The sequence below is a fragment of the Gracilinema caldarium genome (assembly GCF_029265695.1).
Lineage (GTDB): Bacteria > Spirochaetota > Spirochaetia > Treponematales > Breznakiellaceae > Gracilinema > Gracilinema caldarium_A.
In genome coordinates, this window is record NZ_JAJUHW010000011.1 from 1 (window position 1) to 57671 (window position 57671).

Below are 57671 nucleotides of genomic sequence, written 5' to 3' on the forward strand. Positions count from 1 at the left end.
ACTATACGCTATAGAAGTTTTTCTTGACAATCCGTCAAGACGGCCCCATCATGTAAAAATCGAAGGAGACGCCACCATGAGCTACACCACGGATCTTATCAAGAACCTATCGTTAGCCGGTCACGGCGGTACCGGCAAAACGACGTTATTCGAACGCCTGCTTTTTGCCGGCGGAGTAATAGCAAAACCTGAAACAGTCGAATCAGGGAAAACCGTCAGCGATTCGTCGCCAGAGGAAATCGAACGGAAAATTTCAATCTATGCGGCTTTGGCCCATGTGGATTGGAAGGGCAAGAAAATCAACCTGCTCGATACTCCCGGATCCTCGGACTTTATTGGGGATGTTATTCTGGCAATCAGGGCCTCGGAATTTACCCTGGTTACCGTGGATGCCCGCTCTGGGGTACAGATTGAAACCTTAAAAATTTGGCGGACCTTGAATGCCCGGGGCAAACCCCGTGGTATTTATATTACAAAACTTGATGATGAACGGTCAAATTTTGAGACCACCCTGAAGGATATTAAGGAGAAACTCAAGATTGATCCGGTCCCGTTCTTCCTTCCCATGGGAGCCAACGGCAATTACAAGGGCGTTATCGATGTGCTCAACGAAAAGGCTTATTTTGTTCAGAGCGAAGGCCTTGAAAAAGAAGGACCGATTCCGGAGGAATACAAAGATGCGGTAAACGATGCACGGCAGCGCCTTATCGAAGCCGCAGCAGAAGGTGATGATACCCTGATGGAACATTACATCAATAAGGGCTCCCTGGAAGCCGAAGAAATGCATACGGGTCTCATCGAAGCCCTGGCGGATCACAAATATGTGCCCGTCTTCTGCGGTGTGCCCCTTAAAAACTCAGGACTCATACCTTTCCTTGATTTTATTTCTGATATCGGACCCGATCCCCGAACCGCCAGCGATACAGTGGCCCTCCCCGACGGGACAGAAAAGGCGGTCGCCATCGATCCTGAAAAACCCTTTGCAGCCTTCGTGGTAAAAACTACGTTTGACCAATTCTCCGGTAAAATTTCCTGGATTAAGCTGTTCAAGGGAAAGCTTCATTCTGATTCGGAAATCTTTAATGTTACGGAAAATAAAAAAGAAAAGGTCGGCAAGCTCTACATTTGCCAGGGGAAAAAGCTGGAAGAAGTACAGGAATTGTATGCCGGTGACATCGGGGTGATCACCAAATCGGCAAGCCTCAGGACCAACGACACTATTACCGATCCTGCCACCCCCATGTCATTTGTACCGTTAAAGCTGCCAGAGCCGGTACATTCTGTGGCGGTAAACGCCGTTCAAAAGCGGGATGAGGATAAACTTGGCGAATATCTACTTCGGGCCACCGAAGAAGATAAAACGCTCCGATACGAATACAATACGGAGACAAAAGAAGCGGTCCTCTCTGGTATGGGCGAACTCCATGTCAATATAATTCTGGATAAAATAAAACAGAATCAAAAAATTGAAGTCCAGACCCATATTCCCCGGGTTGCTTACCGTGAGACTATTACTAAAAAAGCCGGTGCTGAATATACCCATAAAAAACAGACCGGCGGTCATGGCCAGTACGGTAAGGTAGTTCTGGAAATCGCACCCCTTCCGCGGGGTGAAAAATACCGGTTCATCAATGCCATATTTGGCGGTGCCATTTCCAAGGGCTATATCCCCGGTGTTGAAAAGGGAATACTGGAAGCGATGAATAACGGTGTCCTCGCAGGCTATCCGGTAGTTGATGTGGAAGTAAAGGTGGTGGATGGCAAGGAACATCCGGTTGACTCTTCCGAACTTGCCTTTAAATTGGCTGCACGAAACGCCTTTAAGGAAGCCATGAAACAGGCTAATCCTACGCTCCTTGAGCCTATCATGAATCTCACCGTATTTGTAGAAGACAAGTACATGGGGGATGTCATGTCCGATCTATCAGGGAAGCGGGGTAAAATTCTTGGCCAGCAGTCAATTGGTGGCGGTATCGAAGAAATCCGCGCCCAGGTTCCTCAGGCAGAATTGCTTCGCTATTCCATAGACCTTCGGTCTATGACAAGCGGTACCGGTTCTTTCAACGTAGAATTTGATCACTATGCGCCAATCAGCGGAAAGATAGCTGAAGAGGTGATTAAAGCCGCCCAGGCATTCCGTGTCCAGGAGGCAGAAGAATAATCCATTTGTTCAGAAAACAATAGTGCGGATTAGGGGCCGCAAAAAAAGGAGGCGGGAGCTGTTCCTTGTGAACAGCTCCTTTTTTTATTATGTTCTTTCAGCAAGCGGGATAAAGGGGAGCCTCGGCTGAACGCACTTGTATGCGGGTCGGATAATTCTTCCCCCTGAAATAATTTCTTCCATTCGGTGGGCACACCAGCCTGCAACGCGGCTTATTGCAAAAATCGGCGTATAAAGCTCTGACGGGATACCCAACATGTGGTATACAAAGCCAGAATAGAAATCCACGTTGGTACAAATAGACTTATCAGAACCTTTTACCTTCTTAAACACCGAGGGAACCAGGGATTCAATGGTTCTATAAAGGTTAAACTCTTCGTAGAACCCCTTTTCCTTGGCAAGTTCTTCCGCTTTGTTACGGAGCAATGTGGCCCGCGGGTCTGATACGGTATAGACAGCATGCCCCTGTCCATAAATAAGACCGGTTTTATCGAAGACTTCGCCTTTAAGGATTTTTATTAAATAGTCAGCAACCTCTCCTTCATTGTCCCAATGTTTCACACCCTTTTTAATATCATCCATCATGCCCATTACTTTTATATTTGCACCGCCATGCTTATAGCCTTTAAGAGAACCGATACCAGCGGCAATGGCAGAATAGGTATCTGTGTCGGCGGATGAAATAAGATGCACCGCAAAAGTTGAGTTGTTTCCTCCACCATGTTCAGCGTGTAAAACTAAAGCTAGATCCAAAATATCCGCTTCCAATTTGGTGAATTTCTGGTCTTGCCGGATAAGGGATAAGAGGGTTTCTGCCGTAGAATCGGTCTTTCCGGGAGAATGGATAAAAAGGCTTTCATGATCGTAATAGTGTTTTTTTGCCATATAAGCATAGGCAACCATGGTCGGGAACCGGGCAATCAGCTCTATACACTGACGCAGCACATTTTCTGGGGAAAGGTCTTCTGCACGGTCATCATAGGCGTAACAGGTAAGCACCGATCGGGCCAGCTTGTTCATGATATCCGGAGAGGGAACCTTCATAATAGTATCTTCTGCAAAGTTTTTTGGCAGAGCCCTTTTCTCTCCCAGGAGAGCTGAAAACTCTTCTAATTCAGATTTTGTGGGTAAATCACCAAAAAGCAGCAGGTATATAGTTTCTTCAAACCCATAGCGCTGTTCTTGGGCTGCATGAAATACCAGATCTTCCACATCATAACCGCGGTAATACAGTTTACCATCTACAGGAACCCGCTCTCCCTCATCCATGATGTAACCATGAACATCACCTACCCGGGTAAGTCCAACAAGAACACCGGTACCATCTGCATTTCGCAGTCCCCGTTTCACATTGAATTTTGTGTATAATTCAGGATCAATCTTGTTATTGTTCATGATCTTAGAAAGATAGGTATCCGTATTCATAGGCCCTCCATGTATAATTATTCACTTTATAGGACCATATTTTGCATACTTATGCAATAGGTTTGACGAAAATTGTAATTTCATTTATAGTAACTATCTATGAATACACCACTCATCAAAGAAATCATGACCCTTTCTCCGGAAGGGCAAACAGTCATTATACGCGGCTGGGTACGTACCAAACGGGATCTTAAAAATTTGGTATTTATTGAAGTTAACGATGGATCCTGTTTTAAAAACATCCAGTGTACCTTTGATCTTTCCCAACTATCCGAACAGGAGGTTATTAAAGGCCTTGGTGAAGTGTCTACCGGCGTTTCGGTAGAAATTACAGGGAAACTTATCCCCTCCCCCGCCTCGGGTCAGCCAGTAGAAGTTGCAGCGACTACCCTCCAGGTAGTCGGTAAAGCCCCCGCCGATACATACCCACTGCAAAAAAAACGACATTCTCTTGAATTCCTCCGTGAAATTGGACACTTACGGGCAAGAACAAATACCTTTGGAGCCGTAGCCCGGGTTCGAAGCCGTCTTGCCTTTGCTATTCACGAATTCTTCCAGCACCGTGGTTTTCAGTATGTGCATACGCCCATTATAACCGCCAGCGACTGTGAAGGAGCCGGTGCCATGTTCCAGGTAACTACACTGGATCTTGACAGCCTTGGCAAATCCGGAAAACCCGCAGATTACTCAAAGGATTTTTTTGGAAAACGGAGCTATCTTACCGTTTCTGGACAGCTTGAAGCTGAAACCTACGCAACAGCCCTTTCCCGTGTTTATACCTTTGGGCCCACATTCAGGGCCGAAAATTCAAACACAACCCGTCATTTGGCCGAATTCTGGATGGTTGAACCCGAAGTTGCATTTGCCCATCTGGAAGACAATATGGAACTGGCGGAAGCCTTTCTTAAACACCTCTTTACGGTTGCACTCACGGATTGCCGAGAAGATCTTGAATTCTTTAATGAACGAATTCAGCAGGGTATTATTGAAACCCTGGAGGGTGTGGTAAAATCTCAATTTACCCACATGACCTATACAGACGCGGTTAAAGAGCTCGAAAAGAATGCCGACGTCTTTGAATTTAAGCCCTATTGGGGATGTGACTTGCAAAGCGAACACGAGAAATATTTAACCGAAAAGGTAGCCGGCGGCCCCGTGATCGTCACCGATTATCCTAAAGAAATTAAAGCCTTTTATATGAAATTGAACCCCGATGGAAAGACAGTCCGTGCTATGGACGTTTTGGTACCCCGTTTGGGAGAAATTATTGGTGGCTCTGAACGGGAAGCGCGTCTTGAGGTCTTGGAAAATAGAATCAAAGATTTAGGGATGAATCCCGACGACTACTGGTGGTACTTGGATTTACGGCGTTTTGGTACCGTACCCCATTCTGGTTTTGGGCTCGGTTTTGAACGACTTATCCTTTATGTCACGGGGATGACAAATATAAGGGATGTTATTCCCTATCCCCGGGCAGTAGGACAGGCAGATTTCTAAGAGGTTGCTTGCAGAATTGAAAAGAACTATCACATTAACTTTTCTTTTACTATTTTTTCTAAGGCCTTCCTTATATTCGGAAGGCCTCGAGGTTCGTTCCCGCTCCGCAATTCTTTTAGACGCGACCACTGGTACGGTTCTGTATGAAAAAAATGCAGATGAACCGATACCCCCAGCATCATTAACTAAATTAATGACCATGCATCTTGCATTACAAGATGTTACCATGGGAAAGGTCGCACTTAATGCAGAAGTACCTATTCCTCGTGCAGCCTGGGCCATTAACCAGAGCTGGGGATCGAGCCTCATGTTTCTTGGGCCTGGGCAGCGGGTAACCTTAAAAGAATTACTCTTAGGACTTGCAGTATGTTCCGGTAATGATGCAGCAGTGGCTGTAGCCCTCTATTTATCCCCCTCTATTCAAGATTTTGCAAACCGAATGAATGAGGAAGTTCGCCGGCTCGGTCTTATACATACTCATTTTATAGAACCCTCTGGCATTTCTGAACATAACAGTACTACAGCCCGAGAATTTGCCCAATTTTGCCAGTATTATATCAATCAGCATCCAGAAGCCCTGCAAGATTATCATTCGGTTCGTGAGTTTGCCTATCCAAAGGCAGAAAATGTGGCAGAAGCATATCGTGACAATCCGCGGACTATTGTGCAGACAAACCGGAACCTGCTTCTTGATACGCTTCCCGGTGTAGATGGGCTTAAAACCGGATATATTATTGAATCGGGTTATAATATTGCTCTGACTGCTCAACGGGACGGAACCCGTTTCCTTGCTGTCTTATTAGGTGGACCAGGAAGATCTTCCCTTCATGGCGGACAAATCAGGGCAGAAGACGGAGCTAAGTTGATTGAATGGGGATTTGAAAACTACAAAACCTTGAAAGTTTCGCTTCCTCAGCTTCCTGAACCCAGAATATGGAAGGGCAAAGAAAACAAGGCTCATCTTGTTTTATCTAATCAGCCACTTGCAACGCAAACAGGCATAGTTATTGATTCTTTGAACCTATCCTTTACTGTTGAAAAACAGCGGGGACTTGATGTTCAGCAACGTATAGAATTGTTTGAGCCCCTCATTGCGCCATTGGACGCAGGCACCGTGGTTGGTCAACTTGTTCTAAGCGACACAGCGGGAATATTAAAACAAATCCCTATACGGCTTGAGCGGCCTGTTCCACAGGGAAACATTTTTAAACGTATTTGGGATTCCATTCTTTTAACTCTTGCTACTCTGTTTAAATAAAGTAACTAAAAGCCAATTTCAAAAGTCGGTCACTATTCTTCGAGTTTTGAAATTGGCTTTGCGATTGCTTACGCTTGCATTGCAACCACTGCGCTAAATCTCGTATTTTTAAGATTAAAACAAAAAGGGCTGTGCTGGAATGTTCCAGCACAGCCCTTTGTTTTACCTCTGCAAGGCACTGAAATACTATTGGATGTATTTCAGTGCATTTGTATTAAGGCCTTACTTCGTTGTAGTAGTGGGAGTAAAGCCCGATTCGGTAGCTTTCTTCTGGGATTCCAGATACCTCAGCACCTGCTGCTGGCCAAAACGGGACATTTCTGCATTTTTACGGGCAGTCTCACGATCCTGGATAATGTTCCAGAGACCTTCATCGTCAATATCCCGATCGGTCTCGATAACAGCCTTATCGTAGATGACCTTAACATCCTTAAAGTAGGCAATAAAATCGCCGCCTTCAGTGGAAGCATCCCGCTGGATAAGGAATCCACCAAACTTAACGAAGGGAGTTGATTTAGGATATAGAGGATAGAGCCGAATTTCACGATTGCGTACGTTTTCGACATACTGAGGATTGTCCCAGCGGAGCTCTCCCCAACCATCAAATTTCAGGTAACCCATGAATACGATATTTTCGTTTCCGTCTGCATCAATCAGGATTGCAGAAAGACCATGGGGGAAATTCAATCCATATACATTTACGGCGACAGATTTAATAACTCCAACATTCTTTACCACACCGTAGCCGTTTTCAAAGCGGGTGAATTTGTTTGCTTTGTCCTCTGCAGTGGGGGCCTGAATGGTTCCGTCATCCGCAACCTGAGTCATGGATTCGAAGGCGGGGATTTCAAAGGGAGGCTGAATCCGGGCCCATGAATTGAAGGGTTCTACGGGGAAGTGAACCCGCACACCAAGGACCTTGCCGAACTGCTTGGAAGGTGCTTCCTGGGTGTAACTCTTGGCTTGATTGGTAACAGTCCGGGAAGAAGATGCCAGGACCACATCCCAGTTTGCCAAGGCGAGGGAGGTCTTCATCACCTTTTTCTGTTCGGTGGTAAAGCTGCCGCCGGCCACGTTGGAGAAATCCATCATGGTCGCACGGTTCTGAGTGGGGACGTTGTCCTGGTTGGGAATTATGTCGGCCGCAAGTTTGGTGAAGTCGATTAATACGGCTTCTTCTGCAAACAACGATCCCGCCGCGAACAACGCGATGGCGACAAGAATGAACATCCGTTTCATTCAAAGCTCCTTTGTATAACGCTATTTAGCATAGGACAAATAAAAGTATACGAGATGAGTTTTATTTGTCAACGCTTTTTATTATTTTTTGATATGTATTTGTACTATAAAGCTCATTTCCTGCTATAAAGAGGGTCACTTCTTTAATTGAGACAAAGTTCTTTTTAATCATCTCTGCTAATACCCTGGCCCGCTCTTGAAATGAAGCAGAGCCTCCGACAGGGAGGGCTGCAGTGTCCGATAAGTTTATATAAGCCCGGTCTTTCCTAATCATGATCGTTTCGAGACGGGAATCCTGGGGAAATAATGGCAGTTTATCAACCAACATAGGACCAAGGAGGTATTCTTCTACATAGTGTTGTAACTGTTCCTCTTTTGTCTTGCCGGAGGGGAAAAACCTGGTTTCTACCCGTAAACTTCCGCTTTTTTGTTCGTAGAAACTAAAAACAAAGCGTTTTTGAGGGGTGACCAATATATCCACAAAGGCGATTACAATCAGTACAATTAAAACGGCAAGCCGACGGTTTGCTGATGTACGAAAAAATGCCCTATTCCACTGCACTATGGATGAAAAAAGGTTTGATTTCATCGTGAAGTTGTAAAGCCTCCGGTTTTTTCGAAATTGGTAACAAATTCTGCAATACCCTTATATAACGCTTCGGAAAACTTCTGCAAGTAGGTCCCATCGCTCATCAATAGGGCATCCTGGAGATTGGTGATAAAGCCTAGTTCCACTAACACAGAGGGCATTTTTGCATTGCGCACCACAAACCATTCTTCGGCCTTTATTCCCCGGGAAGGAATTCGGTCTCCCAGAGAGGTATCGAGCTGACCCAGGATGTGCTTTGCTAACAGGATGCTTTCAGTGGTGAATTCTTCTTCGAGCATGGCATTTAAGATAGGCAGGACCTCGGTTGATTCCTGGTATTTTTTAGGATCCACCACGGTCCGACGGTATTCAGGGCTGAGATACCAGACCTCATAGCCTCGGGCATTTTTGTTAAATGAAGCATTAGCATGGATAGAAATATACAAAATAGCTTCGTGTTCGCCGAGCTGTATAGAATTTGCGATAGAAACCCGGTCATCCAGCGTAGGATAGGTATCGCTCGATCGGGTCATGAGGATGCGTTTTTCGGGGTATTGCGCCACAAGCGCATCATACACCTGTTTTCCCACCGTAAGGGTTATGTTTTTTTCCTGGAGGGTCACCTTTTTTTTATGTATCGTATGTTCCGCAATGGCTCCGCTGTCCCTTCCTCCATGACCGGGATCTATCACGATGGCCGCAATGCGGTACAGGCTTTGATTCGTCGTCTTTATAGAAGCAAGAGCCTTTTCAAGGCCCTGCAGGGTCTCTGAAGGAAAGAAAAGTGTTCCGCCTGAGTAACGGGGCGGAGGAAGATGAACCACATAGCGGCCGTCGATGATAAAAGGTAAGGCGTTTTCACCCGACTCGGCGCTAAAACTGATCCGGTGTTCCGGTGTAAGAAGCAGTCCCGCTTGCAGAAGCGGATCCCACTGAAGCTTTGCAGACAAACCGGTGAGCACCTTGGATAGCTCCACATCCTCTGCAAAGCCTGGCATGAGGGCAACAAAAAAGAGTACGAATAAAAGATGCCGCCGACCTTGCGTTCCGCCCTTTTTCATCACCTATTCCGCTCTGCCGCCTGAGATATAAGCTCATCAATATAGTAAAGGGCACCCTGATAGGAACCACGAACAAAGGCCTGCCAAAAACGACGGCCTAAAATGGTCATGCCGGTCTGAGGCTGTGTTACTACAGGTAATTCAAGTCCGGTAATAGTTCTCAGCACCTGGAGACTTTCTTCGGGGCTCCGACCATGGTAATCTTTTAAAGAAGCCTGGAAAAGCTCCGGAAAAGCAAAGATGGAGATGGCCCCCTTCGCTACAGCATCTAGATCCGCATTGTTTGCGGGCATAGCAAAAAGTCTTTGGGCCAGGTCCGGGGAGAGCGGGTAAGCCGGAGGTGGAAATGACAGGACCGATGCTGGGCTTTCGGTAAATAAAAAGGCTTCGGTTTCCGCATGGGGACTTGCGAGGCGTATCCAGATCCGGCGGGCCGCATCTTCTGCGGCTTGTATGGCCGCATCACGGTCAGGCAGGGCGCTGATGACGTTGCCGCATTTAGTAACGTTATTTTCCGGGAACTGCACCCGGGACCCTTTGGAGATCCTCGAAAAGACATCTTTAATGCCCGGAATAGTTTTCGCTTCATCAATTCCATACAGTTCAGCCACCTGGCCGGGGATAGAAATAAATGCTCGTTCAGCGCTGGTCCAGGTGCGAATTGGTTCGAGGGGTCCCGGCGCTTCGCCGATGGCAACAGCGATAGCTGCTTTTGTGGGTTCCACCCCGGAAGCGTAAGGATAGGTCCAGCCTGACATATAGCCCCCGGAAAGGCGGGCCGCAATTTCGCCGATCATAGGACCCTGGGGAGTAAGCTTGACATCCCCCTTGGCAGCCCCGTTGGTAATGCCGAGGGCCCGGACTCCCGCCTTAAAGGTCTCAACCAGCACTGCGGCCTCTTGCTCCGGAAGCGCAGTCGGCATGGTGTGACCCATTTCTATAAAATAGGGTGGAAAGAAAATATGCCGGTCAGCCAGGCCGCAGATGCTTATATTCCCTTGATACACAATCGCATCGACAGAAAATTCCGGGCCCTCCATGTATTCTTCCACAATTGCCCGGCCGGACCGGGAAAAGTTAAGCGCGTCCTGCAGGGCTGCCCGCAGGTCTTCTGCCGAATCGGCCCGCCTGCAGCCCCGGGCGCCCATGTTGTCTACCGGTTTTACGACCACGGGAAAAGAAAAGGGCAGCGCCGGAAGGCTCCCTGCGGTAAATTGGGATTGATGAACGATAACAAATTCGGGGGATGGAACCCCCGCTTCTTTGAAGCGCCGCCGCATCCGTTCTTTATCTGAGGCGTCTAAAGCAGCTTCGTAGGGAATGCCCGGAAGCCCGAGCCGTTCTGCAACCCAGGCGACGGAGGCAGAAAAATCGGTTCCAGCCGTTATAATCCCTGAGAGACCGCCATCCATTTTAAGGGACCGGGCAAAGGTTTCCAGTGCTTCCTTGTCTTTGAGGTCGATTTTTTCGAACCGGTCCGCCAAACCGACACAAGCAGCATTGGGATCCGCATCGACCACTATGGCCTCAAGGCCTCGTTCTTTTGCAAAGTTAATGGCCGGTTTCTGCATGATACCGGCGCCTAAGATCAATATCCTTTGTTTCATTATCTTATTCCCTATTCTTTTATGGCGTAGGCTTCAAAGGTATCACCCAAAGAAAATATTTGACTGATCCTATACAGCATCCTATATATGACTGTTTTTTTCGACTTTGCAAAGGGTCCTAAAAGGGGAAACCGTTCCGGATGGTGCCCCGTATTGACCGTTTTTACCAGTCGAAAGCCAAAACGCTTCAAGATCGGGCCGCTTTTCGCGGGGCTCCAGATGGTCCAATGATCAGGAGGACTGTGTTCCAAAAAGGAGTGGGGTCGGGCCCGACCCGAAATGCCAGAACCAGAAGGGGTAGAAAAGGCAAGGATTCCCCCTTTTTTAAGGAGGGCGGCGGCCCCTTTCAGGGCGGTACCTAGGTCCTGAAAGTGTTCAATCACATACCAAAGCGTAACCACATCCATAGCTTGGCCGCCGGTCAGGGGGCTCAGGTCCGTTTCGGGGAAAAGGCCCTGGAGTACCGGTACTCCCACATGGTCCTGAACATAGCGAACCGCATCGGATGAGGGGTCGAGGCCCCGGACAGACCACCCCAGGTCGCGGCCGGCGGCCAGAAAGGGGCCATAGGCACAGCCGATATCAAGGAGTCTGACCGGATCCTCTAGGGTCTTGGTATGAGGCAAGAGGCTTTGAATCCTTTCGAGCCGGGCCTGGGCCATACGAACCAGGTTGGGAAAGTCTTCGATATAAGTTTTGCCATACTGTTTCTTGTAGTCTTCCAGAAAATAGGCTCCGTCATAGGTAATGGGAGGTTCGTTGGGGCGGCTCATATAGGTGATGCCGCAGGTCCTGCAGCGGAAATAGGTTCGTTCAGGTAAGCGGGCAAGGACTTTTCTGTGCCGGGGCTGCCTGTCGTAGCAGAGGGGACAACGGCTGTGGCCGGGAAAGGTCCAGCGGCTCAAGGTGGCAGCCAGGGCCATGGGTTCCTTCTGGGGAGGAATATGGCGCTGGGCTGCTTTGCAGCTCATTTCTAGGATGCTTTGATATTGAGATTTTTTGACCAGGAGCCGCCCTGCCCTTGCGGCGGCCCGGCGGCCATACCCAAAGGAATAAAGCCCTGCCGAAAGACTTAATACTTCGTGGTACCCCGTCGGAGAAACTAGGGCGACCGGGAGCCGGGCCGCCAGGGCTTCGAAGGCGGTAAGGCCGAAATGGGTAATAAGAAGGTCATAGCGGCAGAGGGTTTCGGCAAGCCCTGAGGGGCTCTCCAGGATCTGTACACCCTGACGAGCTAGGGCGGTTCGCTCTTCCTGGGAAATAAGGCGGTTTTTTGGGCCAATCACTAGGGTAATCCAGTTTGCAGGGACAAAGTCCATTAGCCCCTGAACTACAGGGATGCTTAAGCATCGTTCGTCTTCAGCACCGAAACTGACCAAAATGCGAATTGTCCTGGGGGCCCCTGGGCCTTCGCCCTTTCTGTTTTGGCACCATAAGAAGGCTTTCTGAAAGTCTGCTTCTGCGGGGAAATCCTCCCGCAGCTTTTCTGGAAGGGTAAGAAACGCTGTCTGAGCAAGATTAGCCCTGTCCTGTGAACCCGCGGCGCGGCAGAGGCTCCGAAAGGGGAACAGGCGGGAACACAGGGGGGCGCAAAGACTTAAAAGCCGCACCACAAGAGAAAATCGCTTTGGCCCCGGCAGTATGTCAATGAGGTAGTCAAAGCGGTTGCGGCAGGAACCGCCTTCATCGATACCGACTAAGGGGGCCCGGCTCGCCCATTGGCGAAAAAGCTTGCCATCGGTTCTGAATCCGTCTATGACAATAAAGCGCCAGGAGGGTACTGCAAGGGCTTCCGTGTCGTTCATATGCGGAATGGTCTCATCCACAGATTCCGGCTTGTGGTTGTAAAGGTAGACTTCTACCCCGCGGGCTGCAAAATCCTGAACGAGTCTGCGGCACCGAGCTATATGGCCGCCGCCAGATCCAGGGCGGCTGTTTGGAATAACGAGTATCGGTGCGGGTTTTTCGCTTCCGTTCATCAACCCACCTCTTTATTATGATAGGCTTTTAAAATGGTCTCCCCTCGGTACCGCAGCGGAATATCATTTTTATTTTCTGCTGCAAGAGCGGTGATTGCGGGGTACAGCCTTTGTGCTCGCTCATAATCCTCATAGGTATCCACGGTGAGACGCACCTGGGGCTCCCGCCACTTGAGAGGACAGAGGGGGCGGTGCAAATAAAAAATGTTCGGATTATTATACAAGTAGGGACAGACATGTTCCCGGTCATAGGAGGAAGAGCTTTCCCGGTCCGCACGAAACAGAGCTTCGGCTTTGATGATTTCCACGCCGCTTCCATAGGGCATGCTGGTCAGGGTGCCGTAATCGGCTTCCAAGGCTATGCTTTCCTGGGCGCTCATCCAGGCAGCGTCGGTAAATACAAAGGGGTTGTCCGCGGTGGCCCGTATACAGTAGTCGAGTGCAAAGGCTTTGCATGCCAGCACAAAACGGCGAAGCACATCATCTTTAGGACCTGCTATGATATCAAAGCCTGCGACTTCTGCGATGGGCTTAAAAGCCTCATATGAATCCTCCGGGCAGGCGAGTATATGATGCTGTACCGGGATGAATGACAGGGCTTCCAAAACCCGAAACAACAGGGGCTCCCCATGCAGAGGCAGGAGCGCCTTGCGGGGAAGCCTGCTTGAATCAAGCCGGGCCTGAACGATGACGCCGAAGTTCATTCAGCATCCTCCCATAGTTCGGTAAGCTGCCGGGCATCCAGGCGGAACCGATATTTGTAAAGCGCTACCCATGCGCGGACATCGCGGAAGTTTTTCCAGGCCGTTTTCCAGCCCTCGCCTGATTTTAAAAAATAATGGAAAAAGCGCCGCCAGGGCAAATGAGCCGTATCGCCCCGGAATACGGGGGCAATGTTTTTAAGGTAAAAACGGCGGTAATCGGGATGTATGGAGGTATCTTGAGGAGCCAGATTGCCATCGTAGAGCACCTTGACAAGCTGGGAAGATGCAATTTTTTCCCCCCACAGGTGGGCCCGGAATCCAAAATCCATAAGCTGCCAGTAGGGGCTTTTAAGGGTAGCATCATAACCGGTGAGCTTGATGAATTTTTCTGTGCGGTAAATACCCACTCCATCAAAGGGATATAACGAAAGGGAACCTTCTTTAACGGGTACGAAGGGGATTGTTTTTATGCTGCCCCGATACAGGGCGGGGACTATGAGGGTCGGCAGGGCCTCAAAATGGCTGTTCTGCACTACCGGCACGGTGCACAAAATATCGTTTTGCAGAAGCCGGTCCGCAATCCTCCCTGCCCCGCCGCTTTGAACAAAACGGACATCGTTCCAAAGCACAAAAAAAAGGGGAGTTCTTACCTCCATGGCGGCAATGTTGATCTGTTCTCCCGGCGAAGAACTTTCCCGGAGCAGCAAAAACTGCGCAAAGGGATAACGCTGGGAAAGTTCCTCCATATCGTATGATTCTTTTCCTGTTTCTACGGAGATGACAAAATCAAAACCTGCCTTCTCCAGGTCCTGAAACAGGCTCCTGCGCAGATAACGGCCGCCGCGGCTCAGGAGCACCGCCGTAATACCCGTAGTTCCTGCCCGTTCCCCTCTGCCGATAACCGTATAAGAAGGCACGTCCTGGTTAAAAGTTGAAGGTATAGTACTCATCACAGTCCTTGCAAATACCAGTGTAATTTTTTTGAGCATGTTCCATATAGCTTATATGGGCTTTTTGCCACAGAGCATCCATTGTTTCGGTAAATATGTTCCCCAGCACATCAGTCCGGTGGATATCTTCCTTGCAGCGTGTTACCGTCCCGTCAAGGAGTATGACCATGTCCCGCAAAAGGTGCCAGCAGGGATGCCGTATGAGGGGTGAAATGTCGCCCGCCCGCTTCTGGGGGAGAAAACCAGAAAAATAATCATATTTCTGGATAATGACCTCCGCACCCCGGGCCTTCCAGTGGTGGTAAAACTGCTCTATATCATCCTCCGCACCTTTTACACGGATAGCCTGGACATAGGTCGCCCACGGGAAATGCTGGAGCAGCAGATCGGCAAAACGGTTTGCCTCATCATATCCGGTGCCGCGGATTTCCCGGTACCGCTCAGGGCTTTTAGCGTCCAAGGACACTATCCAGCTTAAGGGTGGCAGGTTATTAGTCCCCCGCCGAAGAGGAGCCGAATTTCTTGCCGCCGCTGCAAAGCGCTCAATCTGGGATGCGGTCCAACCTATACCACTTGTTTCAACAATGAGTGCCAGTTCGGGCCTTTCCAGCACCGCCACGATTAGCTCGACAGCCTGGGGATGCAGGGAGATTTCACCCCAAAGACTGAGATCGATGACCCCTTCGCCGGAAAATGCCACAATTTTGTCCAGTATGGATTTAAAGGCATCGAGGGACATGAAAGCATTAAGCGAAGGATCGCCGAACTGGGGATAGGGACAAAGGGTGCAGCGCTGAGGACAGGGCTGGGATACTTGAATTTGGAAAAAAGCAGGGAGGGTTCTTAAAAGTTCTGGATGGGCCTTAAGGAGCTCCGGCGCTTTATCTGCCCGATCAAGGCCTGCATCGATAAGCCGCTTAAGGAGAATGTGGTTACGTTTTGAATCTGCGGCTAAAGTAAGACGGTAGGACCTGAGGTCCACAGGGGAAATTTCCGTTTCAATATCAAAGGAATTGATATCCTTTTGGAGAACCTGGAACAGGGCATCCCGGCTCACCAGCCCAGTTTGAACGGGTTCACCCCTTTGAGATGTCTCCGTTGAGGCTTGAGCACCTATACTATTTTTATATATTGATAAAAGGATGGCTGCTGTGGAGGGGGCTAAAAGTTCCGGTGCAAAACCATAGGGCCAGCCGTCTGCAAAGGTATATTCGGAAGCCCAGCGCAGATGCCGTTCCGCCATGGCTTGGGTCAAATCCGGATCCAGCAAGGGACAGTCCGCCCAGGCATAGTACAGGAGGTCCTGCCCCTGGGAAAGCTCTGCCAGGCTCTCTAAAAGGTTCAGCACCGTCCATTGCGGCTTTTTAATTATAATACAGCCACCGGGCAAGAGAGATTCATCAATTGTATCCAGAAGAAAGAGATAAACATCCGAAACATGGGGGAATGAGCGGGCCCGTTCCACCGCCAGTGCGAGGGCTGATTTACCTTGAGTGAGGTTTTCGAGTGCGTAGGGGGACAAAGATTGTCCGCCGAATAAAACAACTGGGGCTTTCATATCCCTTACTGTATCGGCATTCCGCCGATTGTCCAATAGGCTTCCCTCGCGTATACTGAAAAACATGCAGCAAGAAGGCTCCTTGAGCGTTTCACAAATCACGGAATTGATAAAAACCTGCCTGGAGACTAGCTTTTCAGAGGTCACGGTGGAAGGAGAAATTTCCAATTACCGGCCCTCCAGCACGGGGCACCTGTATTTTACCCTTAAGGATGCAAATGCGGCCCTGCAGGCGGTCATGTTTAAAAACAGGCTGAAATATCTCGGCTTTACGCCCCGGGACGGACAGCGGGTGAAAGCCCGGGGGAGCATTTCTGTGTACCCCCAGCGGGGAACCTATCAGCTTGTCTGCGAATTTCTTGAGGAAGCGGGAACGGGCGATATACTAGCCATGCTGGAAGAGCGGAAACGGCGGCTTGCCGCGGAGGGCCTTTTTGATACGGAGCGCAAGCGGCCCATTCCCCGTTTTCCCGAAACGGTTGGCATCGTTAGTTCCCCCACCGGAGCGGCAGTCCAGGATATTTTAAACATACTAAGGAGGCGGGCAGCGGGCATCCGTGTTATTGTGCTGCCCTGTCCCGTTCAAGGGGCTGAAGCAGCGCCCCTTATTGCCCGCAGGATTGAACAGGCCAATCAGTGGCAGCTTGCGGATGTGCTTATCGTAGGGAGGGGCGGCGGATCCCTTGAGGACCTGCTCCCCTTTTCCGAGGAGATGGTAGTCCGTGCCATCGCCAATTCTGCGATTCCGGTCATTAGTGCCGTAGGACACGAGATAGACTGGGCCCTTTCTGACTTCGCGGCGGACCTCCGGGCCCCAACCCCCTCGGCGGCGGCGGAACTGGTCAGCGCAAATTGGCAGGAAACCCTGGAGACGGTGCGGAGTTACCAGAAACTCCTCTCCGAATCCATACGGAGTCGCCTCGACCGGGCCCATCTCCTCCTAAAACCCTTTGCACCCGAGCACCTGGAGCTTCGTTTTAGAGCTATTTTACAGCCCCGGCTTGTCCGTTTCGATGATGCCAAGGAAACGCTGCTCCTTGCTATGAAGGACCGTCTCGCAGAGACAAAACGGCGGCTCGAACTGGCGACTAACACACTAGAGGGAGCAAGTCCCCTGGCCATCCTTGAACGGGGCTATGCGGTTGTGTTGGATGAACAAAGCGGCAAGATAATCCGCCGGGCGAGCGATTTAGAGCCGGGCCAGCTTTTACAGATACGGCCTATGGAAGGCCGCTTTACTGCCAGAACAGAAACTATACTTGAACAAGGGGAAAGTCATGGCAACTAAAAATTTTGAAGAACGGCTTGAACGGCTTGAAGCCCTGGGCGAAAAGATCCGCCGCACCGACATTCCGCTGGATGACGCCCTGGCAGCCTTTGAAGAGGGAATTAAACTGGCGCGGACTTTGGAAAAGGATCTATCAAAAATCGAAAGTCGTATTGAGCTTCTCATGAACTCAAGCGAAGCCAAAGAGGACGAAAAACCCGAACTGGACCTTTTTAACACTCAGGAGTAACTGTGACAGAACAGGAAACACAGCGCAGGGCTGTACATATTCTGAGTGCCGACGTGGCCCGCAAAATTGCAGCCGGTGAGGTTGTGGACCGGCCCGCCGCCCTCGTACGGGAACTGGTGGACAACGCTATAGACGCAGGGGCCCGTACCATCGAGGTACAGCTCGAGGGCGGCGGGGCGCGGCGCACCGAGGTGATCGACGACGGCATAGGCATGACCAGGGAGGACCTGGCTCTCTGCTGGTTACCCCACGCGACGAGCAAGGTCGAAAGCCTGGAGGATCTGCTTGCAGCCGAAACCCTTGGCTTTCGTGGCGAGGCACTGGCAGCGATTACTGCCGTAGCCCGGGTAGAAATCCTTACCAGCACCGATGGCCGGGAAGCCTTGCAGCTTTCGGTAGGTCCCGGGGGCTTTGACCGGGCTACCGAAACAGTTGAACGGTACATCCAACAGGCCCGCAGGGTCCGGGGAACCACGGTACGGGTCCTGGGACTCTTTGATGCGGTGCCGGCCCGGAAAAAATTCCTGAAGCGGGACGGGGCCGAAGCGCTCTTATGCAGACAGGTTTTTATCGATAAAGCCATGGCCTTTCCGAACCGGACTTTCCGCCTTGTCCAGGAAGGGAATCTGAAACTGTTTCTTCCCCCGGTGGCAAGTTACCGGGAGCGCTTTATCCAGACCCAGTGTACGGAGGAGGAAAAGCCCTTCGTATATGAAGTATTTGCGAAGGGGGAAGGGTTTTCAGTATCTATGGTTATCGGAGGGCCCGAACTATACCGGCGGGACCGACGGCAGCAGTTTGTTTTTGCCAATGGCCGGCGCATCCAAGATTTTGGTCTCCTACAGGCCCTGGAATACGGTCTCCAGGGAGCCTTCCCGAACGGGACCCATCCGCTGGGGGCCCTCTTTATCACCATAGATCCTGCATTGGCAGATTTTAATATACATCCTGCAAAACGGGAGGTCCGCTTTAAGGACCCCGGGGCAATTCACGGAACTATTTCAAAAAATCTCCGTCAGTTCATGCATAACCTGCTGGTCCGTACTTCCAGCCTGGCTTACAGCGACCAGGATTTAGAAAAAGCCGAGAGCGACAACAGCTTTGGCAGCGCTGCTGCGGACGATTTTGCCACTGGGCTTGGCGGTAGCACTCATATCCAGCCAGAACTGGGCGGTTCTGGTTTTTCTGGTGCGGCTGCAAGCGGATCGCAGAACAGTAGCAGTTCTTTGAACTTCCTGGCTAAACCGCTTGAAAGTTCCCGGCTCGCCATGGAAGCCCTGCTTGAATCCCCACCGGCATATCGTGAACTGCCAAGACAAGCAGATGCCCAACCGGGAGAGCTGGTACGAGGGGCAGATATGGTGCATGCCGCAGCGTCGGCATCCAAACAAGGGGCTCTTTTCGTCGGCCGCCTCTTTGGTCTTTTTCTCATCGCCGAGAGTAAAGGGCGCCTTTATATTATAGACCAGCACGCAGCCCACGAACGAATCCTCTATAATCGCCTATCAACCCATCCGGTACCCCAACAGGAGCTCCTTATTCCGATTGTCTTTGAAACCGATGCTGAAAGTACCGATCGATTCCTGACAGCCCATCAAAAACAGTTGGCCCAGCTCGGCATAGTCCTGGAAACCGAAACGGCAGGACAGTGGAGTATTACCGCCCTGCCTGCGGGCTGGAAAAAGGGAGACCAGGAAACAGTACAGGATATCCTGGCGCTCGAACAGGCCGGAGAAACTTTTTCAGACCGATGGCTTGCAACAATGGCTTGCCACATGGCCATTAAGGACGGCGACTATGTGGATGATATAACAGCCCAGGCGCTTATCGATGCAGCCCTGGAGCTGCCCGTTCCCCGCTGTCCCCACGGACGACCCATTTGGACTGTCATTGACCGGGAAGAACTGCTTAAAGCGGTGCGAAGAATCGAATAAAATAACCTATAAAAAGCGCCTGGACTCAAGGATTTTTTTGCCCTCAAAGGGTTCTGCGCACTTAAATAAATCCCGCAATGGCGGAGGTATAGCCTGTTCCGCCGCATCTGAGAGGGTAAGCCGGCCGCCGCTTGCGCGTTGATAAGCAAGATGAAAAATAAAGTTAATTCCCTCAGCCACGATGGTCCCCGTTTTTCCAGGAGGCTGAAAGGGGATTTCAGCGTAATGGAGCGCCGCAACTAAAGGCAAAGTAAAATCAAGAAGCAGCCGTTCGTAGCTTACAAGGGCTTGGTTAAGCCCTATCCTTAAACATTGTTCTACGGCATAACTAGCCTTTTCCCGCTCAGGGGGAATAAGGAACAAAAAAGCAGCGTCGTTCTGCATCCAAAGCAGCGCATCCGCAGCCGATAAGGTCTGGGTAAGGTATTGCTGCAGCCGGTTTTGCAGATCCGCAAAACGTTTTTCGCCCAGTGAGGACTTAAGGGAACCCTGATTTTCAGGCCCCAAATACAAAAGGTAAAAGGGATATACCATTCCGGATTTGACAGCATGCCAACCGGGAAAGGCGGGAGGCTCTTCGCACAGTGCAGCTGCCGTACTGCGGAGATTCCCCTCTCCACCCGCAGATACGGATCTTAAGCGGGACCAGAATTCTTGAATACGTTTCCACCGCTGGTTTGTGAAGCCTTCGGCAACAGAGGCAGGCCCAATATAATCCGCAGCTCCCTCATGAAAAAACCAGGCAGGATCATGGGCTTGTCCCTTCGTATCAAGCACCCCCCAGGGAAGCTGTTCATAGGAGCTGCGCATTTTTTTTAAAAGCCTTTTACAGTGGGCGTCTTCAAGGCCATCAATATCCAGATAACACAAATCAAATGGATTAAGTCCTTTTTGGCCGATCGAGTCGAGGGAAGCACATTCAAGCTCCCATCGGGGTATAATGGGAAAAGCGCCGGACTTATATTCCCGGGATGTAAAAAGAACGACCTTCATGGCTGCTCCAGCTGTATTGAATAGTTCCGCAGTTTGTATGAGTCCTTAATTTGTTCAGGTGAAAAACGCTCTTGGATCACCCGATCTATGGACAGAAACACGTTACTGGTGACTACCAGTGTATCGGGCCGGCCAAAACGGGATTCTACATGGTTGATTTCCCGCAGGGTTTCGTTCTTTTTAAGTTCCACCGGATCTTCAATATATTTTACCGGTCCGCCGTGCACCGCAAGACGAACCTGGAGGGGCTTTGAAAGCGGATTGGAAAGCCGGTTATAAAAAAACAAGTTATGGAGTATTTCCATACCCGCAAGCACCGCGGACCGCTCTTTTTTGCCGAATACAAAGGCCGCGAGGCAACCGTCTCCCTCCCAAAACCAAATCCTGCCCATCCGGGAGAGAACAGAACGGGAAACAATATTTCGAAGTTCCCCATAGGCTGCATCAATCTGAGAACTTTGGTGGGCCCTTACCAATTCTGAATTCTGAACAATATCGAGCCTCAGCAGGGCAAGCTGAAATTCGTCTCCTTGTACCAGCCGTCCCCAATGGGGACTAATCTGGTTCTGGGCATTTTCCATAAAGAGGCCCGTGACCGAATCATAGGAATACCCTTCTGCAAGTATCGTTTTTATCAAGTCCCGCATATACAGAAGATGATATTCCCGGCCCATGTAGCCAGAACAATCAATTTTGATAAGCAGCTCAATAAGCTGCAGATACCTGCCCTCAGCGATGATATCTTTAACAACCTGTTCAGCGGCGGTCTGGGCGGTAATGGGAATATTCTCCGGTATCCCAGACCGCTCGTGGATATTGTAACCGGGCACAACAATCCGAGCCAGCCTGACAATCATATCCATACTGAGAGATTCGTAGAGAATTTTACAGGTTAGTCGGTACAGTCCGGTTTTAACTTTCATAGTGTGTTAACAATGGCAGGGCTTATAAAATTTGGAGGGATATTGCCGGGAACGGGAGTTGAACCCGTACCCCCTTGCGGGGAGGGGATTTTAAGTCCCCGGTGTCTACCATTCCACCATCCCGGCGCCTCTTGTATAGTAACAATAAAGCCTGCTAAGGTCAATATGAAATGATACAGTACATTGATTCTCACGCCCATCTTACCATGCTTGATTTCCAAACCGACACATTCATAAGGTTGATGAACGACTGGGCCAATCAGGGACTTGTGAGCATCCTTGATGTAGGCATCACCGCAAAAGATGTGCAGCATCGGATTGCCCTTTTGGAGCATTGCCGCGCAAAAAGCGGATCCCAGACAAACCTGCCCCGCATCTATTTCAGCGCCGGAATCTGGCCTTCAGAGGAGGCAATAGGGGATTGGAAAAAGCATATTGATGAACTGGAAATCCAGATTAAAAACGTTCCGCGGGATACCCTCGTAGCCATTGGGGAGTGCGGCCTGGATCGGCACTGGAATCACCCAGAAAGAGGATCTGACCTGCGCTGTGAGCGTGAGCTTTTTGCCGCCCAACTGGACTTAGCATGCCGTTATGGGCTGCCGGTTATCGTCCATTCCCGGGATGCAGCCCAGGAAACCATGGAAGTTTTACAAGACTTCCCTGAAGTCCGGGGGGTCATTCACTGCTTTTCCTATGGCCCTCAAGAAATAACATCTTTTCTGGAACAGGGCTGGTACATTTCCTTTGCAGGAAATGTCACCTATAAGAACGCCCAGGAATTGCGGGAAGCCCTGCAAGCAGCTGACATTACACAGATCCTTCTGGAAACTGACAGCCCCTACCTGGCTCCCGTCCCGCATCGAGGGAAGAAAGCGAATCCGTCCATGGTACAGTACCAATATGAACTGGCTTCTCGCATCAAAAATATTCCACTGGAGGATCTAGCCAGGCAGGTAGCCCGCAATTTTTCAACGCTTTTTATTCAGCCTTAATGACATTCGTAGGACAGGAATCAATAGCTTCTTTGATGCTGTCTTCGTACTTGGAAAAATCCACACCAGACTTTACCACCATTTTGTCCGGGACTTCGAATACCTCAGGACAAATTGATTCGCAGTTCCCGCAGGAAATGCACTCATCCTCGCTCTCATCGAGCCATACCTTCTTAATCGCCATACACACCTCCCTTTTTAGCCATAAATCAGACGGCGGATTTGTCGAATGCTCAGGGGTTCTGAAACAAAGCGCCGCGAATTAAGCTCTACTGCGATTATATTATAGATATCCTCATTTTTATAGCCCTGACGCTGAAGGTGATAATGCCGTGAGCGGACCCATTCTTCCACGGTTTGATTGTAGTAAATTAAAAATTCTTCTAATATCCGTTCAGCTTGGGACTCCTCTATTCCATATCTATGAATAAGGCGCTCAATAAAAGGTTGGTCCGGGCTAGAATGGACCTCTGGGAGTGATTCCATACAGGAAAGTATGTGCCTTTTTGTAGTCCCTTGTAAAGCATACGAGTGTGTTTGCATACCCATTTTCGGGCAAGAAAAACCTGCCGATTCGTGAGAACCGGCAGGCACATATTAATTACAGCTTAAAGAGCAATTCTTCGTAACCAGGTAAAGGCCATGCTTTTTTGTCTACCAGTTTTTCCAGGCTGTCTACCTTGGACCGGAGTACTGCCATCTGGGCCACAACCTTTTCCCGGTATGCCTTGGCCTGTATAAAGGCATCTTCGGTTTCCTGGGCTTCCGCAAGCACCTTTTCGAGCTTGTCGGTCTCTTCGCTGACTTCGTTAAGCAGTTCTGCAATCCGCTTTGCCCGCTTTTCCTGGGGGGCGCTGATCGCACCAATAGCTGCTAAGGATGCCGCATCCCGTGCGAGTCCTCCCGCATAGGCGCTCACTGCCGGGAATATGGAACGGCGGGCCATAGAAATCATAACACCCGCTTCGATATTGATCTGTTTGGAGTACCGTTCGAGGTAAATGTGGTAGCGGCTTTCGAGTTCTTCCTTGGTAAAGACCTGATGAGTCTCAAAAAGACTAATGATTTCAGGCTGCACCAACACAGGAAGCACATCGACCGTAGCCCGCACATTGGGCAGGCCTCGCCGTTCCGCTTCTTTTACCCATTCCTCGGAGTAACCGTTTCCGTTAAATACAACCCGCCGGTGCTTGGCGTAGGATTCCTTGACCAAGGCTTCGATAGCCGCATTTTTGTCGGAAGCCTTCTCAAGTTTATCGGCAAACTCGGACAGGACTTGGGCAACCGCTGTATTCAAATAGGTATTGGGCGTCGCGATGGATTGGGAAGAACCAACCATACGGAACTCAAACTTGTTCCCCGTAAACGCAAAAGGACTGGTTCTATTCCGGTCCGAAACATCCTTAGGCAGGGTCGGAAGGGATGTAACGCCGAGCTTGATCCGCTCCATACCGGTGTTTTTGTTTATCGGTTTGCCATCGGCAATACTTTCGAATATTTCGGTAAGGAGACTTCCAAAGAAGACGGAAATAATAGCAGGCGGAGCCTCGTTCGCGCCGAGCCGGTGGTCGTTACCTGCGGTGGCAGCAGAAGATCGAAGCAGGAGAGCATAACGATCTACCGCTTCCACCACTGCGGCGGTAAAGAGGAGGAACCGGGCATTGGACTCCGGATTTTCGCCGGGATCAAGGAGGTTCACCCCATCATCGGTCGACATGGACCAGTTATTGTGCTTACCCGAACCGTTTACCCCCGCAAAGGGCTTTTCGTGAAGCAGGGCTTCCATGCCATGCCGGCGGGCAACCTTTTTAATGGTTTCCATGACGAGCTGGTTTGCATCCACAGCTACGTTGGTGGTGCTGAAAATCGGCGCAATTTCGAACTGATTCGGCGCAACCTCGTTGTGCTGAGTCTTGGCCGCCACACCTACTTTCCACAGTTCCGTATTGAGTTCCCGCATGAATTTTGCTACCCGCTCTTTGATAGCCCCGAAATAGTGGTCTTCCAGTTCCTGACCCTTGGCAGGCATGGAACCAAATACGGTGCGGCCGGTTAACATAAGGTCTGGACGCTCATCAAAATATGCTTTATCGACTAAGAAGTACTCTTGTTCGGGACCGACAGTAGTGGTGACCCGTTTTGCGGTGTTGTTTCCCAGGGCACGCAGAACCCGCAGTGCCTGCTTGTTAAGAGCGTCCATAGAACGGAGCAAAGGCACCTTTTTATCCAGCGCATGGCCGTAGTAGCTAAAGAACGCAGTGGGAATGCACAGGGTGGTACCTGTGGGATCCTGTTTAAGGAAGGCGGGGCTTGTTACATCCCAGGCAGTATAGCCCCGGGCTTCAAAGGTAGCCCGAAGTCCCCCTGAAGGAAAGCTCGAAGCATCAGGCTCACCCTTTATAAGTTCCTTGCCGGAGAATTCCATCAGCACCTTGCCATCGGTGGTGGGGGCGATGAAGGAGTCATGTTTTTCCGCAGTAAGCCCAGTCAGGGGATGGAACCAGTGGGTATAATGGGTAGCGCCCTTTTCCAAAGCCCAGTCCCGCATGGATGCAGCCACGACCTCAGCAACCTCGAGGCTCAGTTCCTTCTCGCCGGCCTGGACTGCAAGAATTTCCTTGTAAATATTCTTCGGCAGCCGCTCCCGCATGACCGAGTTAGAAAAACAATTGGTTCCGTACAGGCTGGGTACGGAAGTTTCTGCAAAGTTAATCGTTTCGCTCATAATCACTCCTTAGGTAACGAAATCAACACTTATGTATTAGCAATTTTCATGCCAAGATATTATTTCTATATTTGACATAACTTTAATAAAAACCCGCAGCCATAGACTGCGGGTTTAACGCTACAATCATGTAGTTTTTTTACCTATTTCCTACGTTTTTGTAGGCCCCCTGCAACAGGGACTTGCTTTTACCCGATCGCCTCTGAGCCGGTTTCGCCGGTTCTGATACGGATACATTCCTCCAAAGGCAGAATAAAGATTTTGCCGTCTCCAATTTCGCCGGTCCGGGCGCCACGAATGATGGCATCTATCGTTGGTTTTACGAAACTGTCATTAACCGCAATCTCTATTCTCACCTTTTTAAGCAGGTTCACCTCAATATCAACACCTCGATAGGACTCGTGAAACCCCTTCTGCTGCCCGCAACCCATGGCATTGGTTACCGAAATCTTAAAGATTTCTGACCGGTACAATTCCTGCTTAACCTCATTTAATTTATGGGGCTGTATGTATGCTATTATCAGTTTCATAATGTCCCTCCGCCTACATGTTGCTGAAGATCTGGAAGCCCGAGTAGGCCTCCGCCTTGTGTTCGGTAATATCAAGACCCATCAGCTCTTCCTTCTCTGATACCCGGAGCCCTACTACAGCCTTGATAACCACAAAGAGTATGAGGCTTGCCAGACCAGCCCACAGGCCGACTGTCAGGGCCCCCAAGGCCTGTACGGCCAGCTGGTACCAGCCGCCGCCATGCAGTACGCCCACTGCTACGCCTTCGACATTGCCCCAAATCCCGACCGCCAGGGTACCAAAAACACCATTCACCATATGCACCGATACTGCGCCCACTGGATCGTCGATTTTTAATACCTTATCGATGAATTCAACTGACAGAACAACAATAAGCCCCGCAATTAAACCGATCACAACCGCAGCACCCGGGGAAACAACCGCGCAGGGAGCGGTGATAGCTACAAGACCAGCCAAGACACCGTTCATGGTCATGGAAGCATCAGGTTTTTTAAACCAGATCCATGATACAATCATGGCACTCACCGCGCCGGCAGCCCCCGCAAGGGTGGTAGTTACCGCAACCCGGGCTATATCGGTACTGACACCGGAAAGAGTAGATCCGGGGTTAAAGCCATACCAGCCAAACCACAGAATAAAGACCCCCAAAGCGGCAAGCGGAATGTTGTGGCCGGGAAACGCTTTTACGACAACCTTTCCTTCAGCCCTGACATACTTTCCTGTCCTTGGACCGATAACGATGGCTCCCATAAGGGCTGCCCAACCGCCAACTGAGTGGACAACAGTAGAGCCCGCAAAATCGTGGAACCCGAGCTTACTGAGCCATCCGCCGCCCCATATCCAGTGGCCTGAAATGGGATATATGAGGGCTGAAATAAACACCGTATAAATAAGGTATGACTTAAACTGGGTTCGTTCAGCCATGGCACCGGATACTATGGTCGCCGATGTGGCTGCAAAAACAACCTGGAAAAACCAATCCCGGTAAAACTTGGGATCCCCCATGGGCCCCTTGAAAAAGTCTGAAAAACCGATAAGACCTCCGAACTGGTCAGCTCCGTACATGAGCCCCCAGCCAATCATCCAGAAAACCAGGGATCCAAAACAAAAATCCATGAGGTTTTTCATGATGATGTTCGTCGCATTTTTAGCCCTGGTAAGCCCGGTTTCTACCAGTGCGAATCCAGCCTGCATAAAGAACACCAGCGAGCCGGTCAATACGAGCCACATCATGTCCATGGCAGCAGTGAGAGAATCGATGCTTTCCTCTGCGAAACCTGCAACAGTAACCAAGAAGAAAAGCATCGCCAGAAACAGCATCTGCTTTTTCACCTATTGTTCCTCCTAAAAACGTGGTATGACAATGAAAAAGCAGATTTCGTGCCAAGCCCTATATATTTTATTACATTTTTGTATCCAAATTAATTATAAAATTTCTGAAATAAAATATTTCTTTTATACAAATTGATTTAATAAAATATTCCAAAAATGATGAGTTCTATGATGGTCATGAAAAGAACCTTATATTATGAATACATGCGGTCATGTCATATAAAATATTCCTACATTTTTGTAGTTATTACAATTGATACCTACAAATTTGTAGTTCTATAAAGTTTCCAGGGGATAGCATAATGATGAACCCGTAATCCCATTTGACGTTCTGTAATACCGAGCCGGCGCGCAGCGGCAGCCATGTTGCCACCGGTTATTTTAAGAGCCTCAATTATGAGTTCCTTTTCCAGCCGGGAGAGGGCTGCTTCCAACGTGGTAGTGGGTTCAGTTTGGGTAGACTGGGCAGACTGAAGACTCGGCGGCAAATGGTAAGAATGTATAACGCTATCGGTGGAGAGTATTACCGCCCGTTCAATACAGTTTTCCAGTTCCCGAACATTTCCCGGCCAATGATAACTCGATAAAAGGTCTAACGCAGGACTGGAAATCCGCTTGATAAGCTTTCCGTTCTTTTTACCGTACTTTTCAGCAAAAAAATCTGCCAGCAGGATGATATCGCTTTTTCGTTCCCGTAAGGGCGGAATGTGTATAGGGAACACATTAAGGCGATAGTATAAATCTTCTCGGAAACGTCCGCTTTTAATATCATCTTCCAGATTTCTATTAGTCGCAGCAATAAGCCGGACATCTATTTTAATAGGTTGATTGCCTCCAACCCGTTCAATTTCCCGCTCCTGGAGTACCCGAAGTAATTTCACTTGCACCTGGGGGCTCAAATCACCGATTTCATCGAGAAAAATGGTTCCTCCATGGGCAAGCTCAAAGCGGCCCTTTCGTTGTGTCAGAGCCCCTGTAAAAGCGCCCTTTTCGTGCCCAAAGAGCTCGCTTTCGATAACCGATTCCGGCAAGGCTGCACAGTTCACCTTTATGAAAGCCTGCCGAGCCCGTTTCGATTGCCGGTGAATCTCTGAAGCAACGAGCTCTTTTCCGGTACCGCTTTCTCCGGTTATAAGAACCGTTGCATCGCTGGGAGCAACTTGGGCAACTAGTTCCAGCACCGAACGAATACCCTTGCTCGTCCCGATTATCCCGGACTGATCCAGCTGTACAGAAAGGTTTGCCGCCTCAATACTTGATTCTTCTGCCCCTCTCAATGCAAGGATCCGATATTGTTCCTCCTGAATACGCTCCCGCAGCTTCGCCGAATCTGCAATAATGGAAGCCACTGCTTCCAATATCCTTTGATCCGAATGCAGAATTGCATCCTTCTGCTGTTCGGGCAAACGTCTTTCAGCGCTCAAGGTACCTAATACTTGATTTCCTGTTTTTATGGGCACGCAATAATACGCAAGCCCAATAAGATCCTCCTTTTTTCTGCTTCCAGCCCGGTTAAGAAAGCGGTTTTCCTTTGAAAGATCAGGAACCACAATCGGAATACCGCTTTCAAAGACTTTACCTACAAGACCTTCTCCCATCCGGTACTTGCCCCGTTCCTTTTCTTCAGCAGTAAGGGCCGGGGCTTCTTCTATTTTAAGCAGCCCGGAAGCCCGATCCAGCAGAGTAACCATACCCCTGACAAGGGAGGTCCTCATTTCCAGGAGGGATAAAAGTGGTCCCAGGGAACTCCGCAGTTCTACATGCTTATCCAAGGTTCTTGTGATATCCAACAATAAAAGCAATTCATCCCGTTCAGAAAGCAGACCATCTATGATATCCATGAAACTAATTTATTACAAAAATGTAGGAACCTACAAGAGATGCTCGCCAATTTATTTACTAATAGTAAAGCAGCTGTAATAAAAAACGACAAAACTGTTTAATTTGACAGATTCGTAAAGTAGTGCCAAAATTAAAGCAATCTTTTTTATAGGAGGAACTATGAGCGCGTTAATAGCTATCATAGCCCTGGCAATTTACTTTGTGTTCTACTTTGTATATGGTAGAACCATCCAGTCCAAGCTCCTGAAAAGCCATGAAGCTCCGGACGCTCCTTCAAAACGGCTCCAAGATGGTGTCGACTATGTACCAACCAACAAATTTGTTTTGTTCGGCCACCATTTTGCATCCATTGCTGGTGCTGGCCCGATTACCGGCCCTGCAATGGCTGTCGCCTGGGGATGGTTACCGGGACTGCTCTGGATTTGGTTTGGCAATATTTTTATCGGTGCAATTCATGACTACCTGGCCCTTGCCGCTTCTGTCCGCTATGACGGCCGCTCAGTACAGTTTGTAGCCCAGGACATGGTTGGTAAAAAAGCCGGATCATCCTTCGGATGGTTCGTCCTGTTCCTTTGTATCTTGGTAGTAGCAGCTTTCGGTGACATTGTAGCTGGTCAGTTTGCCGCTGACGGCCGGGTCTTCTCCGCCTTCTTCTTCTTCTGTGTAGCCGCAATCATCGCTGGCTTTATTATGTATAAGTCTCCCCTCGGCATGGGTTGGGGATCCCTTATTGGGGTTATTCTTATCATTGTAGCCTTCTGGGCAGGAGATTTACTTCCTGTAAAGGCAAGCAAGGATGTCTGGTTCATTGTTATCTTTGTATATATTGTTATTGCTTCAGCATTGCCAGTTAACTTCCTCTTACAGCCCCGTGACTACTTAAACAGCTTCCTACTTTACTTTGGATTACTGATAGGTGGAATTGCTGCTCTCGTTTCTTTCGGAGCCTTTGATTCAATTCCTCTATTTACCAGTTTCTCTGCCAAGGTGATCGGAGGACAGCCTTCACCGTTCTGGCCCACAGTACCCCTCGTCATCGCCTGCGGTGCCCTATCGGGCTTCCATGCCTTGGTTGCCTCTGGAACTAGCTCAAAACAATTAGCTACCGAAAAGGACGCCCTTTTTGTTGGCTACGGCGCTATGCTCACCGAAGGTTTCCTATCCACCATCGTTGTTATTTCAATCGCAAGCTTTGGAGATATCGCGATGGGTGATACTGCAGCAATTATGAAGACTCCCGCACTCAATCGTTTTGTACTCTCCTATGGATCCATGGTAAGTACTACGATCCCCTTCTTTACGAAGGAGTTTATGAACCTCTTTGCGGCTGTTTGGGTTAGCTCATTTGCCCTTACCACCTTGGATACTACAAACCGGCTTGGCCGTTATCTTGTTCAGGAAATGGCCTTGCCCCTCAAAGACAAAGCTTCCGGATTATACAACATTCTGGAAAACAAATGGGTTGCATCCATTATAATTGCATTTTTAGGTATTTTCCTTGCTCGATCCGGTGGTTACACCACGTTGTGGCCCGCATTCTCAGGTGCAAACCAGCTTATTGCATCTATCGTCATGCTGACCGCAGCAATCTGGGTAAAGAACAAGCTTAATCCGAAATATACCAATGTGGTTCTTATCCCGGCCATATTCCTCTGGGTCACCGTAACGGTAGCCCTGATCTGGTATGAAGTCATTATTGTGCCCACCTTCTTTGTAAAGATGGAAGATACGATGAAAGTCATTACGGGCAGTGTCGTTGGTGTTATTAACATCATCATGCTGATCCTCAATTTCGTGATGATTGTAAGTTTCACAAAGAACTTCTCAGGGAAAAAGGCAAACGCCTAATGTAACCCTTTTTTGTTCTGTCCTATGGGATCCCATAGGACAGAACTATTGAAATGACTAAAAGGCTCCGCACAAGAGCGGAGTCATGTTTAAAGGATAGTATGACTAAGGAAGAAATATTACAAAAACTTAAAAATGTATGGTATATCGTCCGGCAGGTTCACCGGGAAAAAGCAACAGAGATGCTTGAATTCGAAGTTAAAGAGTTACAAAACCTCTTTTCCCTTATGGTATTGGGAAGCCTTGTAGGACTGCCTTCTCCCCCTCCCGCAATTGCCTTTGAGCTCATTCCCCTTATGGAAGATGAAATCCGTACCATGACAAGTAGAGCTGACTTTGCACAGGACCCCTTGGGTGCCCTGGTTGGAATGCTCAATATTGATTAACACAATGGAAACTATATGAAGAAACTCGCGTTTTTCTTGGGAAAAGGCGGTGTCGGCAAGACAACCCTTTCTTCAGCCACGGCCTACCGGCTCTCTGCAAGCGGTTTTAAGGTCCTTATATGCTCATTAGATCCTGCCCATAATTTAGGGGACGTCTTTCACACCAAGCTGGCTAATAACCTCAGACCTATACGGGAAAATTTAGACGGGATAGAAATAGACCTTGCCGAATGGGTACAGAAATATTTGGAAGAAAGTCGAGGTGAGATTCAAAATGCTTACCGGTACAATGTAGTCATCGACCTCAATAAGTATCTGGACATTATGAAATATTCACCAGGGACCGAAGAATATGCAGTCTTGTGGGCAATTGAACACATCTTTAAAACCTATAAAGACAGCTACGACATCATTATATTTGATACTCCTCCCACAGCTCTTACACTTCGATTTCTTGCCATGCCTGCCATATCTGGCCTTTGGATTCAAGAACTCTCCAATTTGCGGAAAACAATCCTGGAAAAACGGCGGGTACTATTAAAATTAAATCCTGAAGCTAACGTGTTGGGCGGACAGGTAAAAAAGGAAGAGGATCCAATCTACCAAAAACTTGGGGCCATACACAAACGGCTTGAAGCGTTGCAAGAGCTTTTTGCCAAGGAAAGCTACATTTCGGTAGTACTAAATCCCGATGAATTAAGTTTTTCTGAATCTCTGCGCATCCGAGATGAGCTTGGTAAGCTGGATGTTCCCATATCGAGCCTATGCTATAACAAATTTCTTATTGATGACAGCCGCGGTGAACGGCTGCGGACAACCTTTAAAAGCATTCCCATTTTTACCTTTAACCGGCTTGAAGAGGGCATTTTAGTGCTGGACGACCTGGCAAAACTTGAAGTCTCACCGCTGGTACACCATATGAGGAGTAATTGATGAATTGGTATATCCTTCCCCTGACTCTGCTTGCCCTGTTTGCAGTCTTCAGTTATTTCCGGGGCATGAAAAAAAACAAATGGATCGCGGGCTTTATCGCCAGTGAAACAGAAGCCATTTTAAATCCAAAGGATAAAGAATATGTAAACATAGGCGGAGCTATCGGCTATAACTTTACTTATACGCTTAAGGATCCCTTTACCAATGCAAAGGGAACCTTTGCACTTATTCCCCGGCAGTCCGCCTTTTATATGCCAGTAGTTCTCCTTTTAGGAGGCAAGGACCGCTATTATCTCACCATATTTACAGATCGCAAACTTGCCGGCGAGGGGCATATTATCGAAGAGCGGTATTTTAAAAAGATTTCCCAAACCATCACCGGCATTGAAAAACTAAAGCAGGATCGAATTACCAAGGGGAAACGAACTTATGTACTCCTGTGGGACGCACCAAAGCTGGAAGAACGGCTGCATAAAGTGCTTGAAGAAAGCGAACAGACAGAATTATTAAAGCATTTTTGCGTTTATCGGGACAATTCTAACTTTTATATCTTTATGGAACCAAAACGGCATGGTATCGAAGCGCTCTTGGGATCCTTATACAAGCACCTTTCCCTATTCTGGGAAAAGTAGGAGGCATATATGGCCCAAATCAACCAAGAAATGGCGGATAAATTCGAAGCCATCATGCGTCGGGTTAAGGAACCGGAAACAGAGCTTTCTGTTGCCGAGCTTAACCTGGTAAAACGGATAAGCTACAGCGAAAGCGAAAAGAAGTTCCTTATTGTCATGGATATTGCCACACCGCGCTTTCCCTGTCTGACCTGCGGAGTTGTGACCGAACAGATTCGCAGCACCATAGAACGGCGGCTCAGGGAAGAATTCTTAAAGGAATTTCCCGGATATGTGGTAGAAACTGTATAAAACGCGACACGAGGGACTCGAACCCCCTACCTGCTGCTTAGAAGGCAGCTGCTCTATCCAGGTGAGCTAGTGTCGCAGGATACGCCATATTTCACCGAATAATGCGGCGCTTGTCAAGGCCAGCGCACTCATCTGCTCCTTGTAAATAAGTCTTGACGAAAGTTAAATCTCATAGGACACTATTGGTATAGTCCATTAAATATGGATTATACCAGGAGTAGCCCATGGCCTTAGAAATCAACATAGACAAATCAAGCGATAGCCCTGTATACCGGCAGATTATCGAACAGATTACCAGAAAATTGCGGGCCGGTGTATTAAAACCAGGGGATAAGCTCCCCACAGAACGCGAGCTGGCGGAAAGCCTTGGCATTGCCCGGGGCACCGTAAACCGGGCCTACGAAGAATTGACCCGGTCCCAGATTCTGGAATCTATTCCCGGCAGGGGAAGTTTCATTTCCGCCCAGCAGGACGTGGCCGAGACAAGCCGCAAGGAAAAAGCGGTGAGCCTCATAGCAGAACTTATCGACACATTGCGTAATCTTCGTTTTTCCTACCGCGAAATTCGCACCCTCATAGAGCTCGGCATTTTGGAAAAGGAGCGAATGTTCGAGGAACTTTCCATCGCGGTGGTAGATTGTAATCCGGAAGCATTGGCGGTATTTCGAAAACAGCTTAACTTTTTAACCACCATGCCGCTTACCCTTTTTTTACTCGATGACCTTGCATCAACTGCTGAGGTGGAAAAGAAGCTCTCTCCCTTTGATCTGGTATTAACCTCCGCCCGTCATTATACGGAAGTACTCGGCATGGCGCCGGGAATAAAAGAAAAGCTTATCCAGGTAGCCCTTTCTCCGTCCCAGGATACAATCATAGCCCTGGCAACGATAAAGCCGGGCCGTAAATTAGGCATCATCTGCGAAAGCCGGCAGTTCCGTGACATCATCCTTAATAAATTGCGGGATCTTATGATCGACGACGGCGTGGAAGTTCTCCGCTATGCCGAACTGGATCGGCTGCCCCTCTTTCTCGCCGATAAGGAGGTCATTATTGTGCCCCCTTCATGGAAGCAGCCCGAGGGAAAAGTAGCCCAGGCGTCTTTGCAGGATTTTACCTCCCGTGGCGGAAAGCTCATCGTCTTCGACTACCAGGTTGAACGGGGTTCTGTCATTTATGTAGAAGAGCGAGTCCGGGATCTCTTGGCCCAGTAGGAGTAAATTATGGTAGAACGGGAAAAACGGCCCTATACGATAGTACTCGGAGTGATTGGTTTTGATTGCCATTCGGTGGGCAATAAAATACTTGATGCATTTTTTACCGAACGGGGTTTTAAGGTCATAAACCTCGGAGTCATGGTAAGCCAAGATGAGTTCATTTCAGCGGCTATCGAAAGCGCCGCCGACGCCATCCTGGTTTCCAGTCTGTATGGCCACGGGGAGATTGACTGTGACGGCCTGCGGGGCCGCTGTATTGAACGGGGTATTGGCGACATAATCCTTTGGGTCGGCGGTAACCTGGTGGTCGGGAAAAAGGACTTTTCTGAAGTGGAAGAAAAATTTCGCTCTATGGGATACGACCGGGTTTTTCCGCCTGATACCGATCTAGATAAGGCGGTTCAAGAACTCATCCAGGATATAGAAGCACGGCGGCAAAAAAAGGCAGCGGAGGGCCGCTAAGGTGGCAAAGCTGGCCCTTTCTATCGATATAGGTTCCACCTGGACCAAGGGCATGCTGGTTGATCTCTCAGACCATACCTGTGTGTTGCGGGAAGCAAGCCCGACGACGGTAGACAACCTCGTTATGGGATTTAACAAAGTATACCATACACTCTTACATGGAGTTCCAATTGGCTACACTAGGGGAGATCGTCCCGAGGTCTTTGTATCTTCCAGCGCGAAGGGGGGCCTTACCATCGCTGCCATTGGTCTTGTGCCGGACCTCACGCTTAAGGCCGCAAAAATGGCCGCCGCATCCGCAGGCGGCAAGGTTATCGCCAGCTTTTCATATAAATTAACCAGGTCGGATATAGAAAAGCTCGAAACATTGCGGAGCGACATTATACTCCTGAGCGGCGGGACCGACGGAGGAGATGAATCCTATGTGCTCCACAATGCGAAAATGCTTGCATCATCTGGACTGAGCTCTGCCATACTGTATGCGGGGAACCAGACCGTACGGGAAGAAGTCCTCGCCATCTTACAAGACGCTGGTAAAGATGCCCAGGGATCGGCCAATATTTTGCCCGATTTAGAATCGGTACAAGTCGATGAGGCACGAAAAGCGATAGGGGATATCTTTCTAAGGCGGATTATCGAAGGCCGGGGTCTCGCTTCGGTGCGGGAAATAGCCAGCGCGGAGCCCCGGCCTACACCAGCGGCAGTATACGACCTGGTGGCACTGTTGGACGAAACAGATGAAGGACTCCTTGTGCTTGATATGGGCGGAGCTACCACCGATGTGTATAGCCTCAGTGATCCCTACAGTAAAGAATCGGACCGGGTCTACCGGGGTATTCCAGAAACGAGGCTGAAACGGACCGTAGAAGGCGACTTAGGGCTCAGGGTGAGCGCCCGTTTTGTCGCTGATGCGGGCTCCACATATATCAAGCGGATCCTGAATGAACAAGAACAGCGCAGCCTTGCAAAGTGGCTCGAAAGGATAGGCGCCAATACGGGGATTTTGCCCCTTACAGAAGAAGAACTAAAACTCGACAATCTGCTTGCGGTTATTTGCGTCGCCGAGTCTATCGGGAGACACGGCGGAACCCTTTCGCCGACCTTTACCCCCGAGGGGCTCCTCTGGGTCCAGCAGGGTAAGGACCTTTCCAGGATACGACGCATCATTGGCAGCGGCGGCCGTCTTGCCCGTGAACTGTCCATCAATATAATCCATTCCGCCCTGGAATCCTATTTCACTTCAGAAAATGAAACTAAAGGAAAAAGCTGGCCCCAAACAAAGCGGCTTTTACCCCGCTTCGATTCGATCGAGTACTTCCGGGATAGTGAATATATTATTCCCCTGGCGGCAAATCTTGCCCTGACATACCCTCAAGCCGCCAGGGACCTGGTTATACAGAGTTTACAAAGGGAGAATATCCATGATTGATCGTAAGATGAGCAAGGAATCGTTCGAAACCCAACGGACTGAGGTGCTCAAGTCCTGGCCGACAGGAGCGGACGTCGATTTTGACGCTGCGGTCGCCTTGCAGCGGGCTATACCGGAGGAAAAAAACTTTGCCGCGGCTATGAAAAAGGCCGATGCGGAGGGGCGAACCCTTTTACAGCCCCGGGCAGGGGTTGCCCTGGTGGATGAACATATACGGCTCCTTAAATACCTGGAGACCGAGGGGGAAGCGGATCTGCTCCCCACTACGATAGACGCCTATACCCGGCAGAACCGGTATACCGAGGCTGCCAAGGGTATCGAAAAATCCCAGGCGGCAGGCACAAGCCTCCTGAACGGCTTTCCTGCGGTAAATCACGGGGTAGCCGAGTGCCGCAGGGTAACCGAGGCGGTTTCCAAACCGGTCCAGGTCAGGCACGGAACCCCCGATGCACGGCTTTTGGCGGAGATAACCCTCGCGGCAGGCTTTACCGCCTTTGAAGGGGGCGGCATCAGCTACAATATTCCCTATGCTAAAAATGTCCCCCTGCGTTCATCAATCCAATATTGGAAATATGTGGACCGCCTTGTGGGCCTTTACGAAGAAGCAGGGGTGCGTATAAACCGGGAACCCTTTGGACCTCTGACAGGCACTCTGGTCCCCCCCTGCGTTTCCCACGCGGTAGCAATCCTGGAGGGGCTTCTGGCCCTGGAACAGGGGGTGGTTTCCCTCACTTTAGGCTACGGACAGTGCGGAAACCTGATACAGGATGTGGCGGCAATCATCAGCCTTAGAAACCTGGCCCGCACCTACTTTAGCGAAGCCGGCTTTGAACATGTGGAGCTTACCACGGTGTTCCACCAGTGGATGGGCGGCTTCCCGGAAGACGAAGCAAAGGCCTTTGGCGTCATTTCCTGGGGTTCCGTGGCGGGCCGGCTTGCGGGGGCCACCAAAATCATTGTGAAGTCCCCCCATGAGGCCATGGGTATCCCCACCAAGGAGGCTAATGCCCAGGGACTCAGGACGAGCAGGCAGATCGTAAACATGCTAAGCGACCAGGGCATGCTGGATTCCCAGGCGGTCCAGAGGGAGGTGGCCCTTATCGAGCGGGAAACCCGGGCAATTTTGGAGGGAGCCTTTGCCCTCAGTTCGGGCCGGGACCCCGAAGAAGCGGCGGTCCGGGCCTTTGAGGCGGGCATTATCGACGTACCCTTTGCGCCATCGAACCAAAACCAGGGGAAGATTCTTCCCATGCGGGATAACGAAGGCTATGTGCGGATTTTCAAAGCCGGATCCCTACCCCTGCCCCAGGACGTGCTGGACTTCCACCGGGAACGACTGGAAGACCGGGCTAAGGCAGAGGGGCGGCTAGTAAGCCTCAGGATGGTAACAGACGATATTTATGCGATCGGCAAGGGCCGGTTAGTAGGGAGGCCATTATGAAAATTAAGAGAGTATCCTTTCGGGAGGGGGCCAGCGCCTTCTTTTTTGACGACCAGCGGGCTATAAAGGCCGGGGCGGGCCACGACGGTTTTGTCTACACCGGAAAGCCCATAACTCCGGGCTTTGTCCGTATCCGGCAGCCAGGCAAAGTCATCTGCGTGACCTTGGAACTGGAAAACGGCCGCTTTGCCTATGGAGACTGTGCAGCGGTCCAGTATTCGGGGGCCGGTGGCCGGGACCCGTTATTAGATCCGGCGCGGTATATTCCTTTTCTGGAAAAGCATGTAAAGCCCGTTTTGGAAGGTATGGAATTGGATTCGTTCCGACGCTGCGCTGGAGTAATTGACAATCTAAAGGTTCCCGATCCCCTGTCAGAACACCCGGAAGAGCCTAAAATACTCCATACAGCCCTCCGCTATGGCCTTACTCAGGCCCTGCTCTATGCTCGAGCAGAAGCGGCAGGTATGATCCCCGCAGAAATTGTGGCTGAGGAATGGAACCTGCCTATTATCGCAATACCGGTACCTGTATTCGGCCAGACCGGCGACGACCGCTATACTAATGCGGACAAAATGATCCTCAAGGGTGTAGATGCCCTGCCCCACGGGCTCATCAACAATGTGGATGAAAAACTGGGCCGCCAGGGCGAAAAGCTTAAGGATTATCTGCGCTGGCTCAGCCGCCGTATCACAGAACTCAGGATGAACCCATCCTATAAGCCATCCCTCCATGTGGATGTGTACGGAACGATCGGGCAAATCTTTAACAATGATCCAGTCCGGGTAGCTTCCTACCTCGCATCCCTCGAAAAAGATGCAAGCCCCTTTGATCTCTATATTGAAGGCCCCATAGACTTAGAACACCGGGAACGGCAGATGGAAGGTCTGGGGGCAATAAAGCGGGAGCTTTCAAAGCTAGGTTCCCCGGTTAAAATAGTGGCCGATGAATGGTGCAACACCCTGCAGGATATCAAAGACTTTGCCGATGCGGATAGCTGCCATATGATCCAAATTAAAACCCCCGATCTGGGAGGGCTTCAGGATATTGTAGATGCGGTTCTGTACTGCAAAAAGGCTGGCGTAGAAGCCTACCAGGGCGGTACCTGCAACGAAACGGATCTTTCTGCCCGGGCCTGCGTACATCTAGCCATGGCAAGCCGGCCAGAACGGATGCTGGCCAAACCCGGCATGGGTTTTGATGAAGGATACTGTATCGTGACCAATGAAATGGCCCGTATTTGTTCAACCTTTGAGTTAAGGAGCCATCATGCCTAATCAGGAATTGCGTATACTTTCTCCCACAGCCATCCTGGGCTATGGGTTTCCCGAAGAATCTTTTCAGCGTGCCGTGGATCGAAAACCCCATGTGATCGCTGTTGACGCGGGTTCAAGCGATCCCGGTCCCTATTATCTCGGAAGTGGTAAGGCCTTTACCAATCGGGCCTTTGTAAAGCGGGACCTACGGTACATGCTGACTGCAGGCAGAAAACTCAATGTACCCGTTATTGTCGGGACCGCTGGCGGCAGCGGGGCGGCACCGCATTTACAGTGGTGCTATGACATCATACTGGAGATTGCCCGGGAAGAAGAGCTTTCCTTTAAAATGGCGGTTATTCCAGCGGATGTCACCAAAGAAACGGTCAGACAGGCCCTCCACAAAGGCACCGTCGAAAGCCTTCCCTTCGTGCCGCCCCTGACAGAAGAAGCCCTGGACTCCACCACACACCTGGTTGCCCAGCTTGGCCCGGAACCGCTGGTCCAAGCCCTCAGGGACGGGGCCGATGTTGTTTTAGCGGGCCGCTGCTACGACCCGGCAAACTTTGCAGCCCTGCCCCTGCTCCTGGGCTACGACGAAGGACTCGCTATCCATATGGGAAAGATCCTGGAATGCGGAGCTATTGCCGCCACGCCGGGATCAGGGGCAGACTGCGCCTTTGCAACCCTGACTGACCATTCCTTTATTCTCGAAGCGCCTAATCCAAAGCGGCAGTTTACCGTGGCCTCCGCAGCGGCCCATACGCTCTACGAAAAGAGCAACCCCTATGAATTACCCGGACCGGGGGGCATTTTGGACCTGCGGGACTGCAGCTTTAGCGATCTTGGAGAGGGAAAGGTAGAAGTCCGGGGAAGCAGGAATATCCCGACTGAGCCCTACAAGGTAAAACTCGAGGGAGCTCGGCCCGTAGGCTACCGGAGCATTAGCATTGCCGGCGTCCGGGACCCCATAATGATTGCTTCCATCGATACGATCTTAAAGCAGGTCAGCGCCCAGGTACAAAGCATGGGAACCAGCAGCCGGGGACAGGTATACTTCCATGTCTACGGCCGGGACGGCGTTATGGGCCAAGGAGAAATAGGACTAAAAAAACAGTGGCAAAACAACAAACCCTATGAACTTGGTATTGTGATTGAATCGGTAGCCCCCACCCAGGAAGAAGCCGAAACTCTGACCAGCGTTACCCGGTCTACCCTGCTCCATTACGGCTATGAAGGCCGCATTGCTACCGCAGGAAATCTGGCATTTCCCTTTTCGCCCTCGGACATCAGCATGGGGACGGTCTATGAGTTTTCAGTGTACCACCTGATGCCTATCTCTGATCCTGTTAACTTTCCTGGGCCAGAGGGCCGCAAAATGCTCACCATTCACAAAGGAAGGATCCAATGAAAATCCGACTCATCGACGAAGCCCGGGTCATCCGTTCAAAAAACTCTGGACCCTTTGAACTTACCTTGGACATTATGTTCAAAGAGCGGGAAATATATGAATTTTTCAAATCCCGGAACTTGATAAACAAGGCTCTAATTGCTACCCTCTACGGAGTCAAAGAAGAAGAGGTTCTGTCGGTGGTGTATTTTGAGCCCGCCCATGCAATCAAGGCAACCTTAAAACGGCTCATACCCTCCGGTGCTCCGGGAGACCGGGATATTTACGGCGCCCAGCAGCACGGTCCCCTTCTAGACTTGGAGTGGGAGCTTACATGAAGCAAAAGGAACACATTGCGGATCGTTCAGTGCTTTTCAGCGTGTTCAGCCTGTTGCGTTATAAAAAGATACGGAAAGCGGGGCTATTCTGCCTCGGAACAGCCCTGCGAGATTTTTTCGGCCTCCAGTACAAACAGAAATTGCTTCCTATGACTCCGGTTTATCAGGTAGACCATCCTTTGGACAATGAGATTCCCTTTAAGCCGGAACAAGTAGACATTTACTTAGACTTTGTCTATTTCTGGATCCGATCAGCAGCCTTTCTCATGGAAAGATTTGGCAAAGATGCGGAGGAAGAGGTCGCCTCATTTATATATTGCATGGGAAGGCTCTACAGCTTTGCCGCCGAAGTATACCGGAAAGGATTTTCCACCACCAAACGCCCCCGCTATTATAAACGCCTGCGTTTTATCATCATTCACCTCTTTGACCCCCATTTAATGTGCATTCCCAGCCTCCATGTCATGGTGGTCTGCAGAACCTATACGGCCTTCCGGGCCATGGTGGAAAGATTGAATGCAAAAGAAGAACTCGCCCCTTATATTGATGAACTCATAGCCGGCGCGGTTTCCATTACTGAGTCTATTTTGTATGTAAAACAACATAGCATTAACTGTATCCCGGCGGCGTTTTATGCCCTCTCTGCCTTCGACAGTGCCTTGTTTCCTCCTGAAGAAATGCAGCGATTCAGTGAACGGCTTTTTTTAGGTGCCGCCGATATCGAAACGGAGCAAAAAAAGGCTATTCTTGACCATATCTATACCTTATATAACCAATTCATAGACGAAGGGCGAAAGACAGACCACTGGGAAGAGGTACTCCTTTCGTTTCTTAAAACGAAACCCCTCGCAGCTCACAAAAATCTTGCTTAAAAGGCCAGATAAGGGTATGCTTTCCTAAAATGAAACCCATTGTTGATCCCTACACCCTGCTGGAACAACCGAATCCCCTGCCAGAACACTGGGCCTTGGTCGATGCCTTTGATGCAGTAACCAACGGAATGGATAATCCTGAGGCCCTGAAACGCCTTGAACATATAACAGATTCTGAACTGCTCAATTGGAAATGGCTTGTCATAGCAATCAAAGCCTTATACGACGGCAATAAAGGGACTGTACAAGAAGCAATTCAACACATCGCAGATGACAGCCCCCCTGGGGTTCTCAAACCGCTCTTTGAAACCTGGCTTTCAGAAAGTACTGGCAAGTCATACAAAGCGCTCCCCAATGCAGCGCTGGACAATGTATACTCCCAGCTTCGCCGTGCCCAGCATCCCCTGGCAATCCGGGCGGATCAGGCCGCAGAAGCAATCAGGCAAGGAGTGGTATATTTATTTGAACAGCATTTTGAAAAAATATTATATGAAATGCATCATCACTTAGGAGCCGATGGTCCGGCTCTTGCTATGCGATATGGGATTGATAGCCTCTGTGCTTTATATGATGAGGGATATCCTATGGAAGACTTTTTATCCCTCCTCATTTCCACCCTTGGACAGGCCGATGGCTGCTGCTGCCTTGCTCTGGCTTTGTTAAAAAAAGAAGAAAAAGAGCCCCATTTCAGGGCTCGCATTATACAAGCCATCGATGCGAGCCTGGCAGCAACGGATGGTAAATTTGTAACACCATCTATGAAAAATGCTTTAAGATCCATTAAAACGAGACTTAATGCCGAACCTGCAAGCAATCGGCAGACAAAAAAGACAGCGCAGCTTGTTCAACTTGAACTCTTTTAAGGTTAGCAATCATGAATATAAATGAAATTTTAGATCTAGCATCAGAAAGTTCTCTTTCCTCTGAAACTCATGTTCAGCTTGCTTTTGTACTGGAAGGTTTTAATAATGCCGACGAGCTATCCCGTTCCCTGCCTCCTGCCCTGCAATTTGTGGGACCCCGGCCATGGATAAATACCATAAAGGTATTATACTCTAAGGGAACAGAACAGGGAGGAAACAACTGATGAACGAAATTGAAGTACGCTTTCCCGATGGTCATAGTATTAAAACCGCCTATGGGACCAGAGCTGAAACCATGCTTGAACATTTTGGGAAACAAGATTGCCCTATTGTGGCGGTAAAGGCAAACAATGAGCTTTTTGCCCTCTCAAGCAGACTGGAGGTGAACAGCACCCTGGAACCGGTCACCTTAAATTCTTCTGAAGGTACTTCGATATATCGTAGATCTCTTTCATTCCTGCTTGCGGTGGCTGCAAAGGAACTATTCCCGGAACGGACTTTACAGGTAGGCCATTCCTTAGGACATGGTTATTACTATAGTTTTTCTGATGAAAAAAAGCCTACTGCAGAAGAACTTAATGGCCTTTCTCAAAAAATGAAAGAACTAGTTCAAAAAAATATACCCATCCGGTTCTTTTATCTTTCCTATAGGGAAGCCCTGGAACATTTTACAAAAAACAACCAGACTGATACGGCGCTGCTTCTTGAACAGCAAAGTAAAGGAATGGTGCCGGTAAATGAATGCAATGGTTTTATCGATGTTTCCATTGCGCCATTGGTACCGAGGACCGGGCTATTAACAACCTTTGAACTTTTGGCCTATGAAAATGGTTTTCTTCTTCGCTTTCCTCCTTCGGGTTGTTATACCAAACTGGATCCATTCGAGGATAGCCCCAAAATTTTTGCGGTGTACAAGGAATATAAAAAATGGGGCCGGATTGTTGGAGTCCATTCGGTGGGAAACTTGAACGCCCTCATAGCAGGCAGAAAAATCAGGGAATTCATTCAAATTGCCGAAGCATTCCAGCAAAAAAAACTTGCAGAAATTGCGAATTCAATCTATGACAAACGGGAAACAGTCAAAGTCGTACTCATTGCAGGGCCATCCAGTTCAGGCAAAACAACAACAGCCAAACGTCTTGTTATACAGCTGAGGGTTCTGGGACTCGACCCCATTCCGGTGAGCCTCGACGATTACTATGTGAACCACGACAAGACGCCCCTGGATGAAGAAGGCAAGCCCGACTATGAATGCCTGGAAGCATTGGACGTGGAATATTTGAACGAACAATTAGTAGACCTTCTTAAGGGCAAAGAAGTAGAGATTCCCAGTTATGACTTTAAAACCGGTATGCGCAGGGAAAGCGGGGGTAAAAAAATCCAGCTGGGCCGCCGGAGCGTCCTGATTTTGGAAGGTATACACGGTCTTAATGACAAGCTTACAAGCCATATAGAACGGGACAGAAAATTCAAGCTCTATGTATCCGCCCTTACCCAGCTTAATCTGGATGACCACAACCGCATCCCCACAAGCGACAACCGTCTTATCCGCCGCATGGTGCGGGATTATCAATTTAGGGGAAATTCTGCCGCAGGGACAATTCGTATGTGGCCCAGCGTTCAACGGGGCGAAAAAAAACATATTTTCCCCTACCAGGATACGGCGGACATCGCTTTTAATTCGGCATTGGACTATGAGCTTGCAGTCCTCAAAGTTTACGCCGAACCGCTCTTAAAATCGGTTAAGCCTACCATGAGCGAATATTCCGAAGCGGTTCGGCTCTTGGCTTTCCTAGAAAACTTTGCGCCCATTCCATCCCAATATGTGCCGAGCCAAAGTATTTTACGGGAATTTATCGGAGACAGTGAATTTAAGTACTAGCATCCCCGTCGACGGTATGCTTGCGGGCCCTGGATCCGCTTGAAATATCGTCGACTGTTTTGATTTCTTCCAAAGAAAGCTGGTATTTGTATTCCTTATGCCGTTTTTTCTTAAGTTTATCCAAGACTTTTCGGTCCCTCGAAGCCTCTATAAAGGCTTGCCTTTTTTCTGCCACAAGAAGCTCCGCCCGGGCAGCCGCTTCGAGCAGGGCTTCCTTGGTCTTATCGAGCCGCAAAATATACATGTCCGTGGCTTGTATTTGTGCGACCGTACGGCCGGGCTTGAACCGTTCTTGGGCAGCAGCGGCCCGATCTTCCGCAAGCTTCTGCAAACGGTTTTGAATCTCCTGTAACTCTCCCATGGCTTTGGCTAAGGCAAGCTCGGCTTCCCGCTCATAATACTGCCTCAGTTCTAGGAGTTTATCCAGACTAAAACGAAAGCGTTTCATCAATATACACCCAGCTCATCATCTGGAATCTGCATATTAGCCAGGTTTCCCATGGCTTGGAGTGTTTCCTTTATGTTGTTTTTTTCTTCTACCGCTTGAATCAAGAATGCGTCGATGGCGCTTTTTTTTGCAATTGCTTCGTCTATGGCCGGATTGCTGCCCGCTTTATAAGCGCCAACATCGATCAGGTCCTCTGCTTCCGCATAGGTTGCAAGGAGGCGTCTGATATAACCTCCTGCTTTTCTACTTACTGGCCCTGCCACGACCGGCGCAAGCCGCGACACACTGGCAAGCACATCTATCGCTGGATAATGGTACCGTTCAGCAAGCCTGCGGGACAGAACCATGTGGCCGTCCAGAATTCCTCGGACCGTATCCGCAATAGGCTCATCCATATCGTCCCCATCTACCAGAATGGTATAGAAACCGGTAATGGTACCCCGGTCGCTGGTACCGCAACGTTCAAGGAGTTTTGGCATGGAATCGAACACACTGGGAGGATAGCCCCGGGTAGCGGGAGGTTCACCGATGGCGAGGCCAATTTCACGCTGGGCCCGGGCAAAGCGGGTAACAGAGTCGAAAAGGAGCATCACATCCAGGCCCTGGTCCCGAAAATATTCGGCCACCGCGGTAGCCACATAGGCACCCCGCAGGCGAGCCAGGGGCGGAGCACTGGAAGGAGAAACCACAATAACCGACCGGGCAAGACCTTCTGGGCCCAAGTCATTGGCAATAAAATCGTTTACTTCCCTGCCCCGCTCGCCAATAAGGGCGACCACATTAACATCCGCATTGGTGTTCCGGGCAATCATGCCGAGCAGGGTGGACTTACCCACGCCTGACCCGGCAAAGATACCCATCCGCTGTCCCTTGCCAACCGGCAATAGTCCGTCGATTGCCCGCACACCGGTCACTATACGCTCCGTAATGCGCTTCCGTTTGAGCGGATTGGGCGGATCTGCCTGGGCCGGATAGTAGAGAGGAGCTTCGATATCGCCCTTGTCATCGGTAGGCTTACCAAGAGCATCAAGAACCCTTCCGAGTAGCTTATTGCTTACCGGTACAGAAAGGAGCTCCCCGGTCGAAACGACACGGTTTCCCACTTCTATACCCGCTGTTTCATCATATGCCATAAGCTGAACCGTTTCGCCGCGGAGCCCCACTACTTCCGCCCGTATAACACCGCGGCCCTTAGGGGCATAAATCCTGCACACTTCGCCGATAATTGCCTGGGGCCCCCTGCTTTCTATAAGCAGTCCCTGGACACGGGTAACATGACCTACGCACTTTATGGGATCGATCTGATCGGTAGCTTCGATATATTTGGTAAGAATTGAATCCAGCGCTGCCATATGAAGCCTCTTACCGTTCGTCGATCGGAGCGGTCCGGGCTTTTGCTCGGATAGGAGAAATTTCCAGTATTTTTTGCTCCAGTTCGGCCAGCTGACTCGAAATTCGTGCATCTATTTCGCCAAAATCGGTCTCGATTATGCAGCCGCCCCGGTCCACCGAAGAATCTTCCACAACCTGGATATTCTTTACCCCTTCTATGAGCTGTATAAAATCTTTTATGTGTTCAGTGGTAAGTTTGAGGTCATCCACATTGACACGGATAATGATATCGCCCCGGCCTTTTACCTTTCTGAGGGCCTGGACTACATTGGATACCACCACATTGCGCTGGTTTTCGGAAATAACCTTTATAACCTTGCGGGCAATCAGGAGCACCAGATCTACGATTTGCTGCTCTGTTTCGGCTAGAATTTCTGCCCGTTTATCCTGGGCTCGCTCCAGAATTTGATGGGCCCGTTCGACCAGGCGCTGAACCTCTGCTCGGCCTTCTGCATAACCAGCTTCGCGGCCGGCGGCAAAGCCAGCTGCCTCAGCTTCTTTTCGTTCCTTTTCAAAGGCCTGCTGGGCCGCCAGTTCTATCTCCTGGGCCTTTCGTTTTGCTTCGGCTATGATTCGTTCAGCTTCGTCCTCGGCCTGGCGGCGAAGCTGTTGGGCCTGATCGGTCTTTCGTTTTACTTCCTGAAAAGCCGCAGCCTCCGCTTCTTTAATGATAGCCTCGGCCTCAGCCTTGGCTGCATTAATCATAGCAGCCTTTTCCTGTTCCCACTGAACCTTAAAAGCCTCAGCTTCCCGCCTGAGATCATCGGCGGTCGGTCCCTGGTAATCTTCAAATTCCTCTAAATTTTGAACCTCTTCTTCCTTTTGTGACTGGAATGACTGATTCATCTTCTGAGGAACATCAAGTACAACAGGTTTGTTGCTGACCAGCACCTCTCCGGGCCTAAAAACCGCCTTGGCCATATATTACACCACCAGTTCGTCTTCGCCAGAGCGGGCGACCACAATTTCACCAGTATCCTCAAGATGCCGGATGATAGATACAATTTTCTGCTGTGCCTCTTCCACGTCCTTAAGCCGGATGGGGCCCATATACTCCATGTCTTCCTTAAGCATGCCAGCAGCCCGTTTGGACATGTTCCTGAATATCTTGTCCTGAACTTCTGTATCCACCGACTTGAGAGCCTTGGCAAGTTCCTGTGAATCCACTTCCCGGAGTACCTTCTGAATAGCCCGGTCGTCCAGCATAACAATATCTTCGAATACGAACATGCGCTTTTTAATCTCTTCCGCAAGTTCTGGGTCTTCGTCTTCCAGAGCTTCGATTATTTGTTTTTCGCTGGAACGGTCTACCAGGTTCAGGATCTCTACAATACTTTCTACACCGCCTGCCGCGGTATAGTCTTCGCTGGACAGGGTAGAAAGTTTCTTTTCAAGAACCCGTTCTACTTCCCGCAAAACTTCCGGACTTGTCCGGTCCATGGTTGCAATTCGGCGGGCCACATCGCTCTGAACCTCATGGGGGAGACTTTGTAAAATAATAGAGGCCTTATTCGGTTCTAGGTATGCTAAAATCAACGCAATAGTTTGGGGATGTTCCTGCTGAATAAAGTTAAGCAAGTGGGCTGGGTCTGTTCTCCGGATAAAATCGAAGGGCCGGACCTGCAGGCTGCTTGTCAGTCGGTTTATAATATCGATAGCCTTCTGGCTGCCCAGAGATTTTTCCAGAAGCTCCCGGGCATAGTCTATACCACCGGTGGTAATGAACTCGCTGGCCATCATGAGTTCCTGGAACTCCATGAGGATTGCGTCCTTCTGTTCCGGTTCAATCGTTTCAAGCCGAGCGATTTCAAAGGTAAGGGTTTCTATTTCATCTTCCCGCAGATGTTTAAAGATTTCCGCAGAAATTTCAGACCCAATGGTAACCAAAAAAATGGCTGCCTTTTGCCGGCCCGTGAGTTCCTTGTTGGTTTTACTTTTTTTGCCGCTCCCGGCTGCCGCTGGAGATGTGGCAGCGGCCGGCGACGTTGTCTTTGCCATTCCCTATTCCTCCAGTAGCCAGGTACGGATAAGCTGTGCCACGTCTTCAGGATGTTCCTTGGCCATATTGATTGCATTTTCCTGCAATTCAAGCCGCTTCCGCTCTTCCACAGACATAGACACTTCCACGCCTTCCTCTTCGGCCTGCCGCAAAGCGCTTTCCCGCATCATCTGGTGCTGGCGTGAAAGCTCTTCTTCCCTCAGGCGCCGCCGTCGTTCCAATTCTCTGGAAACAAGACGGAAAATCAGGAAGGATACGAGCAGAACCGTAATCCCAACCAGCAACAGTAACATGGTAACCTGGAATTGCCGTTGCCGCAAGAAGGCCGCATCCTCTTCCGCAAACTGCTTAGTCCGATCAAACTGTATGTTTTGAACGGTTACCGAATCTCCGCGGCTCCGGTTAAACCCGATAGCATCCTGCACGAGAGCTTGTGCCTTTTTTAGCTCTTCATCGGGAATAGGGATATATTCCCGTTCAATGCTATTTTCCTTATTAATAATCGGTTCGCCTTTTTCGTTATATTTCACTTTCCAACGACCGTCGATGTTGACCGAAACAGTAACCCGGTTAATCGTGGGACTCCGATCTTCTTGGATTTGTCGCTTGTTAATTTCTTCGTTCTGGGTAAGGGTTTGCTGTTCTACTTTGCCATACAGATTCGACATATCCTTAAAAGCCGGCGGTGTCTGGCCTTCCACACCGGCAGGACCTTCAGGATTAAAGCCCGTGCCTTCCCACTTGGTAGAACTGGTGCTCTGGGACCGGGTGATGGACTTAACAACCTCTGAGTCATCGTAGGGAGTATCAGGATTATCTGGCTTTATGGTGATGGGGAAAAACTCTTCGGTCTGGATTGCCTTTTTAGACATATCCATTTCAATTTTAATATTCAGATCCCGTACGCGGTCAGGAGTATAGATCTGCTGGAGCGCTTTTAGAACACTCGCTCGGTATTGGGCTTCCAATGATTGGATAAGCCGCTGTTCCCGTTTAGAAAGTTCAAGCCGATCCAAATCCTGCATGCCTGCAAAATCATTCAGGACGAGACCATTCTGGTCAGTAATAACGATATTTTCATCCGTGAGCCCTTCCACGGCGAATTTCAGGATTTTCTGAATACCCTCAATCTTTTTACGATTTGTAGCAATATCACTGCCCGGCCGGGGGGTAATAATAACGCTGGCGGTAACTGGATTCTGATCTGCTTGAAACAGCTGCCGCTCCGGCATAACAATAGTTACGTTCGCATCATCTACATCATCCAGAGCTTTAACATGTTCGGTGACCATTTGAGTGATGGCCCGCCTCAGGTTAACGTTCCGTTCAAAATCGGTAATCGTCCACCGGTCCCGGTCAAAAATGGCCCACGGGTCGGTTCCGCTTGGGATGAGGTCTTCACGAATTAAAATGGATCTTAGCCGGCGGGCGGTTTTTTCATCACTTACCATGATTACGCCCGTGGACGAAACAGAGGTTTTTACACCCTCTTCGTTTATGCGGGTAATAATCCGGTCCCGGGCTGTTTCGTCTTTAATGGGGGCGTCTATAATCGGTACCATAGTAGGAGTAGCCGAAACTCGTACCATCACCACGATCGCCACGAGGGCGGCCACGACAATACCGATGAGGATAAGCCGTTGGACCAGGGTCCACTTACCCCACAGGGTCTTAATCTGTTCAATAAACTTTTGCAGCCATTCGTTCATGTTCCCCTCCCCAGAAGAACCTTACGCTCTTACCGTGTATTTATTATCTCTTTCCATCCTTTTACGATCCTGTCCAGCACTGTGCGGGTAATATTGAGGGAAAGATTAGCCTTTGCCATTGCTATCGTAACATCATGGGGATCCACCGAATCGGGGTCGGTCACCATGGTTTCCATAAGGTCAGTAGACAAATTCTGATCCGCATTTACCGAATCCAGTGCTTTAAGCATCGCATCCTCAAAGGATCCGCTCCTGAGTACCGCTTCTGCTCCGACCTTATTCCCAAGTTCGGAAAGGGCAGTACCGCTTGCCTGATACTGACCGGTCATGGGGACCAGGTGCCGGGGATTAGTAACCGCCATAGGAATTTTGTCGCCGCTTACCAGTTCTGGCTTATATATGGTCATCTATTACCTCCCCCCGATTTCCAGGGCTTTCATAAACATCGCTTTTGAACCGTTCACAATTGCCGCGTTCGCTTCATAGGCCCGGGATGCGGCGATGAGATCTACCATTTCGGTAACTATATTTACGTTCGGCATTTCCACATACCCAGCTCGCGGACCGGTCTTTATTGCGTCCGGATGGGTAGGATCATACACAAGCCGGGGCTTAGAATCGTCTTTTTCTACGGTGACAACCCGGACACCCTTTCCAACACCGCCGTCCATCATGTCCGGCAAAAAGGGTGACCGCCAATAGGGCTGCTCGGTACGGGGCCTTAAAATAACCCGACTTCTCCGAAATGGTCCCCCTTCTGCAGTCCTCGTGGTGGAAGCATTGGCGATATTGTCCGCTATTACATCAGAGCGGAGCCGTTCGGCGGTCATACCGCTGGCGGCAATATTAATTGAACTAAACAATCCCATAGCTTACTCCTACCTCAGGACCAGGTTGATCTGGCCGAACTCAAAGGTTTGAGCCTGGGCCATGAGGGTATACATGAGCTGGTTCTGCACCGAAAGCATCATTTCCTCTTCCGGATCCACATTGTTGCCATTGTTTTTCGAAGTTGTCACATAATCCAGAACACGGCGGGGCTGTACTTCCCGGTAATCCCGTTCACGCCAGTTGGGAATGTGTTTAGGATCGGTCAGGGTGAGTTCAAGGGCCGGCTTGTTTTTTGCCGAATCTAAAGCCCTTTTCAGTTCGCTCTCGAAGTTTACGACAGAACGCTTAAAGTTGGGGACATCCGCATTTGCAATATTGTTGGCAATCACATCCCTGCGGACAAGACTCGCATCCATAGCTCGATGCAGGATATCCACAGTCTTGGTAAAATCATTGGAAATGTTCATCCACTACCCCCTACTCACATTCATCGGCAAAAAAGATGACCCTCTTTACAGGATATACCTGCCCAGATCCTGATCCACCACCAAACCTTTCAGTTTTTCATCCACATATGCTTCCGTAATCGGGATAGAAGCCGGCGCAATATCCGGAGCCTCAAAGGACACTTCTTCCAAAAGGGCCTCCATAATCGTATGGAGCCGGCGAGCCCCGATGTTTTCGAGCCGTGAGTTCACCTCTTCTGCCAGAGCCGCAAGCCGTTCAATGGCCCCGGGGGTAAACTCGATGCTAATCCCTTCCACCGCAAGCAAATCCGTATATTGCTTAATAAGGGCATTTTTAGGTTCCGTAAGGATCCTGAGGAATTCATCTTTACCCAGGGATTCAAGCTCAACCCTCAGGGGAAACCGTCCCTGCAGTTCAGGAATGAGATCCGAAGGCTTGCTTACGTTAAATGCTCCGGCGCCAATAAAGAGAATATGGCTTGTGTCCACCGGGCCCCACTTGGTATTCACCACTGAGCCTTCCACAATGGGCAGTATATCCCGCTGCACACCTTCCCGGGACACATCAGGGCCGCTTGATTGGCCTCCCTTGGCGGCGATTTTGTCGATTTCGTCAATAAACACAATGCCGGTTTCTTCAACCCGCCGGCGGGCTTCTTCGGTCATCCGGTCCCGATCTATCAATTTTTCTGCTTCTTCCGCTACAAGGATTTCCCGGGCCCGCTTTACGGTCACAACCTTTTTCTTTTTTCCGCCGCCAAACATACCAACGATACCGGACAGGCTGTTTTCCAGGTCTTCCATGCCAGGCCCCCCCAGTATTTCCATTGCGGGGATCTGGGGCGCCTGCTGTACCATGATTTCCACGGTGCGGTCTTCTAGTTTTCCTTCCCGGAGCATGGTTCTCAGTTTTTCTCGACTTTGGTTTTCCGTCGCCCCTGCATTTCCACTTTCCAGACCGCGGGGAAGCTCCTGTTGTATTTCTGCTGAGATAGCACCCTCTCCGCCCGGTCCGCCTTGCACAGAAGACTTTTGGGGCATGGGGTTAAATAAATTGGCAAACAAATTGGTCGATCCGCCCGGAGCCTTATTGGAACCGGGAAGCAAAAGATCCAGAAGGAGTTCTTCAGCCCGCCGTTCGGCTTCAGCCTTAACCTGGTCCTGCATCTCTTGCTTTACCATTTGTACGCCCGCAGCCATGAGGTCCCGGATCATCGATTCCACATCCCGACCGACATAACCCACTTCGGTGTATTTGGTGGCCTCTACTTTAATAAAGGGAGCCCCAGCGAGCTTTGCCAGCCTCCGAGCAATTTCAGTCTTACCGACACCGGTGGGCCCGATCATCAATATATTTTTTGGTGCAATATCTTCCCGTAATTCGGCGGGCAGCTTAAGGCGGCGAACCCGATTCCTCAGGGCTACCGCTACCGCCCGTTTTGCCTTTTTTTGCCCAATGATATACTTATCCAGTTCTGCAACAATCTGCCGGGGAGTAAGCACATCCTTTCCAATTTTATCAAACGTAATATCTTTCATGCTTAATTCAGTTCCTCTACAGTGATTTGATCATTGGTATATATGCAGATAGAGCCCGCGATTTTAAGGCTCTTTTCTGCAATTTCACGGGCACCCATGGTGCTGCCGTCCAGATAGGCTAAAGCCGCTGCGTAGGCATAGGGACCGCCTGAACCGATAGCAAGGGCGGCATCCGACGGTTCAATCACATCGCCGGTGCCTGATATGAGCAGTGTTCTTGTCTTGTCCGCCACAATAAGCATGGCCTCAAGACGCCGCAAAGCCCGATCCATCCGCCAGTCCTTGGCCAACTCTACCGCAGAACGCTGAAGGTCGCCGTTGTATTCCTTAAGTTTTGCCTCAAAGCGTTCAAAGAGAGTAAACGCGTCGGCCGTCGCGCCAGCAAAACCGCAGAGGACCTTGCCGTCATACATGCGGCGTACCTTGCGGGCATTGTTTTTCATCACCGTATTTCCTGCGGTTACCTGGCCGTCGCCCGCCATGGCAACCTTGCCGTCCCGGCGGACCGCGATAACTGTAGTGCTTCTAATTTTCATCGTGCCGATCCTTTCCGCATCCCATGGGGATGGGCTTTTTTGTATATTCGTTTAAGGCCTTCCATATCTACATGGGTGTACCGTTGGGTAGTAGAAAGACTTGCGTGTCCAAGAAGTTCCTGAACCATCCGGACATCGCAGCCAGCGTTTACCAGGTGGGTCGCAAAACTGTGCCGCAAAGAGTGGGGATGGATAGGTTTGTCCAAGCCCGACCGTTCAGCATATTTCCCGATAATCCAACGAATACCGGGGACAGAGAGGGGACCTCCATTTCTGTTGATAAAAAGCCGATCCGTACTGATCGCCCTGTTCACCCTGTGTTCCCTGCTCTGCAGGTATTGGGCAAGGGCTTCCCGGCCTTCATCGGAGAAAAACACCTGCCGTTCCTTATCGCCCTTACCGAGTACCCAGGCACCAGAAAGATCCCGGTCCAGATCCTGAACCCTCAGGTTAGCGACTTCAGAAATCCGGAGTCCCGCCGAATACATGACCATAATAAGCGCCTTGTCACGTTCGGGCCATAAAATCCCCGCTGTATCGGGAAGCTCCGCAAATCGAGCCATTTCCCCTTCCCATAAAAAGGTAGGGAGCTGTTTTGGGGACTTAAGGTTCCGCAGTTCTGACGTAGGATCGTCGGACCGGAATTTAAACCGATAGAGATACCGGTAAAAGCCCCGTACAGAAGAGAGGGCCCTATTAATAGAAACAGCGGCAGCTCCTTCAGCCGAAAGGTCCGCAATAAAACTCTGCACTTCATAGGGACTGGCGACTTCCACTGTGATATTGTGATTGGCACAGTATTGAGCAAATCGCTCTAGATCCCGGCTGTAAGCATCAAGAGTTCTGGGAGATACGGCCCGTACGGTACGAAGATATTCAAGATACTCTTCAATCTTCTCCGTCATGTTCACTCCCTGTCTCATCGTCAACACTGTGGAGATAATCACAGTCTGGATTGATACATGCCTTGTGGAATCCGTTTTTCTTGTCATATTTTTCTACCAAGAATTGACCGCATTTCGGACAATTAATGGGCAGGGGCTTAAAATGGGTAATAAAATCGCAGTCCGGATACCGGGTACAGCCGTAAAATTCCTTGCCCCGGCCCTTATTTTTCCGCGCCACAATATCTCCGGTGCAGCCCGGCCGAGGACACTTGGCCAGTGGAATGCTCTTGGTGTTTTTGCACTCCGGGAACCCCGAACAGGCAAGAAAATATCCAAAACGGCCGAGTTTTTTTACCATTGGTTTTCCGCAGAGTTCGCAGGTAAAATCCGTTGGCTCATCCAGAGAACCCTTGTATGACTCAAAGCTTTGCTGTACATCCTGAACCCGTTTAATAAAAGGATCATAAAATTCCCGGATCATCTGGGGCCAGCTCACCTGATTCTCTTCCACCAGGTCCAGTTTGTTTTCCATTGTAGCGGTAAAGCCCACATCCACCACATCGGGGAAGTACTCCACCAACATGTCGCAGATCATACGGCCCAGCATCGTCGGTACCAGCTGCTTGTTCGAACGGCTCACATAGTACCGTTCCAGGAGCACTGAAATAATAGGCGCATAGGTTGATGGACGGCCAATGCCTTTTTCTTCCAGGGTCTTCACGATGGTGGCATCGGTGTAGCGGCTTGGGCCTTGGGTAAAATGCTGCTCAGGATAAAATTTTACAATCTCGAGCTGTTCTCCCACCGCAATTTCTGGCAAAGGATTTTCCTTTTCTTCCTTGCTGGTTAGCAGCTTAAGAACCCGATAAAATCCCTTATCCACCAGCTTTGAACCGGAAATCCGGAAGATCCCATCGCCGCACGCAATATCCAGGCTTATGGTTTTAGACCGGGCTGGTTTCATTTGACTTGAAACAAAACGTTCCCAAATAATCGTATAAAGCCTCAGCTGATCCCTGGTGAGATAATCCTTAACCGAATCGGGGGTATAGGTCACATAGGTCGGCCGGATCGCTTCATGGGCATCCTGAGCTTTTTTCTCAATAGTATAGGATACAGCTTCTTCGGGCAGTTCCTTAGGATAGTGTTCGGTAATCCAGGAACGGACATCGTTTAAGGCAGCTTGGGAAATACGGACCGAATCGGTACGCATATAGGTGATAAGACCCACTCGGCTGTTTCCGATATTTACACCCTCGTAGAGCTGCTGGGCTATCTGCATAGTTTTCTTGCTCGTAAAGCCTAGACGGTTTGCCGCCGCTTGTTGCAGCTTAGAGGTAGTAAAGGGCGGTTTCGGCCTAATTGATTTTTCGCTTTCCTTGCGGTCCACAACTTCTGCTTTGGCCTGTTGCAGCTGTCCGATAAGTTCCTTTACCGCACCTTCGTTCGGCAATACCGGTTTTTCGCCCTTCCAGGATACAAGCTGGGCGGTAAAAGCCGCTTTCCCCTTCTTAAAATCCGCGTCCAGCGTCCAGTATTCTTCGGGAATAAAGGATTCTACTTCTTTTTCTCGGTCGCAAATAAGCCTTAAGGCTACCGACTGGACACGGCCTGCGGAAAGGCCATTCTTTACCTTTTTCCAGAGCAGGGGAGAAAGATTATAACCCACCAGACGGTCTAAAACCCGCCGGGCCTTCTGAGCATTCACCAGAGCTTCGTTTATATCTGCAGGCTCGACCACCGCTTCTTTTATAGCGACCGGAGTAATTTCATTAAAAACAATCCGTTTTATCGGAGTGGCACCGCTTTTTGCCTGTATGGCGTTTCGCAGATGGTAGGCAATAGCCTCCCCTTCCCGGTCATTATCGCTTGCCAGCAGCACCAAAGACGCCTTCTTTGCATCTGTCTGCAGTTCTTTGAGCAGCTTTGCCCTGCCGCGCACGGTAATGTATTCCGGTTCAAAGTTATGGTCCACATCGATAGCCAACCGAGATTTAGGAAGGTCAATGAGATGCCCCATGGAAGCCTTAACAGTATAATCGGCGCCTAAGTATTTCTCTATGGTTTTTGCTTTTGCCGGAGATTCAACAATAACCAGGGTCTTGCCCTTAGATTCCTTCTTTTTGGTTCCTGTTGCCATCATTTACTCCTCTTGCGCTGTTTCATTCATAACCTGATTCCATTCGTTAAAAAGAGCCTGCACTGAATCAATATATATAGCTCCGTCTTCTGCCAGAGTTCTTCCACCCTGGCCTTGAGGGCTGGTACGGCACACCGAACCTATCCACACTTCACGTCCCTGATCAAGGGCAAATTGGGCTGTTATGAGAGAACCTGAATGCTCAGGAGCTTCTACCACAATAGTATCCCTTGCAAAGCCAGCGATAATACGGTTTCGCTCAGGGAAATGCCACTTGTAAGGGGGAACACCCGGTGGATATTCGCTTATGAGGCAGCCACCATTTTGGAAGATTCTTAAAGCCAAGGCTCTATTTGAAACAGGATATACAGAGTCAAGGCCGTTGCCCAATACCGCCACTGTTTTTCCCCCGCCTTCCAGATTTCCCCGATGGGCCATGCTATCAATACCTCGAGCAAGACCGGACACAACAGCAATACCCTTACTACCAAGGTCAAAACCAAACGTATATGCCTGGGTGCGGCCAGCTCCGGTAGGGTTTCTCGTGCCAACCACAGCAACCATGGGCTGCTCCGGATCCGGGAGTACTCCCCGATAATACAGAATTAGTGGAGGATCTGCCAATTCAGTTAGAAGCGGCGGATATGCGACATCTCCATAAGGCACCGCATTAACCGAACGCTTCATATAATGTTCCAACTGTTTATGAGCCCTATCTACAAGCTGCTCTGCATTCCACTGGGAACTCTGTAAAGGTCTTTCCAGCAATGCTTCGATATCAGAACCTTTCAGAGAACAGAATTGAGCAGTCGATCCAATATGAATAAATAGCCGAAGCTGTTCTTGTTTTTTTAGACCGGTGAGAAGTGTTAAACTCTGGGCCAAAACAAGAGCTTCATTCATAGAGACGATCCAATATGGTTTTCTTGTTGTTTTCCGCTTCGGCTTTTTTCGAAGCATCCTTGGTAATGGATATAATCTTGTCGTACAGGGCCGCCGCTTCTTTTAGGTTCCCGGTCACAAAATAGGCTCTGGCAAGAATAAACATGGCATCCACGTCCCTGGTCTGCAATTCGAGATACCTTGTAAGATAGGGGATTGCAGCTTCAGGCTTATCCAATTCAAAAACATAGAGTACCCCAATGGCATAGAGCGGACGGGCATACTTTTTATCCAGTTCTATGGCACGAAGATGGGCTGCCTCGGCCTGGGCAAAGAGGCTCGACTTTTCTTTTCCGTAGGTAGACTTAGCCAGTATCGAAGAGGATAAACCATAAAGATAATGGAGTGTCGCATCCTCTGGCATAAGCCGAATTGCCTTCTGGAGCGTTTCTATGGCTTCTCCATATAATTTTCTGTCCATAAGACGGACTGATAAAATTTTCCAGTAAATGCCAACCTGGGCTACATCCCGGCTATACATCTCTATCCGGTCACCATAGGTAGCAATCGCTTTTTTTAGCCCCTCGATTGTTTCAGGCGGAGCACCGCCGCTGCCCATTTCGGAGATGCGAACCGCGAGGGCACCCCAGCTGGCGTTTCTCCGGATCAAATAGCCCCCCAGGGCAAAGATCACAATACAAACCAATACCACTATCAGGATCCAAACTTTTTTCATTCCATGTACCCCCGAAGTTTGGGAACAAAACGACGATGCTGCTCCCGGAGC

55 protein-coding genes and 2 tRNA genes (1 of these 57 running past the window's edge) are annotated in these 57671 nt (G+C 49.7%); 23 read left to right on the forward strand and 34 right to left on the reverse strand.

Going from position 1 to position 57671, the window contains the following annotated elements:
* Positions 1-76 precede the first annotated feature (76 nt).
* A complete protein-coding gene (fusA, locus tag Q7P68_RS05335; protein ID WP_304223878.1) occupies positions 77-2161 on the forward strand; it encodes an elongation factor G in 2085 nt (694 codons plus the stop codon).
* A gap of 87 nt (positions 2162-2248) precedes the next feature.
* Here fusA and Q7P68_RS05340 read toward each other — a convergent pair whose 3' ends face one another.
* Positions 2249-3586, reverse strand: a complete 1338-nt coding sequence (locus tag Q7P68_RS05340; RefSeq protein ID WP_304223715.1) for a citrate/2-methylcitrate synthase — start codon at positions 3584-3586, stop codon at positions 2249-2251.
* Between the two features lie 99 nt (positions 3587-3685).
* On the opposite strand from Q7P68_RS05340, the gene asnS reads away from it, so the two are divergent.
* The gene (gene asnS, locus Q7P68_RS05345; RefSeq protein ID WP_304223718.1) at positions 3686-5083 is read left to right on the forward strand and encodes an asparagine--tRNA ligase; all 1398 of its coding nucleotides are present in this window, start codon (positions 3686-3688) and stop codon (positions 5081-5083) included.
* 16 nt (positions 5084-5099) lie between these two features.
* Positions 5100-6341, forward strand: a complete 1242-nt coding sequence (locus tag Q7P68_RS05350) for a D-alanyl-D-alanine carboxypeptidase family protein (protein WP_304223721.1) — start codon at positions 5100-5102, stop codon at positions 6339-6341.
* 222 nt (positions 6342-6563) lie between these two features.
* Here Q7P68_RS05350 and Q7P68_RS05355 read toward each other — a convergent pair whose 3' ends face one another.
* The 8 genes from Q7P68_RS05355 to Q7P68_RS05390 form a co-directional block, all read right to left on the reverse strand.
* On the reverse strand, positions 6564-7580 hold the full coding sequence (locus Q7P68_RS05355; RefSeq protein ID WP_304223724.1) for a flagellar filament outer layer protein FlaA: 1017 nt from the start codon (positions 7578-7580) through the stop codon (positions 6564-6566).
* 61 nt (positions 7581-7641) lie between these two features.
* Positions 7642-8169, reverse strand: a complete 528-nt coding sequence (locus Q7P68_RS05360; RefSeq protein WP_304223726.1) for a GerMN domain-containing protein — start codon at positions 8167-8169, stop codon at positions 7642-7644.
* A complete protein-coding gene (locus Q7P68_RS05365; RefSeq protein WP_304223729.1) occupies positions 8166-9230 on the reverse strand; it encodes an N-acetylmuramoyl-L-alanine amidase family protein in 1065 nt (354 codons plus the stop codon). The genes Q7P68_RS05360 and Q7P68_RS05365 overlap by 4 nt, the downstream gene beginning before the upstream one ends.
* Positions 9230-10837 carry an ATP-grasp domain-containing protein gene (locus Q7P68_RS05370; protein WP_304223731.1) on the reverse strand — a complete coding sequence of 536 codons (1608 nt, stop codon included), beginning with the start codon at positions 10835-10837 and terminating at the stop codon, positions 9230-9232. The genes Q7P68_RS05365 and Q7P68_RS05370 overlap by 1 nt, the downstream gene beginning before the upstream one ends.
* Positions 10838-10848: 11 nt before the next feature.
* The gene (locus Q7P68_RS05375; RefSeq protein ID WP_304223734.1) at positions 10849-12816 is read right to left on the reverse strand and encodes a methyltransferase domain-containing protein; all 1968 of its coding nucleotides are present in this window, start codon (positions 12814-12816) and stop codon (positions 10849-10851) included.
* A complete protein-coding gene (locus tag Q7P68_RS05380) occupies positions 12816-13520 on the reverse strand; it encodes a cytidylyltransferase domain-containing protein (protein WP_304223737.1) in 705 nt (234 codons plus the stop codon). Before Q7P68_RS05380 ends, Q7P68_RS05375 begins: the two co-directional genes overlap by 1 nt.
* A complete protein-coding gene (locus Q7P68_RS05385; RefSeq protein ID WP_304223738.1) occupies positions 13517-14470 on the reverse strand; it encodes a hypothetical protein in 954 nt (317 codons plus the stop codon). The genes Q7P68_RS05380 and Q7P68_RS05385 overlap by 4 nt, the downstream gene beginning before the upstream one ends.
* Positions 14445-16028 (reverse strand): spiro-SPASM protein, encoded by a 1584-nt coding sequence (locus Q7P68_RS05390; RefSeq protein WP_304223740.1) that lies wholly within the window; start codon positions 16026-16028, stop codon positions 14445-14447. Before Q7P68_RS05390 ends, Q7P68_RS05385 begins: the two co-directional genes overlap by 26 nt.
* A gap of 64 nt (positions 16029-16092) precedes the next feature.
* On the opposite strand from Q7P68_RS05390, the gene xseA reads away from it, so the two are divergent.
* The 3 genes from xseA to mutL are packed head-to-tail and all read left to right on the forward strand — an operon-like array spanning position 16093 to position 19479.
* Positions 16093-17316: an exodeoxyribonuclease VII large subunit gene (gene xseA, locus Q7P68_RS05395; RefSeq protein ID WP_304223742.1), complete on the forward strand. Its 1224-nt coding sequence runs from the start codon at positions 16093-16095 to the stop codon at positions 17314-17316.
* Complete coding sequence (gene xseB / locus Q7P68_RS05400) at positions 17306-17545, forward strand: exodeoxyribonuclease VII small subunit (protein WP_304223745.1); 240 nt, start codon at positions 17306-17308, stop codon at positions 17543-17545. Before xseA ends, xseB begins: the two co-directional genes overlap by 11 nt.
* A gap of 2 nt (positions 17546-17547) precedes the next feature.
* Positions 17548-19479: a DNA mismatch repair endonuclease MutL gene (mutL, locus tag Q7P68_RS05405; protein ID WP_304223748.1), complete on the forward strand. Its 1932-nt coding sequence runs from the start codon at positions 17548-17550 to the stop codon at positions 19477-19479.
* A gap of 6 nt (positions 19480-19485) precedes the next feature.
* Here mutL and Q7P68_RS05410 read toward each other — a convergent pair whose 3' ends face one another.
* The 3 genes from Q7P68_RS05410 to Q7P68_RS05420 form a co-directional block, all read right to left on the reverse strand.
* Positions 19486-20472 carry a response regulator gene (locus tag Q7P68_RS05410; protein ID WP_304223750.1) on the reverse strand — a complete coding sequence of 329 codons (987 nt, stop codon included), beginning with the start codon at positions 20470-20472 and terminating at the stop codon, positions 19486-19488.
* Positions 20469-21395: a nucleotidyl cyclase domain-containing protein gene (locus tag Q7P68_RS05415; protein ID WP_304223752.1), complete on the reverse strand. Its 927-nt coding sequence runs from the start codon at positions 21393-21395 to the stop codon at positions 20469-20471. Before Q7P68_RS05415 ends, Q7P68_RS05410 begins: the two co-directional genes overlap by 4 nt.
* Before the next feature lie 43 nt (positions 21396-21438).
* A tRNA-Leu gene (locus Q7P68_RS05420) sits at positions 21439-21521 on the reverse strand.
* 44 nt (positions 21522-21565) lie between these two features.
* Here Q7P68_RS05420 and Q7P68_RS05425 point away from each other — a divergent pair.
* A complete protein-coding gene (locus Q7P68_RS05425) occupies positions 21566-22390 on the forward strand; it encodes a TatD family hydrolase (RefSeq protein WP_304223755.1) in 825 nt (274 codons plus the stop codon).
* On the opposite strand, the gene Q7P68_RS05430 is transcribed toward Q7P68_RS05425, so the two are convergent.
* The 6 genes from Q7P68_RS05430 to Q7P68_RS05455 all read right to left on the reverse strand — a co-directional run bounded on the left by Q7P68_RS05430 (position 22377) and on the right by Q7P68_RS05455 (position 28819).
* Positions 22377-22574 carry a ferredoxin gene (locus Q7P68_RS05430; RefSeq protein WP_304223757.1) on the reverse strand — a complete coding sequence of 66 codons (198 nt, stop codon included), beginning with the start codon at positions 22572-22574 and terminating at the stop codon, positions 22377-22379. The two genes, Q7P68_RS05425 and Q7P68_RS05430, sit on opposite strands and share 14 nt — an antisense overlap.
* A gap of 14 nt (positions 22575-22588) precedes the next feature.
* Positions 22589-22876, reverse strand: a complete 288-nt coding sequence (locus Q7P68_RS05435; protein WP_304223758.1) for a hypothetical protein — start codon at positions 22874-22876, stop codon at positions 22589-22591.
* Positions 22877-22991: 115 nt separating this feature from the next.
* Positions 22992-25115 (reverse strand): glutamine synthetase III family protein, encoded by a 2124-nt coding sequence (locus Q7P68_RS05440; RefSeq protein ID WP_304223760.1) that lies wholly within the window; start codon positions 25113-25115, stop codon positions 22992-22994.
* A 188-nt stretch (positions 25116-25303) separates the two neighbouring features.
* Positions 25304-25645 (reverse strand): P-II family nitrogen regulator, encoded by a 342-nt coding sequence (locus tag Q7P68_RS05445; protein ID WP_304223762.1) that lies wholly within the window; start codon positions 25643-25645, stop codon positions 25304-25306.
* A 13-nt stretch (positions 25646-25658) separates the two neighbouring features.
* Entirely contained in the window at positions 25659-26978 is a 1320-nt protein-coding gene (locus tag Q7P68_RS05450; protein ID WP_304223764.1) for an ammonium transporter, read from the reverse strand.
* Positions 26979-27238: 260 nt separating this feature from the next.
* Positions 27239-28819 carry a sigma-54 interaction domain-containing protein gene (locus Q7P68_RS05455; protein WP_304223767.1) on the reverse strand — a complete coding sequence of 527 codons (1581 nt, stop codon included), beginning with the start codon at positions 28817-28819 and terminating at the stop codon, positions 27239-27241.
* 160 nt (positions 28820-28979) lie between these two features.
* On the opposite strand from Q7P68_RS05455, the gene Q7P68_RS05460 reads away from it, so the two are divergent.
* The 5 genes from Q7P68_RS05460 to Q7P68_RS05480 all read left to right on the forward strand — a co-directional run bounded on the left by Q7P68_RS05460 (position 28980) and on the right by Q7P68_RS05480 (position 32910).
* The gene (locus Q7P68_RS05460) at positions 28980-30668 is read left to right on the forward strand and encodes a carbon starvation CstA family protein (protein WP_304223769.1); all 1689 of its coding nucleotides are present in this window, start codon (positions 28980-28982) and stop codon (positions 30666-30668) included.
* Positions 30669-30769: 101 nt separating this feature from the next.
* Entirely contained in the window at positions 30770-31054 is a 285-nt protein-coding gene (locus tag Q7P68_RS05465) for a DUF7990 family protein (RefSeq protein ID WP_304223771.1), read from the forward strand.
* A 15-nt stretch (positions 31055-31069) separates the two neighbouring features.
* The gene (locus Q7P68_RS05470) at positions 31070-31987 is read left to right on the forward strand and encodes an ArsA family ATPase (protein ID WP_304223774.1); all 918 of its coding nucleotides are present in this window, start codon (positions 31070-31072) and stop codon (positions 31985-31987) included.
* Positions 31987-32619 (forward strand): hypothetical protein, encoded by a 633-nt coding sequence (locus tag Q7P68_RS05475; RefSeq protein WP_304223777.1) that lies wholly within the window; start codon positions 31987-31989, stop codon positions 32617-32619. The genes Q7P68_RS05470 and Q7P68_RS05475 overlap by 1 nt, the downstream gene beginning before the upstream one ends.
* 9 nt (positions 32620-32628) lie before the next feature.
* Positions 32629-32910, forward strand: a complete 282-nt coding sequence (locus Q7P68_RS05480) for a hypothetical protein (RefSeq protein ID WP_304223780.1) — start codon at positions 32629-32631, stop codon at positions 32908-32910.
* A 2-nt stretch (positions 32911-32912) separates the two neighbouring features.
* On the opposite strand, the gene Q7P68_RS05485 is transcribed toward Q7P68_RS05480, so the two are convergent.
* Positions 32913-32986: transfer RNA gene (locus tag Q7P68_RS05485), tRNA-Arg, on the reverse strand.
* A gap of 148 nt (positions 32987-33134) precedes the next feature.
* On the opposite strand from Q7P68_RS05485, the gene Q7P68_RS05490 reads away from it, so the two are divergent.
* The 11 genes from Q7P68_RS05490 to Q7P68_RS05540 are packed head-to-tail and all read left to right on the forward strand — an operon-like array spanning position 33135 to position 44054.
* Positions 33135-34121 (forward strand): GntR family transcriptional regulator, encoded by a 987-nt coding sequence (locus Q7P68_RS05490; protein ID WP_304223782.1) that lies wholly within the window; start codon positions 33135-33137, stop codon positions 34119-34121.
* 9 nt (positions 34122-34130) lie between these two features.
* Positions 34131-34586: a methylaspartate mutase subunit S gene (glmS, locus tag Q7P68_RS05495; RefSeq protein ID WP_304223785.1), complete on the forward strand. Its 456-nt coding sequence runs from the start codon at positions 34131-34133 to the stop codon at positions 34584-34586.
* A 1-nt stretch (position 34587) separates the two neighbouring features.
* A complete protein-coding gene (locus Q7P68_RS05500; protein ID WP_304223788.1) occupies positions 34588-36015 on the forward strand; it encodes a glutamate mutase L in 1428 nt (475 codons plus the stop codon).
* A complete protein-coding gene (locus tag Q7P68_RS05505) occupies positions 36008-37456 on the forward strand; it encodes a methylaspartate mutase subunit E (protein WP_304223792.1) in 1449 nt (482 codons plus the stop codon). Before Q7P68_RS05500 ends, Q7P68_RS05505 begins: the two co-directional genes overlap by 8 nt.
* Complete coding sequence (locus tag Q7P68_RS05510) at positions 37453-38730, forward strand: methylaspartate ammonia-lyase (protein ID WP_304223795.1); 1278 nt, start codon at positions 37453-37455, stop codon at positions 38728-38730. Before Q7P68_RS05505 ends, Q7P68_RS05510 begins: the two co-directional genes overlap by 4 nt.
* Positions 38723-40120, forward strand: coding sequence for an acyclic terpene utilization AtuA family protein (locus tag Q7P68_RS05515; protein WP_304223798.1), 1398 nt, complete (start codon positions 38723-38725; stop codon positions 40118-40120). Before Q7P68_RS05510 ends, Q7P68_RS05515 begins: the two co-directional genes overlap by 8 nt.
* Entirely contained in the window at positions 40117-40437 is a 321-nt protein-coding gene (locus Q7P68_RS05520) for a DUF4387 domain-containing protein (RefSeq protein WP_304223799.1), read from the forward strand. The genes Q7P68_RS05515 and Q7P68_RS05520 overlap by 4 nt, the downstream gene beginning before the upstream one ends.
* Positions 40434-41309: a hypothetical protein gene (locus tag Q7P68_RS05525; RefSeq protein WP_304223801.1), complete on the forward strand. Its 876-nt coding sequence runs from the start codon at positions 40434-40436 to the stop codon at positions 41307-41309. Before Q7P68_RS05520 ends, Q7P68_RS05525 begins: the two co-directional genes overlap by 4 nt.
* A 29-nt stretch (positions 41310-41338) precedes the next feature.
* Positions 41339-42172 carry a hypothetical protein gene (locus Q7P68_RS05530; protein WP_304223804.1) on the forward strand — a complete coding sequence of 278 codons (834 nt, stop codon included), beginning with the start codon at positions 41339-41341 and terminating at the stop codon, positions 42170-42172.
* 11 nt (positions 42173-42183) lie between these two features.
* Positions 42184-42396 (forward strand): hypothetical protein, encoded by a 213-nt coding sequence (locus Q7P68_RS05535; protein WP_304223806.1) that lies wholly within the window; start codon positions 42184-42186, stop codon positions 42394-42396.
* The gene (locus Q7P68_RS05540) at positions 42396-44054 is read left to right on the forward strand and encodes a nucleoside kinase (protein WP_304223809.1); all 1659 of its coding nucleotides are present in this window, start codon (positions 42396-42398) and stop codon (positions 44052-44054) included. Before Q7P68_RS05535 ends, Q7P68_RS05540 begins: the two co-directional genes overlap by 1 nt.
* Here the strand turns inward: Q7P68_RS05540 and fliJ are convergent.
* The 15 genes in view from fliJ to Q7P68_RS05615 are tightly spaced (at most 45 nt apart) and all read right to left on the reverse strand, a layout consistent with a single transcriptional unit that may run on beyond the window.
* Positions 44044-44502: a flagellar export protein FliJ gene (gene fliJ, locus Q7P68_RS05545; RefSeq protein WP_304223812.1), complete on the reverse strand. Its 459-nt coding sequence runs from the start codon at positions 44500-44502 to the stop codon at positions 44044-44046. The two genes, Q7P68_RS05540 and fliJ, sit on opposite strands and share 11 nt — an antisense overlap.
* Positions 44502-45845, reverse strand: a complete 1344-nt coding sequence (locus tag Q7P68_RS05550) for a FliI/YscN family ATPase (RefSeq protein ID WP_486187665.1) — start codon at positions 45843-45845, stop codon at positions 44502-44504. The genes fliJ and Q7P68_RS05550 overlap by 1 nt, the downstream gene beginning before the upstream one ends.
* A 19-nt stretch (positions 45846-45864) precedes the next feature.
* The gene (gene fliH, locus Q7P68_RS05555) at positions 45865-46815 is read right to left on the reverse strand and encodes a flagellar assembly protein FliH (RefSeq protein WP_304223817.1); all 951 of its coding nucleotides are present in this window, start codon (positions 46813-46815) and stop codon (positions 45865-45867) included.
* A 3-nt stretch (positions 46816-46818) separates the two neighbouring features.
* Positions 46819-47892, reverse strand: coding sequence for a flagellar motor switch protein FliG (gene fliG / locus Q7P68_RS05560; RefSeq protein WP_304223820.1), 1074 nt, complete (start codon positions 47890-47892; stop codon positions 46819-46821).
* Positions 47893-47895: 3 nt separating this feature from the next.
* A complete protein-coding gene (gene fliF, locus Q7P68_RS05565) occupies positions 47896-49602 on the reverse strand; it encodes a flagellar basal-body MS-ring/collar protein FliF (RefSeq protein WP_304223823.1) in 1707 nt (568 codons plus the stop codon).
* A gap of 29 nt (positions 49603-49631) precedes the next feature.
* Complete coding sequence (gene fliE / locus Q7P68_RS05570; protein WP_304223825.1) at positions 49632-50009, reverse strand: flagellar hook-basal body complex protein FliE; 378 nt, start codon at positions 50007-50009, stop codon at positions 49632-49634.
* Positions 50010-50012: 3 nt separating this feature from the next.
* On the reverse strand, positions 50013-50471 hold the full coding sequence (flgC, locus tag Q7P68_RS05575) for a flagellar basal body rod protein FlgC (protein ID WP_304223828.1): 459 nt from the start codon (positions 50469-50471) through the stop codon (positions 50013-50015).
* Between the two features lie 9 nt (positions 50472-50480).
* Positions 50481-50900, reverse strand: coding sequence for a flagellar basal body rod protein FlgB (gene flgB, locus Q7P68_RS05580; protein WP_304223830.1), 420 nt, complete (start codon positions 50898-50900; stop codon positions 50481-50483).
* Positions 50901-50945: 45 nt separating this feature from the next.
* The gene (gene hslU, locus Q7P68_RS05585; protein WP_304223832.1) at positions 50946-52439 is read right to left on the reverse strand and encodes an ATP-dependent protease ATPase subunit HslU; all 1494 of its coding nucleotides are present in this window, start codon (positions 52437-52439) and stop codon (positions 50946-50948) included.
* 2 nt (positions 52440-52441) lie between these two features.
* The gene (gene hslV / locus Q7P68_RS05590; protein WP_304223835.1) at positions 52442-52975 is read right to left on the reverse strand and encodes an ATP-dependent protease subunit HslV; all 534 of its coding nucleotides are present in this window, start codon (positions 52973-52975) and stop codon (positions 52442-52444) included.
* Positions 52972-53880 carry a tyrosine recombinase gene (locus Q7P68_RS05595; protein WP_304223837.1) on the reverse strand — a complete coding sequence of 303 codons (909 nt, stop codon included), beginning with the start codon at positions 53878-53880 and terminating at the stop codon, positions 52972-52974. Before Q7P68_RS05595 ends, hslV begins: the two co-directional genes overlap by 4 nt.
* Positions 53864-56002 (reverse strand): type I DNA topoisomerase, encoded by a 2139-nt coding sequence (gene topA / locus Q7P68_RS05600; protein ID WP_304223839.1) that lies wholly within the window; start codon positions 56000-56002, stop codon positions 53864-53866. Before topA ends, Q7P68_RS05595 begins: the two co-directional genes overlap by 17 nt.
* 3 nt (positions 56003-56005) lie before the next feature.
* Entirely contained in the window at positions 56006-56905 is a 900-nt protein-coding gene (dprA, locus tag Q7P68_RS05605; protein ID WP_304223841.1) for a DNA-processing protein DprA, read from the reverse strand.
* Complete coding sequence (locus Q7P68_RS05610; protein ID WP_304223842.1) at positions 56898-57620, reverse strand: tetratricopeptide repeat protein; 723 nt, start codon at positions 57618-57620, stop codon at positions 56898-56900. The genes dprA and Q7P68_RS05610 overlap by 8 nt, the downstream gene beginning before the upstream one ends.
* A protein-coding gene (locus Q7P68_RS05615) for a tyrosine recombinase (RefSeq protein WP_304223843.1) crosses the window boundary here: on the reverse strand, positions 57617-57671 show its 3' portion. 848 nt of this gene lie beyond the right edge of the window; only the last 55 of its 903 coding nucleotides appear in the window; its start codon lies beyond the right edge, outside the window — the gene reads right to left on this strand; the stop codon is at positions 57617-57619. The genes Q7P68_RS05610 and Q7P68_RS05615 overlap by 4 nt, the downstream gene beginning before the upstream one ends.

Excerpts from the sequence above, each read along its gene's own strand:
- fusA (WP_304223878.1), top strand. The coding sequence starts at position 77 with ATGAGCTACACCACGGATCTTATCAAGAACCTATCGTTAGCCGGTCAC.
- Q7P68_RS05340 (WP_304223715.1), bottom strand. The coding sequence starts at position 3,586 with ATGAATACGGATACCTATCTTTCTAAGATCATGAACAATAACAAGATT.
- asnS (WP_304223718.1), top strand. The coding sequence starts at position 3,686 with ATGAATACACCACTCATCAAAGAAATCATGACCCTTTCTCCGGAAGGG.
- Q7P68_RS05355 (WP_304223724.1), bottom strand. The coding sequence starts at position 7,580 with ATGAAACGGATGTTCATTCTTGTCGCCATCGCGTTGTTCGCGGCGGGA.
- Q7P68_RS05360 (WP_304223726.1), bottom strand. The coding sequence starts at position 8,169 with ATGAAATCAAACCTTTTTTCATCCATAGTGCAGTGGAATAGGGCATTT.
- Q7P68_RS05365 (WP_304223729.1), bottom strand. The coding sequence starts at position 9,230 with ATGAAAAAGGGCGGAACGCAAGGTCGGCGGCATCTTTTATTCGTACTC.
- Q7P68_RS05370 (WP_304223731.1), bottom strand. The coding sequence starts at position 10,837 with ATGAAACAAAGGATATTGATCTTAGGCGCCGGTATCATGCAGAAACCG.
- Q7P68_RS05375 (WP_304223734.1), bottom strand. The coding sequence starts at position 12,816 with ATGAACGGAAGCGAAAAACCCGCACCGATACTCGTTATTCCAAACAGC.
- Q7P68_RS05380 (WP_304223737.1), bottom strand. The coding sequence starts at position 13,520 with ATGAACTTCGGCGTCATCGTTCAGGCCCGGCTTGATTCAAGCAGGCTT.
- Q7P68_RS05385 (WP_304223738.1), bottom strand. The coding sequence starts at position 14,470 with ATGAGTACTATACCTTCAACTTTTAACCAGGACGTGCCTTCTTATACG.
- Q7P68_RS05390 (WP_304223740.1), bottom strand. The coding sequence starts at position 16,028 with ATGAAAGCCCCAGTTGTTTTATTCGGCGGACAATCTTTGTCCCCCTAC.
- xseA (WP_304223742.1), top strand. The coding sequence starts at position 16,093 with ATGCAGCAAGAAGGCTCCTTGAGCGTTTCACAAATCACGGAATTGATA.
- xseB (WP_304223745.1), top strand. The coding sequence starts at position 17,306 with ATGGCAACTAAAAATTTTGAAGAACGGCTTGAACGGCTTGAAGCCCTG.
- Q7P68_RS05410 (WP_304223750.1), bottom strand. The coding sequence starts at position 20,472 with ATGAAGGTCGTTCTTTTTACATCCCGGGAATATAAGTCCGGCGCTTTT.
- Q7P68_RS05415 (WP_304223752.1), bottom strand. The coding sequence starts at position 21,395 with ATGAAAGTTAAAACCGGACTGTACCGACTAACCTGTAAAATTCTCTAC.
- Q7P68_RS05425 (WP_304223755.1), top strand. The coding sequence starts at position 21,566 with ATGATACAGTACATTGATTCTCACGCCCATCTTACCATGCTTGATTTC.
- Q7P68_RS05430 (WP_304223757.1), bottom strand. The coding sequence starts at position 22,574 with ATGGCGATTAAGAAGGTATGGCTCGATGAGAGCGAGGATGAGTGCATT.
- Q7P68_RS05435 (WP_304223758.1), bottom strand. The coding sequence starts at position 22,876 with ATGGAATCACTCCCAGAGGTCCATTCTAGCCCGGACCAACCTTTTATT.
- Q7P68_RS05440 (WP_304223760.1), bottom strand. The coding sequence starts at position 25,115 with ATGAGCGAAACGATTAACTTTGCAGAAACTTCCGTACCCAGCCTGTAC.
- Q7P68_RS05445 (WP_304223762.1), bottom strand. The coding sequence starts at position 25,645 with ATGAAACTGATAATAGCATACATACAGCCCCATAAATTAAATGAGGTT.
- Q7P68_RS05455 (WP_304223767.1), bottom strand. The coding sequence starts at position 28,819 with ATGGATATCATAGATGGTCTGCTTTCTGAACGGGATGAATTGCTTTTA.
- Q7P68_RS05460 (WP_304223769.1), top strand. The coding sequence starts at position 28,980 with ATGAGCGCGTTAATAGCTATCATAGCCCTGGCAATTTACTTTGTGTTC.
- Q7P68_RS05465 (WP_304223771.1), top strand. The coding sequence starts at position 30,770 with ATGACTAAGGAAGAAATATTACAAAAACTTAAAAATGTATGGTATATC.
- Q7P68_RS05470 (WP_304223774.1), top strand. The coding sequence starts at position 31,070 with ATGAAGAAACTCGCGTTTTTCTTGGGAAAAGGCGGTGTCGGCAAGACA.
- Q7P68_RS05475 (WP_304223777.1), top strand. The coding sequence starts at position 31,987 with ATGAATTGGTATATCCTTCCCCTGACTCTGCTTGCCCTGTTTGCAGTC.
- Q7P68_RS05480 (WP_304223780.1), top strand. The coding sequence starts at position 32,629 with ATGGCCCAAATCAACCAAGAAATGGCGGATAAATTCGAAGCCATCATG.
- Q7P68_RS05490 (WP_304223782.1), top strand. The coding sequence starts at position 33,135 with ATGGCCTTAGAAATCAACATAGACAAATCAAGCGATAGCCCTGTATAC.
- glmS (WP_304223785.1), top strand. The coding sequence starts at position 34,131 with ATGGTAGAACGGGAAAAACGGCCCTATACGATAGTACTCGGAGTGATT.
- Q7P68_RS05505 (WP_304223792.1), top strand. The coding sequence starts at position 36,008 with ATGATTGATCGTAAGATGAGCAAGGAATCGTTCGAAACCCAACGGACT.
- Q7P68_RS05510 (WP_304223795.1), top strand. The coding sequence starts at position 37,453 with ATGAAAATTAAGAGAGTATCCTTTCGGGAGGGGGCCAGCGCCTTCTTT.
- Q7P68_RS05515 (WP_304223798.1), top strand. The coding sequence starts at position 38,723 with ATGCCTAATCAGGAATTGCGTATACTTTCTCCCACAGCCATCCTGGGC.
- Q7P68_RS05520 (WP_304223799.1), top strand. The coding sequence starts at position 40,117 with ATGAAAATCCGACTCATCGACGAAGCCCGGGTCATCCGTTCAAAAAAC.
- Q7P68_RS05525 (WP_304223801.1), top strand. The coding sequence starts at position 40,434 with ATGAAGCAAAAGGAACACATTGCGGATCGTTCAGTGCTTTTCAGCGTG.
- Q7P68_RS05530 (WP_304223804.1), top strand. The coding sequence starts at position 41,339 with ATGAAACCCATTGTTGATCCCTACACCCTGCTGGAACAACCGAATCCC.
- Q7P68_RS05535 (WP_304223806.1), top strand. The coding sequence starts at position 42,184 with ATGAATATAAATGAAATTTTAGATCTAGCATCAGAAAGTTCTCTTTCC.
- Q7P68_RS05540 (WP_304223809.1), top strand. The coding sequence starts at position 42,396 with ATGAACGAAATTGAAGTACGCTTTCCCGATGGTCATAGTATTAAAACC.
- fliJ (WP_304223812.1), bottom strand. The coding sequence starts at position 44,502 with ATGAAACGCTTTCGTTTTAGTCTGGATAAACTCCTAGAACTGAGGCAG.
- fliH (WP_304223817.1), bottom strand. The coding sequence starts at position 46,815 with ATGGCCAAGGCGGTTTTTAGGCCCGGAGAGGTGCTGGTCAGCAACAAA.
- fliG (WP_304223820.1), bottom strand. The coding sequence starts at position 47,892 with ATGGCAAAGACAACGTCGCCGGCCGCTGCCACATCTCCAGCGGCAGCC.
- fliF (WP_304223823.1), bottom strand. The coding sequence starts at position 49,602 with ATGAACGAATGGCTGCAAAAGTTTATTGAACAGATTAAGACCCTGTGG.
- fliE (WP_304223825.1), bottom strand. The coding sequence starts at position 50,009 with ATGACCATATATAAGCCAGAACTGGTAAGCGGCGACAAAATTCCTATG.
- flgC (WP_304223828.1), bottom strand. The coding sequence starts at position 50,471 with ATGGGATTGTTTAGTTCAATTAATATTGCCGCCAGCGGTATGACCGCC.
- flgB (WP_304223830.1), bottom strand. The coding sequence starts at position 50,900 with ATGAACATTTCCAATGATTTTACCAAGACTGTGGATATCCTGCATCGA.
- hslU (WP_304223832.1), bottom strand. The coding sequence starts at position 52,439 with ATGAAAGATATTACGTTTGATAAAATTGGAAAGGATGTGCTTACTCCC.
- hslV (WP_304223835.1), bottom strand. The coding sequence starts at position 52,975 with ATGAAAATTAGAAGCACTACAGTTATCGCGGTCCGCCGGGACGGCAAG.
- Q7P68_RS05595 (WP_304223837.1), bottom strand. The coding sequence starts at position 53,880 with ATGACGGAGAAGATTGAAGAGTATCTTGAATATCTTCGTACCGTACGG.
- topA (WP_304223839.1), bottom strand. The coding sequence starts at position 56,002 with ATGGCAACAGGAACCAAAAAGAAGGAATCTAAGGGCAAGACCCTGGTT.
- dprA (WP_304223841.1), bottom strand. The coding sequence starts at position 56,905 with ATGAATGAAGCTCTTGTTTTGGCCCAGAGTTTAACACTTCTCACCGGT.
- Q7P68_RS05610 (WP_304223842.1), bottom strand. The coding sequence starts at position 57,620 with ATGAAAAAAGTTTGGATCCTGATAGTGGTATTGGTTTGTATTGTGATC.